The sequence below is a fragment of the Dehalococcoidia bacterium genome (genome assembly GCA_025054935.1).
Lineage (GTDB): Bacteria > Chloroflexota > Dehalococcoidia > SpSt-223 > SpSt-223 > JANWZD01.
Map to the genome: position 1 here is coordinate 1 of JANWZD010000009.1, position 55122 is coordinate 55122.

Annotated in this window: 63 protein-coding genes and 2 pseudogenes (1 of these 65 only partly in view); 12 read left to right on the forward strand and 53 right to left on the reverse strand. The window is 65.1% G+C overall.

What is annotated here, in order from left to right; all coding sequences use genetic code 11:
• The 10 genes from NZ773_10375 to NZ773_10420 form a co-directional block, all read right to left on the reverse strand.
• Positions 1-259, reverse strand: a 259-nt coding sequence (locus NZ773_10375) for a hypothetical protein (protein MCS6802330.1), incomplete at its 3' end; no start/stop codon positions are given.
• Between the two features lie 82 nt (positions 260-341).
• Positions 342-2324, reverse strand: a complete 1983-nt coding sequence (locus NZ773_10380; GenBank protein MCS6802331.1) for a hypothetical protein — start codon at positions 2322-2324, stop codon at positions 342-344.
• Between the two features lie 371 nt (positions 2325-2695).
• Positions 2696-4087, reverse strand: a complete 1392-nt coding sequence (locus NZ773_10385; protein ID MCS6802332.1) for a rhodanese-like domain-containing protein — start codon at positions 4085-4087, stop codon at positions 2696-2698.
• A 9-nt stretch (positions 4088-4096) separates the two neighbouring features.
• Positions 4097-4498, reverse strand: a complete 402-nt coding sequence (locus NZ773_10390) for a DUF302 domain-containing protein (protein ID MCS6802333.1) — start codon at positions 4496-4498, stop codon at positions 4097-4099.
• The gene (locus NZ773_10395; GenBank protein ID MCS6802334.1) at positions 4495-4857 is read right to left on the reverse strand and encodes a metalloregulator ArsR/SmtB family transcription factor; all 363 of its coding nucleotides are present in this window, start codon (positions 4855-4857) and stop codon (positions 4495-4497) included. Before NZ773_10395 ends, NZ773_10390 begins: the two co-directional genes overlap by 4 nt.
• Before the next feature lie 861 nt (positions 4858-5718).
• A complete protein-coding gene (gene ftsH / locus NZ773_10400; GenBank protein ID MCS6802335.1) occupies positions 5719-7581 on the reverse strand; it encodes an ATP-dependent zinc metalloprotease FtsH in 1863 nt (620 codons plus the stop codon).
• Positions 7582-7762: 181 nt separating this feature from the next.
• Positions 7763-9190 (reverse strand): beta-lactamase family protein, encoded by a 1428-nt coding sequence (locus NZ773_10405; protein ID MCS6802336.1) that lies wholly within the window; start codon positions 9188-9190, stop codon positions 7763-7765.
• Between the two features lie 52 nt (positions 9191-9242).
• Entirely contained in the window at positions 9243-10124 is an 882-nt protein-coding gene (locus NZ773_10410) for a hypothetical protein (GenBank protein MCS6802337.1), read from the reverse strand.
• A 292-nt stretch (positions 10125-10416) separates the two neighbouring features.
• Complete coding sequence (locus NZ773_10415) at positions 10417-11976, reverse strand: M24 family metallopeptidase (GenBank protein MCS6802338.1); 1560 nt, start codon at positions 11974-11976, stop codon at positions 10417-10419.
• A gap of 331 nt (positions 11977-12307) precedes the next feature.
• On the reverse strand, positions 12308-12748 hold the full coding sequence (locus NZ773_10420; GenBank protein ID MCS6802339.1) for an SRPBCC domain-containing protein: 441 nt from the start codon (positions 12746-12748) through the stop codon (positions 12308-12310).
• Positions 12749-12792: 44 nt separating this feature from the next.
• On the opposite strand from NZ773_10420, the gene NZ773_10425 reads away from it, so the two are divergent.
• The 5 genes from NZ773_10425 to NZ773_10445 all read left to right on the forward strand — a co-directional run bounded on the left by NZ773_10425 (position 12793) and on the right by NZ773_10445 (position 16182).
• The gene (locus NZ773_10425) at positions 12793-13392 is read left to right on the forward strand and encodes a mechanosensitive ion channel family protein (GenBank protein ID MCS6802340.1); all 600 of its coding nucleotides are present in this window, start codon (positions 12793-12795) and stop codon (positions 13390-13392) included.
• Positions 13389-13805 (forward strand): secondary thiamine-phosphate synthase enzyme YjbQ, encoded by a 417-nt coding sequence (locus NZ773_10430; protein MCS6802341.1) that lies wholly within the window; start codon positions 13389-13391, stop codon positions 13803-13805. The genes NZ773_10425 and NZ773_10430 overlap by 4 nt, the downstream gene beginning before the upstream one ends.
• A 165-nt stretch (positions 13806-13970) precedes the next feature.
• Positions 13971-14399 carry a hypothetical protein gene (locus NZ773_10435; GenBank protein MCS6802342.1) on the forward strand — a complete coding sequence of 143 codons (429 nt, stop codon included), beginning with the start codon at positions 13971-13973 and terminating at the stop codon, positions 14397-14399.
• Complete coding sequence (locus NZ773_10440) at positions 14399-15511, forward strand: phospholipase D-like domain-containing protein (GenBank protein MCS6802343.1); 1113 nt, start codon at positions 14399-14401, stop codon at positions 15509-15511. The genes NZ773_10435 and NZ773_10440 overlap by 1 nt, the downstream gene beginning before the upstream one ends.
• Before the next feature lie 389 nt (positions 15512-15900).
• Positions 15901-16182 carry a hypothetical protein gene (locus NZ773_10445; protein MCS6802344.1) on the forward strand — a complete coding sequence of 94 codons (282 nt, stop codon included), beginning with the start codon at positions 15901-15903 and terminating at the stop codon, positions 16180-16182.
• Here NZ773_10445 and NZ773_10450 read toward each other — a convergent pair.
• On the reverse strand, positions 16174-17655 hold the full coding sequence (locus tag NZ773_10450) for a hypothetical protein (protein MCS6802345.1): 1482 nt from the start codon (positions 17653-17655) through the stop codon (positions 16174-16176). The two genes, NZ773_10445 and NZ773_10450, sit on opposite strands and share 9 nt — an antisense overlap.
• Positions 17656-17703: 48 nt before the next feature.
• Between NZ773_10450 and NZ773_10455 the strand changes: the two genes are divergently transcribed.
• Positions 17704-18243, forward strand: coding sequence for an HNH endonuclease (locus NZ773_10455; GenBank protein ID MCS6802346.1), 540 nt, complete (start codon positions 17704-17706; stop codon positions 18241-18243).
• Here NZ773_10455 and NZ773_10460 read toward each other — a convergent pair.
• Entirely contained in the window at positions 18219-18671 is a 453-nt protein-coding gene (locus NZ773_10460) for a DUF309 domain-containing protein (protein MCS6802347.1), read from the reverse strand. The genes NZ773_10455 and NZ773_10460 overlap by 25 nt on opposite strands.
• Before the next feature lie 3 nt (positions 18672-18674).
• Here NZ773_10460 and NZ773_10465 point away from each other — a divergent pair, with 3 nt between their 5' ends.
• Positions 18675-19250 carry a GatB/YqeY domain-containing protein gene (locus NZ773_10465; GenBank protein MCS6802348.1) on the forward strand — a complete coding sequence of 192 codons (576 nt, stop codon included), beginning with the start codon at positions 18675-18677 and terminating at the stop codon, positions 19248-19250.
• A 50-nt stretch (positions 19251-19300) separates the two neighbouring features.
• On the opposite strand, the gene NZ773_10470 is transcribed toward NZ773_10465, so the two are convergent.
• From NZ773_10470 to NZ773_10480, 3 genes are all read right to left on the reverse strand, one after another.
• Entirely contained in the window at positions 19301-20221 is a 921-nt protein-coding gene (locus tag NZ773_10470; GenBank protein MCS6802349.1) for an ABC transporter permease, read from the reverse strand.
• A 98-nt stretch (positions 20222-20319) separates the two neighbouring features.
• Positions 20320-21264 (reverse strand): ABC transporter permease, encoded by a 945-nt coding sequence (locus NZ773_10475; protein ID MCS6802350.1) that lies wholly within the window; start codon positions 21262-21264, stop codon positions 20320-20322.
• A gap of 158 nt (positions 21265-21422) precedes the next feature.
• Complete coding sequence (locus NZ773_10480; protein ID MCS6802351.1) at positions 21423-21758, reverse strand: (2Fe-2S) ferredoxin domain-containing protein; 336 nt, start codon at positions 21756-21758, stop codon at positions 21423-21425.
• 109 nt (positions 21759-21867) lie between these two features.
• On the opposite strand from NZ773_10480, the gene NZ773_10485 reads away from it, so the two are divergent.
• From NZ773_10485 to NZ773_10505, 5 genes are read left to right on the forward strand one after another with little or no spacing between them, the layout of a single operon-like run.
• Complete coding sequence (locus NZ773_10485) at positions 21868-22872, forward strand: hypothetical protein (GenBank protein MCS6802352.1); 1005 nt, start codon at positions 21868-21870, stop codon at positions 22870-22872.
• A complete protein-coding gene (locus NZ773_10490) occupies positions 22869-23171 on the forward strand; it encodes a hypothetical protein (protein ID MCS6802353.1) in 303 nt (100 codons plus the stop codon). Before NZ773_10485 ends, NZ773_10490 begins: the two co-directional genes overlap by 4 nt.
• Complete coding sequence (locus NZ773_10495) at positions 23153-23851, forward strand: response regulator transcription factor (GenBank protein MCS6802354.1); 699 nt, start codon at positions 23153-23155, stop codon at positions 23849-23851. Before NZ773_10490 ends, NZ773_10495 begins: the two co-directional genes overlap by 19 nt.
• A 1-nt stretch (position 23852) precedes the next feature.
• Positions 23853-25217, forward strand: a complete 1365-nt coding sequence (locus tag NZ773_10500; protein ID MCS6802355.1) for an ATP-binding protein — start codon at positions 23853-23855, stop codon at positions 25215-25217.
• Positions 25207-26292 carry a glycoside hydrolase family 5 protein gene (locus tag NZ773_10505; protein ID MCS6802356.1) on the forward strand — a complete coding sequence of 362 codons (1086 nt, stop codon included), beginning with the start codon at positions 25207-25209 and terminating at the stop codon, positions 26290-26292. The genes NZ773_10500 and NZ773_10505 overlap by 11 nt, the downstream gene beginning before the upstream one ends.
• A gap of 118 nt (positions 26293-26410) precedes the next feature.
• Here NZ773_10505 and rpsI read toward each other — a convergent pair whose 3' ends face one another.
• The 38 genes and pseudogenes from rpsI to NZ773_10695 form a co-directional block, all read right to left on the reverse strand.
• On the reverse strand, positions 26411-26809 hold the full coding sequence (rpsI, locus tag NZ773_10510; protein ID MCS6802357.1) for a 30S ribosomal protein S9: 399 nt from the start codon (positions 26807-26809) through the stop codon (positions 26411-26413).
• A gap of 3 nt (positions 26810-26812) precedes the next feature.
• Positions 26813-27292 (reverse strand): 50S ribosomal protein L13, encoded by a 480-nt coding sequence (rplM, locus tag NZ773_10515; protein ID MCS6802358.1) that lies wholly within the window; start codon positions 27290-27292, stop codon positions 26813-26815.
• A 2-nt stretch (positions 27293-27294) separates the two neighbouring features.
• Positions 27295-28050, reverse strand: a complete 756-nt coding sequence (truA, locus tag NZ773_10520) for a tRNA pseudouridine(38-40) synthase TruA (protein MCS6802359.1) — start codon at positions 28048-28050, stop codon at positions 27295-27297.
• A 30-nt stretch (positions 28051-28080) separates the two neighbouring features.
• Positions 28081-28422 (reverse strand): 50S ribosomal protein L17, encoded by a 342-nt coding sequence (gene rplQ / locus NZ773_10525; GenBank protein ID MCS6802360.1) that lies wholly within the window; start codon positions 28420-28422, stop codon positions 28081-28083.
• Positions 28423-28430: 8 nt separating this feature from the next.
• Positions 28431-29534 (reverse strand): DNA-directed RNA polymerase subunit alpha, encoded by a 1104-nt coding sequence (locus NZ773_10530; GenBank protein MCS6802361.1) that lies wholly within the window; start codon positions 29532-29534, stop codon positions 28431-28433.
• 44 nt (positions 29535-29578) lie between these two features.
• On the reverse strand, positions 29579-30208 hold the full coding sequence (gene rpsD / locus NZ773_10535) for a 30S ribosomal protein S4 (GenBank protein MCS6802362.1): 630 nt from the start codon (positions 30206-30208) through the stop codon (positions 29579-29581).
• A 36-nt stretch (positions 30209-30244) separates the two neighbouring features.
• Complete coding sequence (gene rpsK, locus NZ773_10540) at positions 30245-30643, reverse strand: 30S ribosomal protein S11 (GenBank protein MCS6802363.1); 399 nt, start codon at positions 30641-30643, stop codon at positions 30245-30247.
• Positions 30644-30664: 21 nt separating this feature from the next.
• Positions 30665-31048 (reverse strand): 30S ribosomal protein S13, encoded by a 384-nt coding sequence (gene rpsM, locus NZ773_10545; GenBank protein MCS6802364.1) that lies wholly within the window; start codon positions 31046-31048, stop codon positions 30665-30667.
• Positions 31049-31054: 6 nt separating this feature from the next.
• Positions 31055-31168 (reverse strand): 50S ribosomal protein L36, encoded by a 114-nt coding sequence (rpmJ, locus tag NZ773_10550; GenBank protein ID MCS6802365.1) that lies wholly within the window; start codon positions 31166-31168, stop codon positions 31055-31057.
• 150 nt (positions 31169-31318) lie between these two features.
• Positions 31319-32092 carry a type I methionyl aminopeptidase gene (gene map, locus NZ773_10555; protein MCS6802366.1) on the reverse strand — a complete coding sequence of 258 codons (774 nt, stop codon included), beginning with the start codon at positions 32090-32092 and terminating at the stop codon, positions 31319-31321.
• Positions 32089-32748 (reverse strand): adenylate kinase, encoded by a 660-nt coding sequence (locus NZ773_10560; GenBank protein ID MCS6802367.1) that lies wholly within the window; start codon positions 32746-32748, stop codon positions 32089-32091. Before NZ773_10560 ends, map begins: the two co-directional genes overlap by 4 nt.
• The gene (gene secY, locus NZ773_10565) at positions 32749-34056 is read right to left on the reverse strand and encodes a preprotein translocase subunit SecY (protein MCS6802368.1); all 1308 of its coding nucleotides are present in this window, start codon (positions 34054-34056) and stop codon (positions 32749-32751) included.
• Positions 34057-34116: 60 nt separating this feature from the next.
• The gene (rplO, locus tag NZ773_10570) at positions 34117-34632 is read right to left on the reverse strand and encodes a 50S ribosomal protein L15 (GenBank protein ID MCS6802369.1); all 516 of its coding nucleotides are present in this window, start codon (positions 34630-34632) and stop codon (positions 34117-34119) included.
• Positions 34629-34814 (reverse strand): 50S ribosomal protein L30, encoded by a 186-nt coding sequence (rpmD, locus tag NZ773_10575; GenBank protein ID MCS6802370.1) that lies wholly within the window; start codon positions 34812-34814, stop codon positions 34629-34631. Before rpmD ends, rplO begins: the two co-directional genes overlap by 4 nt.
• Positions 34807-35337, reverse strand: a complete 531-nt coding sequence (gene rpsE, locus NZ773_10580) for a 30S ribosomal protein S5 (GenBank protein ID MCS6802371.1) — start codon at positions 35335-35337, stop codon at positions 34807-34809. The genes rpmD and rpsE overlap by 8 nt, the downstream gene beginning before the upstream one ends.
• 11 nt (positions 35338-35348) lie before the next feature.
• The gene (rplR, locus tag NZ773_10585) at positions 35349-35717 is read right to left on the reverse strand and encodes a 50S ribosomal protein L18 (protein MCS6802372.1); all 369 of its coding nucleotides are present in this window, start codon (positions 35715-35717) and stop codon (positions 35349-35351) included.
• Positions 35718-35720: 3 nt separating this feature from the next.
• A complete protein-coding gene (gene rplF, locus NZ773_10590; protein ID MCS6802373.1) occupies positions 35721-36275 on the reverse strand; it encodes a 50S ribosomal protein L6 in 555 nt (184 codons plus the stop codon).
• 10 nt (positions 36276-36285) lie between these two features.
• The gene (gene rpsH / locus NZ773_10595; protein MCS6802374.1) at positions 36286-36684 is read right to left on the reverse strand and encodes a 30S ribosomal protein S8; all 399 of its coding nucleotides are present in this window, start codon (positions 36682-36684) and stop codon (positions 36286-36288) included.
• Between the two features lie 11 nt (positions 36685-36695).
• Complete coding sequence (locus tag NZ773_10600) at positions 36696-36881, reverse strand: type Z 30S ribosomal protein S14 (GenBank protein ID MCS6802375.1); 186 nt, start codon at positions 36879-36881, stop codon at positions 36696-36698.
• A gap of 56 nt (positions 36882-36937) precedes the next feature.
• The gene (gene rplE / locus NZ773_10605) at positions 36938-37483 is read right to left on the reverse strand and encodes a 50S ribosomal protein L5 (GenBank protein ID MCS6802376.1); all 546 of its coding nucleotides are present in this window, start codon (positions 37481-37483) and stop codon (positions 36938-36940) included.
• Entirely contained in the window at positions 37483-37797 is a 315-nt protein-coding gene (gene rplX / locus NZ773_10610) for a 50S ribosomal protein L24 (protein MCS6802377.1), read from the reverse strand. The genes rplE and rplX overlap by 1 nt, the downstream gene beginning before the upstream one ends.
• Complete coding sequence (rplN, locus tag NZ773_10615) at positions 37797-38165, reverse strand: 50S ribosomal protein L14 (protein ID MCS6802378.1); 369 nt, start codon at positions 38163-38165, stop codon at positions 37797-37799. Before rplN ends, rplX begins: the two co-directional genes overlap by 1 nt.
• Positions 38166-38462, reverse strand: a complete 297-nt coding sequence (gene rpsQ / locus NZ773_10620) for a 30S ribosomal protein S17 (GenBank protein MCS6802379.1) — start codon at positions 38460-38462, stop codon at positions 38166-38168.
• The gene (gene rpmC, locus NZ773_10625; GenBank protein ID MCS6802380.1) at positions 38455-38697 is read right to left on the reverse strand and encodes a 50S ribosomal protein L29; all 243 of its coding nucleotides are present in this window, start codon (positions 38695-38697) and stop codon (positions 38455-38457) included. The genes rpsQ and rpmC overlap by 8 nt, the downstream gene beginning before the upstream one ends.
• A gap of 98 nt (positions 38698-38795) precedes the next feature.
• Positions 38796-39209, reverse strand: a pseudogene (gene rplP / locus NZ773_10630) (50S ribosomal protein L16).
• A 293-nt stretch (positions 39210-39502) separates the two neighbouring features.
• Positions 39503-40153, reverse strand: a pseudogene (gene rpsC / locus NZ773_10635) (30S ribosomal protein S3).
• Entirely contained in the window at positions 40154-40498 is a 345-nt protein-coding gene (gene rplV / locus NZ773_10640) for a 50S ribosomal protein L22 (protein ID MCS6802381.1), read from the reverse strand. It abuts the pseudogene before it with no gap.
• An 8-nt stretch (positions 40499-40506) separates the two neighbouring features.
• The gene (gene rpsS / locus NZ773_10645; GenBank protein MCS6802382.1) at positions 40507-40797 is read right to left on the reverse strand and encodes a 30S ribosomal protein S19; all 291 of its coding nucleotides are present in this window, start codon (positions 40795-40797) and stop codon (positions 40507-40509) included.
• 15 nt (positions 40798-40812) lie between these two features.
• Positions 40813-41640, reverse strand: coding sequence for a 50S ribosomal protein L2 (gene rplB, locus NZ773_10650; protein MCS6802383.1), 828 nt, complete (start codon positions 41638-41640; stop codon positions 40813-40815).
• Positions 41641-41644: 4 nt separating this feature from the next.
• Complete coding sequence (locus NZ773_10655) at positions 41645-41932, reverse strand: 50S ribosomal protein L23 (GenBank protein ID MCS6802384.1); 288 nt, start codon at positions 41930-41932, stop codon at positions 41645-41647.
• Entirely contained in the window at positions 41929-42600 is a 672-nt protein-coding gene (rplD, locus tag NZ773_10660) for a 50S ribosomal protein L4 (GenBank protein ID MCS6802385.1), read from the reverse strand. The genes NZ773_10655 and rplD overlap by 4 nt, the downstream gene beginning before the upstream one ends.
• Before the next feature lie 9 nt (positions 42601-42609).
• Positions 42610-43254, reverse strand: coding sequence for a 50S ribosomal protein L3 (gene rplC / locus NZ773_10665; GenBank protein ID MCS6802386.1), 645 nt, complete (start codon positions 43252-43254; stop codon positions 42610-42612).
• A gap of 46 nt (positions 43255-43300) precedes the next feature.
• Positions 43301-43609 (reverse strand): 30S ribosomal protein S10, encoded by a 309-nt coding sequence (gene rpsJ / locus NZ773_10670; protein MCS6802387.1) that lies wholly within the window; start codon positions 43607-43609, stop codon positions 43301-43303.
• Positions 43610-43651: 42 nt separating this feature from the next.
• A complete protein-coding gene (fusA, locus tag NZ773_10675; protein MCS6802388.1) occupies positions 43652-45727 on the reverse strand; it encodes an elongation factor G in 2076 nt (691 codons plus the stop codon).
• 153 nt (positions 45728-45880) lie between these two features.
• Entirely contained in the window at positions 45881-46351 is a 471-nt protein-coding gene (gene rpsG / locus NZ773_10680) for a 30S ribosomal protein S7 (GenBank protein ID MCS6802389.1), read from the reverse strand.
• A gap of 9 nt (positions 46352-46360) precedes the next feature.
• On the reverse strand, positions 46361-46801 hold the full coding sequence (gene rpsL / locus NZ773_10685; protein ID MCS6802390.1) for a 30S ribosomal protein S12: 441 nt from the start codon (positions 46799-46801) through the stop codon (positions 46361-46363).
• A 298-nt stretch (positions 46802-47099) separates the two neighbouring features.
• Complete coding sequence (gene rpoC, locus NZ773_10690; protein MCS6802391.1) at positions 47100-51446, reverse strand: DNA-directed RNA polymerase subunit beta'; 4347 nt, start codon at positions 51444-51446, stop codon at positions 47100-47102.
• Between the two features lie 2 nt (positions 51447-51448).
• Positions 51449-55122: the 3' portion of a DNA-directed RNA polymerase subunit beta gene (locus NZ773_10695; protein MCS6802392.1), read on the reverse strand. It continues 43 nt past the right edge of the window; only the last 3674 of its 3717 coding nucleotides appear in the window; its start codon lies beyond the right edge, outside the window; the stop codon is at positions 51449-51451.

Genomic DNA, 55122 nt, shown 5'->3' on the forward strand with positions numbered 1-55122 from the left:
CGTCGAGGGTGATGACGCCGCCGCCGTCGATGGTCGTCGGCAAGGTGATGACAAGCGTGCCGGTGATGGGGATCGTGGCCGTACCGCAGTTGAAGGTGACGGTCCCGCCGCCGGCAAGCGCATTTTGGAGCTGCGCTTGGTTGGTGCAGTTGGTGACGGTGCCGCCGGCCTCGAGGAGGCGGGGGAAGAGGGCGAGAGCGGCGCAGAGAGCACCTGTGCCGACCGCCGCGAAAATCACCGACCACCACCCGCGCCTCATCGTCCGCTCCTTTCCGTCGGTGACTGGGGCGAGTGTATCGGAGCGTGCGGGCGAATTCAACGAGGGGGTGCGGCGCGGCGGACTAGCCGGCGGGCTGGTTGATCGCAACGACGGGGACGAGTTGGCGCGTGCCCCCTCCGGACGGTGGTGTACCGCCTCCGGGCGGTGGAGGCGGTGTGCCACCCTCGGGCGGCGATGTGTCGCCCCCAGGGGGTGGGGCAATGCCGAATTCGTAGGCGCCGACATCGCAGGCTGCGCCGACGGGCCGGGCGACGCCCCGCTGGTCGGTGGCTGGGCAGGCGCCGGTGGCGGCGTCGATGGCGGGGCTGCCGGGGAGGAGCGCGCGCGTCAGCGTTGGCCCGCCGTTGTCGGCGAGCGGGCCGAGCAGCGGATTGCTCGTGTTGACCGACGCGCCGCAGGTGGTGTCGGAGACGAAGTTGACGCCCTCGTTGGTGCCGGCAGCGGCGCCGGTGCAGACGGGGGTCGTGCCGGAGACGATGCTGTTGGCGAGGACGCGGCTGCCGCCGCTGGTGGCGATCGTGCCGTGGGTGGCGGGGTTGTCGGTGACGGTGCTGAAGGCAACGCGGGTGGGATCGGAGGGACTGTCGTTGAAGATGGCGCTGCCGGTGATGGCGCTGTTGGCGTGGAGGGTGCTGTTGGTGAGGGTGACATCGCCGGTAGGTCCGCCAGTGCTGATAGCGCCGCCGCTGGTAGCGGAGTTGCCGGTGAAGGTAGTGGCAGTGATCTCCACCAATCCTGCGATGTATATCCCCCCACCGCTGCTGCCGGCGGTGTTGCTGGTGAAGGTGGTAGCAGTGATGAAGGCTTCGTAGCCCCACAACCCGCCACCCTCGTCGCCAGCAGAGTTGTTAGTGAAAATGCTGCCGGTAATGAGGCCTTTGCCGTACCACGCGGACTGCAGCAGCCCGCCGCCATAGTAGCCGGCAGAGTTGCTGGTGAAGGTGCTGGCGGTGACGATGGCGGTGTCGGCAAGCAGCCCGCCGCCGCTAGTGATAGCGTGGTTGGCGGAGAAGGTGCTGGCGGTGACGACGGCCTTATCAGCATAGAGCCCGCCGCCCCAGCCGCCGGCATTGCTCATGAAGGTGCTGGCGGTGACCGTCGCCGCGGTGTTGGCGAAGAGCCCGCCGCCGTTCCAGCGGGCGGTGTTGCTGATGAAGGTGCTGGCGGTGATGACGGCCGTCTCGGCGTGCAGCCCGCCGCCGTTCCAGCGGGCGGTGTTGCTTTGGAAGGTGCTGGCGGCGATGGTCGCCGGACCGTCGGCAAGCAGCCCGCCGCCTCTGGTATGAGCGGTGTTGCTGAGGAAAGAGCTAGCGGTCACAGTTACGGCAGCAGAGGCCCACAGCCCACCGCCGCCTCCAAGCAACGCTATGTCGCCCTGGAAGCGGGAAGTATTGCTGGTGAAGGTGCTGCCGGTGATGGTCGCCGGACCTTCGGCATACAGCCCGCCGCCCCAATACTCGGAAGTTTTGCTGGTGAAGGTGCTGGCGGTGATGACAACCATGTCGTAGGCCAACAGCCCGCCGCCGCTGTAGGAGGCGGAGTTGCTCATGAAGGTACTAGCGGTGATGATCGCTGTGCCAGAGATAAACAGCCCGCCGCCGAAGCGGCCGGCGGTGTTGGAGATGACCTTCACCCGGTCGAGCGTGACGGCGCTGGTGGAGCGGACCGCCCCGCCGTCTTCGCCGGCTCCCACGCGCCCGCGCCAGAGCGTAATGTTGACGAGCGTGAGCGGCGCGCTGGCGTCGATGATGCGGCGGGCGTTCTGGCCGTCGAGGGTGATGACGCCGCCCCCGTCGATGGTCGTCGGCAAGGTGATGACGAGCGTGCTGTCGATGGGGATCGTCGCCGGCTGATTCGTCCCATTGCAGTTGAAGGTGACGGTCCCGCCGCCGGCAAGCTGCGCCTCAAGGTCGGTTTGGTCGCCGCAGTTGGTGACGGTGCCGCCGGCCTCGAGGAGGCGGGGGAAGAGGGCAAGGCTAGCGCAGAGCGCGGCCGTGCCGACTGCTGCGATACCGACGGCCCACCACCTGCCGTTGCCTTGCATCGCCGCTTTCCTCTCTTCGGTTTGGCACAGCTTGAACGAGGAGGCAGTCAAGCGCCGGGCGAGCGGGGAGGCTGGAGGAGCCGCCCGGCAGCGCATCCTCGCCCGCGGGCTGGTCGGTCGCGTCAAAGAGGAGAGCGCCGCGATCTCGTCAGGCGAGCGGCGGTCCGCCGAAGCGGGGAGCGCTGCGCGGCAGTGCCGCCCGCGCCGCCCAGCGCTCGTCGCTGCTCGGCTCCGGGAGAATCGGTGCGGCAGGGCGGCGCGATCCAGCGAAGAGGGCGCCGGCGCTCCTGCCGGCAGCCGGCCTTGCCATCGCGGTGGGGCGCCTCTGCTGCGCCGCGATGCTCCGCCGTCGGGGGGGCAGCGCTGCGGGCTTAGCGAACGCCCGCCGGCGCGCCGCGGACAACCGGCAGCCCCGCAGCGCGCCAGCCGTCCATGCCGTCGCGGACGTTCAGCGCGTTCGTCCGACCGCGCGCCCGCAGGAGGCTGGCGGCGATGACGCTGCGCGTCCCCCCGGCGCAGACCACGGCCAGCGGACGGTCGGCGGGCAGCCGCGCAAGCTCGGCAGGGACCTGAGAGAGCGGGATCGACAGCGCTCCCTCGATATGCCCTTCTTCCCATTCGGCCGGCTCGCGGACGTCGACAATGACGAGGCTCGGCTCGCGGCGCCGCCGTTCCGCGAGCTCGCGCGCGCTCAGCTCCTCGAGCGGGGCGAGGTCGAAGCCGGCGGCGCGCCAGGCGGCCACGCCTCCCTCAAGATAGCCGCTCACTCGGTCGAAGCCGATGACCGCGAGCGCTTCGGCGGCGCGCCGCGCCTCGGCGTCATCGTTCGCGACGATCAGCAGTTCGGTCTCCGCGGAGACAATCAGCCCGACACGGTTCTGAAACTGCCCGCCGTGCAGATCGACCCCGATTGCGCCCGGGAGGTGCCCCGCGCTGAACGCGGCCGGAGGGCGCACATCCAGCACGACCGCGCCCGCAGCGGCACGCTCGGCGACCTCCGCCGGGCTCAGCGGAAGCGGCGACGGCCGCGCCGGCGGGCTGGCGGCCTTGTTCAGCGCGACGATGCGCAGCAGGTTCGGCGGCCGCTCCGGCAATCCCTCGGTCGTGAAGCGGACAAACGCTTCTTCGTCGAGCTGCAGACCGGGATTGAACCGACGCTCGTAGCCGATCGTCGACCCCGTCATCCGGCTCGTCACGCGGCCGCAGAGGGAGCCTGCGACATGGGCAGGGTAGACGAGCGTTCCCTCAGGCAGCGTCAGCAGCCGCTCATGGAGCGAGCGATAGAGGGTCCGCGCTCCTTCAACGCCGGGAATGGCGAGGTCCGGCCGAGCGACATCGCCGACAAAGAGCGAATCGCCCGTCAGCACCAGCCACGGGTCGTCGCCGCGCGCGCCGTCGATCACGGCGATGGCAATATGCTCCGGCCGGTGGCCGGGCGTATGAATGACGCGCAGCCGCACTTCGTCAAGGACGATCTCGTCGCCGTGCTGCAGCGCCAGGTGCGGATAGGCGACGCCGGCGTCGGCGTGGATGGCAACCGTCGCGCCCGTCCGCCGCGCGATCTCGTGGTGGCCGGAGACGTGGTCAGCATGGGTATGCGTCTCGATCACGTAGCGGATGGTCAGCCCTTCGCGGGCAGCCTCAGCGAGGATCTCCTCCGCCATATCCAGCCGCGGGTCGACAACCGCAGCTGCGCCCCCCGCCGAGGCGACCAGATAGCCGGCGCAGCCGATATCGTTGCGGACGAACTGTTTGAAGTACACGGGCACCTCCTAGGACGCCTGAGGAGTGAGGGCGGCCAGCGCTCGGCGAAGACGCGCTTGCGCCTCCGTCGCGATGTCATTCAGCGCGGGGTTGCCGACAATGCCGAGCATGGCGTGCGGGTCGGCGATGTCGACGCGGCTGCCGTCGCCCTCAGCGCGGACGACGACGTTGCAGGGCAGCAGCAGCCCGATCTCAGGCTCAGTTGTAAGCGCGCGGTGGGCAAGGGGCGGATTGCAGGCGCCGAGAATGACGTACGGCGCTATCTCGACGCCAAGCTTCTCCTGAAGCGTCTTCCGGACGTCGATCTCAGTCAAGACGCCGAACCCTTCCGCCTTCAGCGCTTCCTTAACGCGGGCAACCGCAGTCTCATAGGGAAGATCGAGATGGGCGCCGAAGCCATACGAACTCATGAAACCCTCCGCAGTGGAACGTCGTTGTTGAGCGCGGCGGCGAAGCGGTCGGCCAGTTCGCCCTGCTGGCGGAGCCGGTCGAGCAGCAGCTCGCGGGTGATGTGGCATGCATCGAGAATGCGGCGGTCCGCGAGCGTATAGTGCATCTCGACACCGACCCGCTCCGCGCGGACGATGCCGTGCTGGCGCAGCACGGCAAGGTGCTGACTGATCTTGGTTTGCCGCTGGCCGGTCGCCTCGACAAGCGCCTTCACCGGCCGCGGCCCCTCGCTCAGCAGGTCGAGCAGTTCGAGGCGGGTCGGGTCGGCGAGCGTCTGGCAGAGGTCCGCTTGGAGACGGAACAACTCACGCCGATCCATCAGGATACCTCTTTATTCGAAGATGCGAATAGAATACCAGCTTTCTCTCCTCAGTGCAAGAGCTCTCCCCGTCATTGCGCGCCGGGCGCCGCCCGGCGCGGCACTCCCGATCTAGCTGGGGCCGTTCCTCGCCGGCGCGATGAGGCGGAGGTCCTCATCGTTCGGGAGTGCCGCAGCCCGCGCTGCGGGCCTCGCTATGACGGTGAGAGCGCGCAGCGCCCGGCTGCTGCCGAGGCCCACGGAGCAGGAGGCGAACGGGGCCCAGCGCTGAAGGGGGGCGAGACGAAGCGGCTGCTAGGGCGCGATGAGCAGGCAGAGCCTTGCTATGACGGGAGCGGGGCGTGAGGGCCCTGCCGAGGCATGACGGCATGGGGGAGGGCGTCGGCGTGCTGCCTCATCTAGGGAGGCAGACGATCGGATCGACCTGTGCCGGGCGATCTCGTGCCCGTCCTGCGCAGCACGCGGAGTACGCGGCAGCACCCCGCCGCGTTGCCGTTGCGCTCAATCCCCGGCATGCTGGTGTTCGTCCCGCATTCGGACAGCGTCGCCGTGGCGGCGTGGCTAGAGGCCGCATTGTCCCATGCGATAGGTGCTCTGCTGCGGCGATGGCGGGAGGCGCGCCGTCCTGGGGTGAAGCGAGGCGGCAGCTGAAGGAGGGTGAATTGCCGTCGCGGCGAAACGCTGCCGTCATTGCGCGCCGGGCGCCGCCTGGCGCGGCACTCCCGAGCGTCAGCGGGAACGGGCGGCCGTCAGCGGCAGGTATAGTCGGGGAGAATAGGCGTATTGCATGCTCCCCGCGGCTGCTCCGCCCAATGACGCGGGGGCTCATGCTCGCAGCGCAGGAGGAGCGCGGGAAGCGCGCTAGGCCGGAACGGGCGCGCCCTCGAGGTCAGAGGTAGTTTGCTCCCCCAAGACGCGCGCTAGTTCGGCCGCGTCCATCGTTTCGTGCTCGATCAGGTACTTCGCGATGGCATCCAGCTTGTCGCGATTCTGCTGGATCACGTCAATCGCGCGCTGGTAGGCCGTCATAATGAGGGCGTGCACCTCTTGGTCGATCTCTTCCGCCATCTTCTCGCTGTAGTTGCGCGTCTCGTTGATATCGCGTCCAAGGAAGACCAGTTCTTCACGCCGACCGAATGTGCGAGCGCCAAGCCGTTCGCTCATTCCGTACTCGGTGACCATCGCGCGGGCGATGCTTGTTGCTTGCTTGATGTCGTTCTCCGCGCCCGTCGTAATCTCGCCGAAGACGACGGCTTCCGCAGCGCGGCCGCCAAACGCCACCGCGAGCTGGTCGAGGAACTGCGATTTGCTCCAGAGATGGCGGTCTTCTTCAGGCAGGAAGCGCGTGTAGCCGCCCATCATCCCCCGCGAGACGATCGAGATCTTGTGCACGGGGTCGGCGTTTGGCAGCAGATGGCCGACGAGGGCGTGGCCCGCTTCGTGGTACGCCGTCACTTCCTTTTCCCGGTCGGTAATGACACGGCTTTTCCGCTCCGGACCGGCGACCACGCGGTCGATCGCCTCTTCGAGTTCGTCCATCCCAATCAGCTTCTTGTTCCGCCGCGCCGCCAGGATCGCCGCCTCGTTCAGCAGGTTCGCGAGGTCCGCCCCGCTGAACCCCGGCGTCTGCTTCGCGATCGTCTCCAGATTGACCGTCCGGTCAAACGGCTTCCCCCGCGCATGCACCTCGAGGATCTGCTTCCGCCCGTTGATGTCCGGCCGGTCAAGCACTACTTGCCGGTCAAACCGGCCGGGACGCAGCAGCGCCGGGTCGAGAATGTCCGGCCGGTTCGTTGAAGCGATGACAATGACATTCGTGTTGGTGTCGAAGCCGTCCATCTCGACGAGGATTTGGTTGAGCGTCTGCTCGCGCTCGTCATGGCTGCTCCCGAGGCCGGCGCCGCGCTGGCGGCCGACGGCGTCGATCTCATCGACGAAGACGATGCAGGGAGCGTTGCGCTTCGCTTGGTCGAACAGGTCGCGCACGCGGCTGGCGCCGACGCCGACGAACATCTCGACAAATTCCGAGCCGCTGATTGAGAAGAAGGGCACTCCCGCTTCTCCCGCGACCGCCTTCGCGAGGAGCGTCTTGCCGGTGCCAGGCGGGCCGACGAGGAGGACGCCGCGGGGGATGCGGGCGCCGAGGGCGGCGAAGCGCTCGGGATATTTGAGGAACTCGACTACTTCCTGCAGCTCCTGCTTCGCTTCATCAACCCCGGCGACATCCGCAAACGTAACGGTCGGCTTGTTGCCGCCGAACATGCGGGCGCGGCTCTTGCCAAAAGAGAACGCCTGATTTCCCGCGTTCTGCCCTTGGCGCATCATGAAGAGGAGCAGTCCGCCAAAGAGCAGCAGCGGCAGGAAGTTGACAAACAAGCCGAGCCATTCGCCAAATTGGCTCGGCTCTTTGACGATCAGCTTCACCTGGCCGGGATTGTTGCCGACTTTGACCCCTTGCAGTTCGAGCAGAGCTTGCATGCTGATCGCGCTTTCCTTGCGCGACTGCAGTTTCGTTTTCGGGTCATTTGCCAGCGTCGCGACGATAGAGTCCCCTTGTACTTCGATTGTCGAGATCTCGCCCTTCTGCGCGCGGTCCAGAAGCGTGCCGATATCGATGGTGGTGCCGCTCTCCGGCCGGATGAAGATCGGAAGGAAGATCGCGACGAGAATGACGAGGATCAGCAGGTAGACAAAGGCGTTGCGAAGGCCTTTCCGGTTTGGCATCAACGTCCTTCCGTGGGGCGGGGCGCCTCACCGCAGAGACGCACAGGCGGCGTCTGCTGTCGGTTAACTCTACACGCATATCCGCCGCCTTTTCCAATATGTCCACTCGCCCGGGCGGAACGGGCGCCCGACGGCCGCACCGCCGGCGCCCCTCCTGCTCCTCCCCCATGCCGGGCCACGCTCATGACTGCGCCTTAGGAACGGCGCGCAAACCGAAACGAAGCCAGCTGATGCCGCCTTGGCGGTCGCGCAGGAAGTCGGCGCGCAGGCCGGCGAGCGGGCCGTCGACCGCGATCACGGTGTCGCGTCCGGTAAACCGCAGCCGCGCCGGTGTTCCCGCACCGTCGCGCAGGGTGAGGACGCCGTCCTCGAGCGCTACCTCATAGCGAAGCGGGAGCAGCGCGCGGCTGGTCGTGTTCTCGAAGACATAGCGGCCGAGATACGGCTCGAGGAGGTCTGGCGCGAGGTCAAAAAACGCCGGCGGATTTTCGGGAATATTCAGCACGCGGCTCATCATCCAAGTAGTCAGTTCCTGGATCAAGGCGTGGGCACTGCTGCTGTTGCCGAAGATTGCGAGCGCGAAATCGCGTTCGGGGTGGAGGAGCACAAACAGCTGCTGGCCGTCGGGCGTGCTCCCGACGGCTCCCGCGAAGCGCTGCCGCTGGGCGCTCCAGAGCAGCCAGCCGATGCCGATGCCGTCGAGCGCCAGCCACGCTGCGGACCCTGCCTCAGTGCGCGGCGCGCGCATGTAGGCGAGCAGCGGCAAGAGCATCGACGGGGCGCCGTCGCCGAGGTGAAAGCGGAGAAAGCGCAGAATATCGCGGAGCGAAAGAAGCGCGCCGAGCGCCGGGTTGAGCCCGCGCGGCGCCCCAAAGGGCCGGATGACGCGCGGCGCGCTCTCGCCATGGCCAATGCTGATGGGCTGGCTCATCACCTCGACAACATTGAAAAAGGATCGGTCCATCCGGAGCGGCGCGAAGACGAGCGCGCGGATCGCCTCCTCGAAGGGGCGGCCTGTGACAACCTCGATCACGCGCCCGGCGACGCAGTAGGCCGCAACGTTGTAGGACCAAAATAGGCCGTAGGGAGCCGTTTGGGGGAGCTCGCCCATGCCGGCGACATAGCGCGCGAGGGCATCGTCGCTGCTTCCGGTGTCGGTGTAGTCGTCGCCCCACCAGCCAGTCCGATGGATGAGGCAGTCGAGCAGCGTCACCTGCCGGGCGGTGCTCTCTGTGCCGGCGCGAAAATCGGGGATCCAGGCGCGGATCGGCGTCTCCAGTTGGAGACGCCCCTGCTCGACGAGACGAATGATCGCCGTGGCAGTGAGGGCGGGCGTGAGCGGCCCTGCCGGCAGCAGCGTGTCCTCGCTCAGCGGGTAGGGCGCCTCGACATTCGTCACCCCGAGCCCGGCTGTCCATTCGCGGCCGCCAGCGGCAACGCCGATCGCTGCGCCGGGGACGTTGTAGCGCTGCATGCCTTCCCCGACCCGATTGAGCAGCTCGGCAAAGTCGATGTCGAGCGGGGCGCTGCCGGTTCGCTGAACCGACGCTAATGCCGCGCTGGCGGCGAGCCCGCCGACGAAAGCGCGGCGCGAGAGACGATGGGACACTGGCGCGACCTACTTTCCCCCAATTCTAGGGGGCGAGCAGGGCGTGCGGCTGCTACCGCTGAGCGCTGTCCGGCGCGACAACAAACTCGATGCGATTGCCAACCGCGCTCAGCCGCTCGGCACGGAAGCCCGGCAGACGGGCGAGACTGGCCGTCAACGGGTCGGCTCCGCTATAGCGGAGCGAGAGCACGAGCGCTCCATTCAGGAATGACTTCGTTCGGACATCTTCGACGCCCGGCAGCCCCGCGACTGCCTTTTGGAAGGCGATCAGGGTGCTGAAGCTGGAGAACGGCGAGGCTGTCAGTTCATACGTCTCGGCGGCCGGCGGAGGGGCAGGCACTGTCGCTGCCGGCTCCTCCGCCGCTGCGGCCTCCTTCTCAGCGACTGCCGCGTCAACCGGCGAGGGCTCGACGGCTGAACTGGCGGCCTCGGCAGCGGCGTCAACGGGAGGAGCGGGAGCCTCGGCGGGTGCTGCCGCTTCCCCGACAGAAACTGCTTGGGCGGTCTCACCAGCCGTCGCTTGCGCTGCGGGCTCAAGGCGCTCAGCAGCCGCGGCCGGGGCAGGAGCGAGGGGCGGCTCGGTGGTGCTGACCAACTGGTCGGCCAACTCGCGGAGCGCCGCCACTTCCCGCTCAGCGAGCTCGCGAAGAGCGTGCGCGATCCGCCCTGCCTCGCTCTGCCACGCTGTTTCACGCTCTCGGAGCGACTGCATATCTTGGCGCGCGGTTTCAAGCTCGCGCGCGAGCCGATCGCGCTCGTCGCGCAGCTGCCCAATGCGCAGTTCTGCCTCGGCCAGCGCTCCGCGCAGCCGTTCTCGCTCTTCAATCAGGCTGCGGTTTTCCACCTCGAGGCGGTCAACCTGTTCGGCGATGGTAGCGAGCATTCGAAGCTGATCGCTGACACGAAAGTGGGGAAGAGCGCTGGTTTCGTTCATGCGTGTTCCCTCTCTCGAGTTGTCACTAAGCAGCGCAGCGTGCTGCGGCGATCTGCCGCCACGCGGCCTTTCCGTTTCGGCGCTCTCCCGGCTTCACGGTAAAGCGCTTGCACTCTTTCGCGAGTGTATGAAGTCGGCTGGTCAGGCGCAAGGAAAAACCGCCGCACCGCAAAAGCTGCTTGCTTGCTCTTTCGGCAGACCCATCCGCTTTCTTGATGGGCTCGCGAGGCGCCAACCGCGGAGAAGAAAGGGCGCACCGGGGCGAGCGCGAGAGAGGAGGAGAAAGCGCTGGCTACGGCAGCACGATCAGGTCGGTCTTGCCCGAAGTCAGCAGTTCTGGTCCGCTGGCGCGGACGACGAAGGTGTCCTCGAGGTGGAGCTGGCCGAACCCGGCTTCGAGATAGGCAATATCGATATTCATCGTCATGTTCAGTTCGACCGTCAGCCCCGGCCGGCGCGGGGAGTCGGTGTGCTCCAGTCCGACCGAGTGGGGGACACACACCGAATACTCCGTGAAGCCCTCGCGATGCACGGTCTCACGCACTCGGGCGGCAATCTCCTCGAAGCGGACCCCCGGCTTCACCATCGCCAGCCCCGCCTCGAACCCTTTGCGCAGCGCGTTGAAGCGGCGGACGACCGTTGGGCTCGGCTCGCCCCAAGAGACGGTGCGCCCGAAGTCGCCGAGATAGTGCGCTTTTGCGCCGAGCGCATCGATCATGAACCACTCGCCGCGCTGGGGGCGGTAGTCACGGAACATGTGCTGATGAGTGCCCGTGTGATGAGGGGAGCCGCCGAGGAGGTAGCGGCCGTCTCCGCCGCGCAGGGCCAGTGCCGCCTTATAGCGCCGAACGACCTCTTCCCACGTCGCCGCGTTCGGGATGAAGCGGATCGCTTCCAGCGCTGCCTCTTCATTGGCTATAGCCGCCTCGCGCATCGCGGCGATCTCCGGCTCCGTCTTGATCATGCGCACCTCGCGCATCAGCTCGATGGCGTCGAAGGCGGTGAAGTTGCTCTCCGGGAGCCGAGGAACGATCCGCGAGTCGTCGAAGCCGATCTTCTTGCCGAGCAGAGCGCGGTCTTTGAACACTTTGACGAGCGCCTCGAAGTTGGTCTCGCTGCGGCGCGGGGCGAGGCGGTCGCTGAGAGCTTTCAGCCGCTGCTCTGACTCGAGGAGGGCGACCGCATCGTAGTTGATCAGTTCTCCTCGGAAGACGGGGTAGTAGTCGTGAATCCAGAGGGCAGCTTCCGTGGGCGCCGAAAGCGCGAGGTTGGAGAGCACGAGCGCAGGGTCGCCGACACGCGGAACGACGGCGAAGGCGTACCACGGGAATTCCCAGAGGGGCGGCGTGTCGAGGCCGGAGAGATAGTACACGTTGTGCGGCAGGGCACAGACTACCGCATCCAGCCCGTAGCGGCGGAGCATCTCGCGGACGCGGTCGAAGTTTGCAAGCTGCGGGATTGTGCGTGGACCGGCTGCAGAGGCGGTCGAGCCGTCCCCTCCCGGGGTGGTCACGCTCGGCGCTGCAGTGCTGGGCGGAAAGGGCGGAGGAGCAGCAGGAGGCGCGCCAGTCGCAGCGAGAGCGGCGCGCCGAGCCGAGAGCGCGTCGGTGACGGGTACTGCTTGGTCAGCAGTGACGGGCGGTCCCCATTCTCCGCCGCCGCGGCGCGGCGTGGACGGCGGTGCTGAGGGCGAAGAGGGCGCAGCGGGTGACGGCGCGGCTGCAGCTTGGGCGGCGAGGGCGGCACGGCGAGCGGCGATGAGGTCGACCGCAGGCGGCGCCTCCTCCTCTGCAGTCAAGGGCGGTCCCCATTCTCCGCCGCCGCGGCGGCGCGGAGTTTCCGACATGGCCATCACAGCCTCCACGTTTCCGGCGACCTCACCGGCGCATTGCGCTGATTCTCGCACTCCTTGAAGGCGGCTGGCAAATGCTCGCGGGTGCGGGCAGCCCTTTGCCGTGCCGCGGCGGCGGTCGGCAGTTCAGGCACACCAGCTAGGCGCCGAGCAGCAGCGCGTGCGCCCGGGAGCAGAGCAACGCGAGCGCGGCGATCGGCGGCGGGGCGTTTCTCCTGCGAGCGCCCCTTCGGCGGCAAAGGGTGGTCCTTCCCCCGCTCGCTTCCGCGCCGAGAAAGGACAGTCGGCCGCGGCCAAGCGAGGCGTGCCCCTCGCTGGCGCGATGGCGCGCTCACGGCTCTTGCAAGGCTGTTCGCCGGCGAAGAGAGGACGCGAGGCAGGCGAAGTACTGGTCGAGCAACCGGTTCGCGAGCGAGCGGATAAGCGGCTCGCCGAAGCGGAGCAGGACCCCTTCGAGATGCCCGTCACAGTGGTAGACGAGCGTGGTGGCGGTGTCGCCGCTCAGGCGAATGACTGCGCTGAGCACGCCAAGCGCGGTTTCCGCGTCGAGCTGGAACGAGTGGGGAGGCACCGGATTGACGAGCCGAATGCGCCCCTGATACGAGCCGCGCAGGAAAAGCATGCGGATTGTCGCGCGGACGTGATAGTCCGCTCCGTCGCGGCGGACCTCGCGGCAGCCCGGAATGCAGTCGCGGAGCACGAGCGGGTCAAGCAGGGTCTCCCAAACGACGAGCGGCGGAGCAGGCAGCGTGCGGCGGCCTTCGAAGCGCATAGGTCATCCACAAGTGTAGGAGAGCGGTCGATATAATCCGGCCGATGCCGTTCTGGTTTGAACCCGTCGTCACCGGCTTCCAGCTGTGGTGGGAAGCCACGCTTCAAGGGGTGACCCCCTTCGTCGTTCGGGTCGTCCAGATCCTTATCGTCGCTCTCATCCTCTGGATCATCGCTGCCCGGCTTCGACGCGCGCTCAGTCAGGCCCTCGCCGGGCGGTTGGAAGATCACACCGCGTTCCTGCTCGATCGGGCAGTCGTGCTGCTGGTCTGGACGACAATCGGCGCAGTCGCGCTCGCGATTTTCGGGGTCGACCTGACTGCTCTCGCCGCCGGGGTCGGCATCGCGACGCTCGCCTTCACGGTGGCAATGCAGGATGTTCTGCGCAACTTCATTGCCGGGGTCTACCTGCTGATCGAACAGCCGTTCCGCATCGGGCAGCGAATCAAGGTGAAGGAGTTTGAAGGCGCGGTTCAGTCGGTCAGCGTGCGGGTCACGATTTTGCGATGCGATGACGGCGCGCAGGTCGTGGTGCCCAATGCGGTCCTGTTCAGCGAAGCTATTGTTAATCGGGACGCCTGCGCGCCTTCGAAGAGGGAGAACAGGACGGCTTCATCAGAAGAAGCGGACGGTACCCCCTCATGATCGTCAGCCGCACGTTTGAGGTGTTCACGAAGGGCAACGACGACGTCATCGATCTGACGCCCGCACTCCGGAATGCCATCCGCGAAAGCGAGCTAACGCGGGGAACGGCGACACTGTTTGTCACTGGCTCCACCGCCGGCCTGACCACGATCGAATTCGAGCCCGGTTTGGTCGCTGACCTCGCCGCCGCCTTTGAAGCGATTGCGCCGCGCAGCCGGGTCTATGCCCACAATGAGCGCTGGCACGACGATAACGGCCATGCGCATATCCGCGCCGCGCTGCTTGGCCCGTCGCTGGTCATCCCCTTCGCTGACCGAGTTCCTCTGCTCGGCACGTGGCAGCAGGTCGTCCTCGTCGATTTCGACACTCGCCCGCGCCGCCGCGAGATTGTCTGCCAGCTCATGGGTGAGTGACGGCGTTTCGCGGTCGTCGGGCGGCGGCCGCGCCGACGGAAGTCGGAGCACGTGTCCTCCAGCGGGACGCCACGGCTGGGGCAGCAGGCGTTCTGCGTCGCGGATGCGGTACGCTCTCTCTGACGACCTGCCCGTGGCGTCGGCGCAACTCGCGCAAGGAGGGGTGTGGACGAGAAAGAACTGCAACGCCGGGCTCAGCTTGCCGAAGAGATGCTTCTCACCGACGAGCGGCTTCGCGGCGGGCTCACGGACGACCAATTCGAAGAGATTTTGCGCTGGGCGCTTCCGCTCGCCCACGAGGCTGCTGCGGCGACGGCCTCGATCGAGGAGCGCGCCGCCGCGGACGCCGCTCTCGAAGAACGGATGCAGCAGCTGCGGCAGCTGGTTCGCCAAGCCGTTCGCTTGGCTGAAGAGCAGGCGGAGGCGTCGGCGGCGCCGGCCGCCTGGACAGCGGACGGCGGCGATGCGCTCCCGAGTAGCGGCGGCGAGATGTCGGCGCTTCTGACGGCTCCGTTTCCTCCGGCGGCAGGAAGCGAGCAGCCCCAGGCGCCGACGCGCTCCGAGGATGAGCGCGTCGGAGAGGATGACCAGTAATGGGACGCCGGCTTGTCGCTTTCTCGGTCGCGCTCGCTCTCCTCGCGCTCTGCTTCTGCGTCGTCGTCGCGGTGGCGCTGCCGCGGCTGCTCGAACAGGCCGGCGCGCTCGGCGCCGCCCCGGTGCGCAGCGGCAGCTGGTACGAGGTCTGGTTTACGGTTCCGGGCTCGCCTGACCGGCCGGCTGAGCGGCGCAACAGCATTGATGAACGGCTCGTCGCCTTCATCGACGGCGCGCAGCGGCGTCTTGATGTCGCTGTCTACGACTTCGATCTCGCGAATGTGGCAGAGGCGCTCGTGCGAGCGAAACAGCGCGGCGTCGAGGTCCGCTTCGTAACAGACGCTGACACGGTGGGAAGCGACAATCGCGCCATCCAGACGGCGATCGCCCGGGTGCGGCAGGGCGGCATCCCCATCGTCACGGACAACCGCGGGGCGATCATGCATCACAAATTCGTCGTTCGCGACAGCGACGCCGTCTGGACCGGCTCGTATAACTTCACCGCTAACGACACATTTCGTCACAACAACAATGTGCTTGTGATCTTCTCGCCTAAGGTTGCCGAAAACTACGAAGCAGAGTTCGAGAAGATGTTTGCTCGCCGCCAGTTTGGGCCGAGTAAGCCAGCTGGCGTTCCGAACCCGCGTGTCGTGATCGATGGGTCCGCAATCGAGACGCTGTTTGCTCCACAAGACAAAGTCGCGGAGCGCGTTGTCGCCCGCGTGCGTGAGGCGAGAACAAGGATCGTCTTTCTGGCGTTTCAGTTCACCAGTGATTCGATCGGCGACGCAATGATCGCGCGAGCGAGAAACGGCGTGAAGGTCGCCGGTGTTGTTGAGCGCACGGGCTCAGAAACTCAGTTCGCCGAGTTTCGAAAGCTGCAGGCTGCCGGCATCGAGGTGTATCAGGATGGCAATCCGTACATCATGCACCATAAGGTGATCGTGATCGACGATCGCATCGTCATGCTTGGCTCCTATAACTTCTCGGAGAACGCCGATCGAAATAATGACGAGAACCTCCTGATCATCGAGGACCGCGGGCTTGCGCAGCGCTATCTCGAGGAGTTTGACCGCGTGCGCGAGGCGGCGCGCCGCGCAGAGCAGCGCTAAGGCGGCGCAGCCGGCTGGACCCCGGGGACCTTCGCTGGAAAGGTCTCCAGACGAGCTCCCAAGGCGCTCGGGAACGGCAGGTGAGCAGTCTCTTCGCGGGAGAACGTCTGGGCCGGCTCCTCGCTGCTGGACGCCGCCCCTTCCGAGCAGGAGGAGGCTGCTTGCCTTCTTGCGCAGGCGGATTGACGGGGAAAGAGGATAGCGCGTATAAGATACTGCACTCGGGAAGCGGCGCTGCCGCTGAGCGGCAGCGGACGGCGAGGAAGCCGAATGCAGCGTTTGCTGGCAACCGACTGGTCTCTAGGCGACACCGCAACAGGTTCCGTTGCGGTGTCGCGCGTTTTCGGGGGGCGCCGTTTCCTGAAGCAGTCTCGGTGTCGGGAGGTTCCATGAACTCGAGCGTCATCGGCAAGATCGAGAAGGCCCGCCGCTACGCGCAGGAGCGCAACCGCATTCATTTCACCTCGCTTTCGGCGACCTTCCATGGCGAGAACGCCGATCACACGGTGACGCTGGAGAACGGCCGCTGGCACTGCAGCTGTCACTTCTTCAAAGGCTGGAACTTCTGCAGCCATACGATGGCGTTCGAGCGTGTGCTCGAAGGAATGCTTCCGGCCACTGCCCGCGCCCAAGGCTTGGACTTCGGAGAGCCGCCAGCCGCCTCACTCTAAGCTGAGCGTTCCCCCTCCAAAAGTGAGCACTTGGCCCGGGCGGACAGGCACCCGGGTCATTCCCGCTTCGGCTGGCTCCGCATCGGGCAGAACGCCCTGCTGGCTCCGCAGCCGATCATCAACCAGCAGCAGCCACCGCGTTTCGGGGGCGAGCGCAGTGCGCTGCGGCGCGGCGGCAAAGGGGTCGACCCAGAGGCTAGAGCGCCACTCCGGCAGGTAATACTGCAGGTGGCGGTAGCTGTCGTACGAGAGCAGGAGGATTGTTCCGTCGTTCGGCAGCGCCCGGATCGCGGCGATCTTCGCGGCGAGGAGGCGATCGCTTTCGCGGACCCCCTGCGCAGTGAGCAGCCGCGGATAAAAGAGAAAGATACCGGCGTTGAGGAGGGCGATGGCGGCGATCATCACGCCCGCAATGTCGCCGGCCCGCTGCCCGGCGATGCGGCACGCCAGCACGACAATCGCGTGGCTTGCGAGAAGCGCCAGCGCTGGCAGGAAGCTGAAAACGTAGCCCGGGTCACCGATGTGGATGAAGACATAGAACAGAAAAAGAGGGGCGAGCCAGATCAGGAAGAACAGCCAGCGGCGGTCGGGCCGCGGTCGCCAGCGGAAGAGCGCGAGCGCTCCTGCGCCAAGCGGAATAACCATGGCATAGAGGGCATACCAGGTGTAGCTGACGAGGTCACGAAGGGTGGAAAGCAGCGCTGGAACGCCGCCGCGCGTCGAGGAATAGCGGTCGAGCACATCCCGGTCGGTATAAGCGTGAAGCACCGCGAGGTAGCTGCCAAGCCCGCCAGAAAGCGCAATCGTCGGAAGAAGCCACCCGCCGACGAACACGCCTGTGAGCGCGACGGCGGCGAGGCCGCGCCGCCATCCCGCTCCCACAAGCCCTGTCAGCCAGAGCGGACCGAGAAGCAGGAGCAGGTCGGGGCGGAAGCCGGCTCCAACGCCGTAGGCGACTGCAAGGGGCAGCCACGCGCTGCGCTCTCCCTGCCAGGTCGTCCGATAGGCGCTCCACGCGACCCACGCCGAGAAAACCGCGAGCGCAGGATAGGCGAGGGCAAGCCCGCCGTAGCTCCAGAACGTCACGCTTGTCAGCACGAATATCCCCCCGCCAAGACCGGTCAACCGGTTGAAGACGGCTGCGCCGAGAAGGTAGGTAAGCGGCGGGGCGGCGGTGCTCAGCAGCAGGGTGACAGTGACCAGGGCAGCGTTCGCGTCGCCATTGAAGAGCGGCACCAGCAGGTGCCCGACCGCAACGTAGAGGAAATAGCCCGGCGGATGCGGATGGTGCTGCGTCACATCGTAGGCGCGAGTGGCGAGCGCGAAATTCGCCGAGTCCCAGTTGAAGAGCATCGTCGTCCGGAAGGGGAGCCGGCTCAGGAAGGTGGCGAGCGCTAGTGCTCCTGCAACGAGAGCATCCCGGCGTTCAGGGCGGGACGGTGAGGACAAAAGCAGCCAAGAGGTCGGTTTCATGACCCGAGACCCATCCCGTACAATCGTAGCGGAGGGAGGCTCCCGGCGATGAAGGGCCGCGTTAACTCACCCGTTCTCGTGCTCAACCAGAACTACGAGCCGTTGAACGTGACGAGCGCTCGGCGCGCGATCGTGCTTCTGGACCGGGGCAAAGCCGAGGTGCTTGAGCACGGCGGGGGAGTGGTGCGATCGGCGCGCCACGTCCACCCGCTGCCATCCGTCATCCGTCTGATCTATCTCATTCGCCGCCCGCGCCCGCAAGTTCGGCTCTCGCGGCGAGAAGTGTTTCTGCGCGACAACTACACCTGTCAATACTGCGGGGTAAAGTCGCGCGACCTGACGCTCGACCATGTTCTGCCCCGTCAGCGCGGCGGCAAACATGTGTGGGAGAACTTGGTCAGCGCGTGTAAGGCCTGCAACCACCGGAAAGGCAACCGGACCCCCGAAGAAGCGCGGATGCAGCTGCGGCGCGAGCCGCGTCGGCCGAGCGCCAGCGCGTTCTACATCTTCGCAGCCTATCTGCACCAGCAGAATGGCTGGCACAAGTTTCTGCCGGTCGACGACTACCCGAACGAAGCGGCGTCCTGAGCGGGCAGACCGAGCTGCGGCGCCGGCAGAGAGAGTGCGCTAAGCTGGTCGGGAGAAGCCGCTTCAATCGCGCGAAGCCACGCCGCAGTCTCGGCGCGGAGCTTTTCGAGGTCGATCTCGTGGCAGCGGGCGGGAAAGGGCGCGAGGTAGTCGAGGCCAGAGCGCAGTTTTGTCAGCGCGCCGTGGCGGTTGCCGCGGCGCAGGTGATAGAACCCGACGGCGATGTGGAGAAGCCCCTGGTAGACGCGGCGGACCGCTCCCCTCTCCTCGCGCCACAGCTCCTCTAAGGTCTCGTGGCAGGCGAAATAGTCACCAGAGTTGAACTGGCGAATGGCGCGTGCCAGCGCCGGCGGACCGGGCTGAGCGCAGGCCCTCCTCGCCGTGGCGAGCTCTGGCGCGCTGAGGGAGCGGAAGCGTTCCAATGACACGTCATGATAGTACGAAGTCTCGGCAGGAGGAGGGAGATGGCGCTCCGCGAGCGGCTGATGAATGACCTGAAAGAGGCGATGCGCAGCGGCGACCCGGTCCGGCGCGAAACCCTTCGCTTGTTGCTCGCCGCGATCCGAAAGGCGGAGCAAGCAGAGAAGGCGGCAGCCTACGAGCGACTTGCGGCGGGAAAGTCGCCGGAAGAAGTTGAGGCGGCCGACATCCGCATTGCTCCTATCGAGTTCGACGACGACGCGCTGATTGCCGTCATTCGTCGCGAGGTGAAGCAGCGGCAGGAGAGCATCGCTGCCTACCAGAAAGCAGGCCGGAGCGAGCTGGCGGCGCGTGAGGAGGCGGAACTGCGGATCTTGAGCGACTATCTTCCTCCCCAACTCGATCGCGCGGCGATCGCGACGGTCGTGCAGCGCATTATCGATGAGGTCGGCGCTTCCGGGCCGGCGGATATGAAGCGGGTGATGCCGCGAGCGATGCAGGAGCTGCGCGGCAAAGCGGACGGGCGCGAGGTCAACGCTGTTGTCACGGAGCTGCTCGCTCAGCGCCGGCAGGAGCAGGCAAAGTAAAACGCCCGGCTGCGCCGACCGGGCGTTGCGGAAGGAGAGGAAGACGGCGGTTAGAGCGTCGTTCGGGCGTCGAAGATGTCGCGCAGGCGGTCGCCGAGGACGTTGACGGCGAGCACGATGATGCCGATGGTGACGCCCGGGAAGATCGCGAGCCACCATGCGGTCTCCATGTACTCGCGGCCGTCAGACAGCATATTGCCCCACGACGGCGTCGGCAGCGGGACGCCAAGGCCGAGGAAGGAGAGCGAGCTTTCGGCGATGATGAGCGCGGCGACCGAGAAGCTCGAGAGAACGAGCAGCGTCGAGGCGACGTTGGGAAGCATGTGGCGGAACATGATGCGCATGTTCGACGCGCCGATCGTCCGCGCTGCCTCGACGAATTCCTTCTCGCGCAAGCTGAGCACTTCGCCCCGCACGAAGCGGCCGTAGTTCGCCCAGCCGAAGACGCCGAGGACGATGATCAGCTTGTCGAGCCCTTGGCCGACCGCGGCGATGATCGCAATCGCGAGGACCAAGAACGGGAAGGCGCGCTGGGCGTCATTAATCCGCATGATGATGTCATCGAGGCGGCCGCCGTAGTAGCCGGAGATGATGCCCAGCGTTGCCCCGAGGATGACCGAGATGATCGTCGCGAAGAACCCCACTTGGAGCGAGACCCGCGTACCGTAAATCAGGCGGGAGAGAATGTCGCGTCCCATCTGGTCGGTCCCGAGAATATAGCCGGGGATGCCTCCTTGCCAGACCGGCGGCTGGAGTCGTTTGATGATGTCGACCTTGATTGGGTCGTGCGGCGCGATCAACGGGGCGAAAATCGCGACCAGCGTGAAGAAGACGATAATAAACAGACTGATCGTCGCCGGCGCGTGGGTGAAGATCCCGCGGCGCAAGCGATCCCAGAAGGTACGGACGCGCACGCGCTTGAATGCCGGCTGATCAATCGCCTGAGCCTGCGCTATCGTGTTAGTCGCCATCGGCCTCTCCTTCTTTCGAACTCGATCGCTCCCCTCGCCAGAGGAGAGCGGAGCGCAACTGCGGTTCGGCTAGAGAGACACTCTCCAGCCGAGAAGAGCTAGTCGTATTTGATGCGCGGGTCGATCCACTTGTACGCGATATCGACCAAGAGGAAGGCGAGAACGATCCAGATCGCGACGATAAACACTATCGCCTGGACCACGTTGTAGTCGCGCGTGAACGTTGAGGTGACAAGCTGGCGACCGATCCCCGGCCACGCGAACAGGTTCTCGATGATAACGGAGCCGCTGAGCAGAAACGCGATGTCAAGGCCGATCGCAGTCACGATCGGGATCATCGCATTCCGCAGCGCGTGGCGGATGACAACCATGCTGTTCGACAGTCCCTTGGCGCGCGCGGTGCGGATATAGTCCATGCTCATCACGTCAAGCAGCGCTGAGCGCATCAGCCGCGCCAAGCGCGCCATCGGGAAGCCGGCAAGGCAGATGGCGGGCAGGATAAAGTGGGCCGGCGTTCCGTAGCCGAAGGGAGGTAAGATGCGTAACTGCACCGCGAAGATCAGCACGAGAATGATGCCGAGGAAGAAGGACGGCGTCGACTGTAAGATCAACGCCATCAGCATGAAGAAGACCGACGGCAGGCCGCGCGTCAGCGCCGAGAAGATGCCGAGCGGGATGCCGACCACCACTGCCAAAGCGAGGGAGACAACGGCGAGCTGAACAGTGTTCCCGAGATTGTCGAGGACAACTTGCATCGCCGGCCGGCGCGCGCGCAGCGAATCCCCAAAGTCGAACCAGCGCCAGTTTCCGCGAGCATCAACCTTCGGGATCAGCAAATCGCGCCAGAACCGCGCATACTGAACGATGAGCGGGTCGTCGAAGCCAAGCTCGCGGCGCAGTTTCAGGCGGGTCTCGTTATCGATGTCCCCGTAGAGCACCGACACCGGGTCGCCCGAGGCGCGCATCAGGACGAAGAGGAGCGTCGACACCACAATAATGACGAAGACCAACTGGATCAGGCGGTTAACGATCAGCTTCGCCATGAGCCTCTACCCCTATTCCGGCACGCGCGGCAACTCGCGACGGCCACCGGCGCGGAATGACTGGGAGACTTTAGCATCAGGTAAACCTGCCGGTCAACATTTCGGATACCGTACTGTTTCGTCCCGCTGCCCCGGGCCGGTTCCGCTCCGCCGCCGCCTTACCAGGGCACCGTCTCGTCGAGGCGGAGGAAGGACGGCTCCTGCCCAACCAGCCGCTGGACTGGCCGGCCGGCGCCAACGTGCTCATCGATGATGGCAGGAATGTCGTCCGCGGTCACGCCGCAGTACCACGTCTCGCCCGGAGAGACGAACACATTCGGGCCGAGGCGGCATTTCCCATGGCAGACCCCTGCAAGGCGAGAGACAGTTGCCTTCTCGCTGAGACCGCGCGCGGCAAGCGCTTGATAGAGAGCAACGCGCAGGCGTTCGCTCCCGCGCTCAGCGCAGCGCGGGCCGCCGCACACCCGAATGTGATAGCGAGTAGAACCGCTCATCCGCTCGCCGCATTCCGGAGCGTGACCCTGAAGAGGGCAGAGGCCACGCGAAACCGCTGTCCCGCGACCTTTTGAAAGAAGGGCGGGCAACCCGCTACGATCATAAAAGATGAAGTCCCCTTCGCTCGTCGGCGACCTCCGGAGCGGGCTCATGGCGCTGACGCTGACGCTCTCTCCGGGCTGTGGCATCTCCCCCTCTGTTGGATTGGCCGGCGGATTGACCGGCGACGTTGTCTACATTAAGAACGATCAGCTGTACCTCTTTTCTCTCGACAGCCGCGAAGAGCGGCGGCTGGTCGAACTGCCGGCGGGAGCGATGGCGAAAGACCCGGTCTGGTCTCCGGATGGTCAGCGGGTCGTCTTCTCAATGTACCCGCCGCCGCAGCGCGGCGTTCCTCCCGGCACGGACCTCTATTCTGTGCGGCGGGACGGCAGCGATCTCCGCCTGCTGCGTCAGCACACGCTCGCGGGCGAGATGCTCGAGGCGCCGTTCTTTGCCCCGGATGGCAAGAGCTTGGTCTACAGCCGGGTCGCGCCAATCGTCATCAACGGCCAGTACCGCGGCGATATCATCGAACTGATCCGCCTCGACCTTGAGACGGGCAATGTCATCTCGCTGGTGCGAGACGCGGTCCAGCCTGCGCTCTCGCCGGATGGCACCTCCTTGGCGTATATCCGGCTGAACCCGCAGACGACCGGCCAAAGCCTGTGGGTGGCACGGGCAGACGGTTCATCGCCGAGGCAACTTGTGGCTGAAGATCAGTTCGTCGCGATGCACTCGCCGCGCATCTCGCCGGATGGCCGGGAGATCACGTTCGCTGGGGCTCCAATCCGGGCCATCCGCAGCGGGGGGTGGGGTGTCCCGCTCAGACCTGCTCGTCCCGCATTCCACGGCCCTCCGATGGATGTGTATAAAGTCCGCACCGATGGGGCAGCGCAGCATCAGCTTGTCGTGAAGCTGCAGGAAGACGATCCGATCGCGTTGTGGTCAGCCGATGGTCAGCGGTTGCTTGTCATCGCCGGAAGGGCGCTCTATGCGGTGACGCCCGATGGCCGCGACCTTACCCGGCTGCGCGAGCCCGGCGGCAGCGGAGGCGATTGGAGAGGCAGATGACGACCCAGCCGCCGACCAGAGCGAGCGAGCGCATTGCTCGCCGGAGAGAGCTGCGGCAAGCGCGGCTCCTCGAAGTCCAGCGACGGCGCGCCCAGCGCGCGCGCCTGCGCGTGGCCCTCGCGGTTGTTGTTCTCCTCCTGCTCGGGCTACTCGCCTGGTTTGGCATCGCCATGTTTGTGACGCCCGCAGCCGCGTTTGCGGGAGGGATGCCTTCTGAAGCAAGCGCGGTTGTCGCGCTCCTGAGCCGCGTCGAACTGGCAGTCGAAATAGGGAAGGAAACGTGGCGCGTATTCTCGTAGTCGATGACGAACCCTCGTTGGTCGACACTATTCGGTACAACTTGAAACGGGAAGGGCATGAAGTGAGCGTCGCCTACGACGGCGTCGAAGCGTTGGAGGTCGCGCGTCGCTGGCGGCCCGACCTGATCGTCCTTGATGTCATGCTGCCCAAGCTGGATGGCTTCGAAGTTTGTCGGACCCTGCGGAGTGAAACCACATCCCCCATCCTAATGCTCACGGCCAAGGCGAGCGAAATCGACAAGGTGGTTGGGCTGGAGATCGGCGCCGACGACTATCTCGCCAAGCCGTTCAGTTTTCGCGAACTGATCGCGCGGGTCCGCGCGTCGCTGCGGCGAGTGCAGATGCTGCGCGCGGAGCCGCGTCCTCCAGAGCCGGTTGAGGAGCAGCTGACTGCAGGCGACCTCGTCGTCGATCTCGCTCGTCACGAAGTGACCCGCGCCGGGCGGCCGATAGCCCTCAAGCCGAAAGAGTTCGACTTGCTCGCGTACTTGATGCGCAATCGCGGCCGCGTTCTCACGCGCGACATTCTGCTTCAGAACCTCTGGGGCTACGAGTATGACGGCGGCACTCGGACCGTCGATGTCCACATCCGCGGGCTGCGCGAGAAGATCGAGAACGACCCGAGCCATCCCGACCTGATCCAAACCGTGCGCGGCGTGGGGTACCGCTTCAAAGACTGAGATGGGGCTGCGAGCGCGGATCGTCCTCGCGACCAGTGTCATCGCTGGTCTCGTCGGGCTGTCGCTCACGGTCGCCGGGGTCGAAGGGAGCGCTGCCGCGCTTGCGGGAGGAGCGCTGGCGGCGCTGCTTGCGCTCTTCCCGCTGCGGTGGGTGCTTGCCCCCCTCGACCGCGTGCGGGCAGAGCTGGCCCAATTAACCGGCGAACCGGTAGCGGCGGGCGACCGCGGCTTGGCAGGGCTGCGCCGGGCGATCCGTGCGCTCGCCGAGTCGCGGCATGCGCTTCTGGATGAAGCGGCCGCGCGCCAGCGACGGTGGGAGGCCGTCGTCGAATGCTTGCCGGTCGGGGTCGTCATTATCGATCGGCAGGGTGTGGTCGAACTGGTCAATCGTGCCGCCAGCGAGATCCTCGGCACGCTCGGCCGCGGGGAGAGTCTTGTTCAGACGGTCCGTCAGCACGAACTGGTCGCGCTGGTGCGCGCGGCGCTGCGCGGCGAGCAGCCAGAGCCGCGAGTGGTGGAGCTGACGGCGCCCAAGCGCTTCATCCACGCAATCGCGCAGCCTGCTCAGCAGGACCATGCACCCGTTGTCCTGCTGCTCCAAGATGTCACGGCGCTGCGGCGGGCAGAGACGGTGCGGCGGGACTTTATCGCCAATGTCTCCCACGAACTGCGGACACCGGTAGCCTCCCTGATGGCGCTGACCGAGACCCTCCTGAACGGCGCGCTCGAGGACCCGTCTGTCGCGCGCTCCTTCCTCAAGCGCATCGAGGTCGAAGTCGACCGGCTGAACCAGATGGTGGAAGAGCTGTTCGAACTGACACGGCTCGAGTCCGGCGAATTGGAGATGCGGCTGGAGCCCGTTCCGCCGGAGTCGCTCTGCCGCGCGGTCGCAGACCGGCTGGCAGGACAAGCGGAGCGCGCCGGCTTGACCCTCCAGGTCGAGGTGCCGGCGGGGGTGCCCGCCGTCGCGGCCGACCCGGCGCGGGTGGAGCAGGTGCTCGTCAATCTGGTGCACAACGCCATCAAGTTCACGCCGCCCGGCGGCACTGTGACGATCGGTGTCGACCCGACCGTCATTGAGTCGACCCCCACCACGCCGCCGTTCGTCCGCTTTTGGGTTCGGGACACCGGTATCGGCATTCCGCCCGAGGAGCTTGGCCGCATTTTCGAGCGGTTTTACAAGGTGAACCGCTCCCGCTCGAACAGCGGGGCAGGATTGGGGCTGGCGATCGCTAAGCACACCGTCCAAGCGCACGGCGGACGGATTTGGGCGACGAGCGAAGTGAACGCCGGCTCGGAGTTCTCGTTTACTTTGCCGGTTGCTGCGGGCGCGGTCGGTGCTTCCGCGGAGAGCCGTGCTGGCTGAGCCGGTTCACCCGCCGCTCCGGGCGGTGGGCGCAGCGCTGCTTGACGGCACAGGACAGCCTCTTCGCTTGCGGGGGGTGAACTGGTACGGCGCGGAAAGCCCGGATTTCGTCGTCGGCGGGCTTCATTGTCAGCCACTCGCGCGCATCGTTCAGCGCATTGTCGAACTAGGAGCGAACTGCGTGCGGCTTCCCTTCTCCATCCAGCTGGTGCTGGATAATCCGCCAGTTTGCGGGGCGGTCGTCGCCGCCAATCCGGAGTTCGCGGGGCAGCCCGCGCTTGCTGTGTTCGACGGCACCATCGCCGCGCTGACCGCAGCCGGGCTCGCCGTCATTCTCGATAACCACACCAGCGCTGCCGACTGGTGCTGCGCTGAGGGCGACACGAACGCGGTCTGGCACACGCTGCGCTATCCAGAGCCGGTCTGGATCGAGTGTTGGCGCCGGCTTGCGCGCCGCTACCGCGACAATCCGCGTGTCATTGCTGTCGATTTGCGGAACGAACCGCGTTCTCCGGCGCGGTGGGTCAGCCGCGACCCGAGGCGAAGTTGGCGCGATGCCGCCGAGCGCGCTGGCGCAGCAGTGCTTGCGGAAAATCCGCGCGTGCTCGTCGTGGTCGAGGGGAGTGACTTTGCCAGCGACCTGCGGGGCGCGCGCTCGACGCCGGTCCGTCTTCCTTGGGGAGAGCGTCTCGTCTACTCCGTGCATGACTATCCGTGGTTTCACGGGCGGTCACCGTCTGCGCGGGCAATGCGCGAGCGGTGGGATCGTCGCTGGGGCGCTCTTGCCGACACGCCGGTCATTGTCGGTGAGTTCGGGATTGACACGGCCGCGTGGAATGGGAAAGGCGCCGGTCTCGCCGAACGCTGGCTGCGCACGTTTATCGAGTATCTCGACGAGCGCGGCATCAGCTGGATCTACTGGCCGCTGAACGGCACGATGTCCAGCGCCGCGCCGCATCATGGCCGGCAGTTCGGAGCGCGAGAGCCATTCGGGCTGCTGGATGCCCGCTGGGAGGCCCCTGCCAACGAAGCTCTTGTCGAGTGGCTTTTTGGCAGAACGCCCTCGCGCTGCTGAGGGCAGCGCGGCATGAGAAGCAGTGGGAGCAGGAGCGCGCTTTGCGCCCTGAGCGTCCGCGTCGCGCGCCGAGAGGGCTGGCTCCTTGCCCCGCCTTGTGCCTGGCGCGCTGCGGCGATCAGCGCTTGGTGTACTGCGGCGCCTTACGGGCCCGCTTCAGCCCATACTTCTTCCGCTCCTTGATGCGCGCGTCGCGGGTGAGCAGTCCATTGCGACGCATAACGCCGCGGAACTCTTCGTTGTACTCGACGAGGGCGCGCGCGATGGCATGGCGGATAGCGCCGGCCTGGCCGGAGGTGCCGCCGCCCCGCACTTTCACCATCGCGCTCAGGGTAGTGACCCCGGCGACGCGGAAGGGGGTGAGGACCGTAACTTGGTCGGTGAGGCGGGGAAAGTACTCCTCGAGCTGATGGCCGTTGACAATCACCTGCCCATTGCCGGGAAAAAGGCGGACTTGGGCGACCGCCGTCTTCCGCTTGCCAACGCCGCCGGCAACGCTGGTTCGTGGGGTAGTCATGCGTTAGGCCTCCTTCACCGGGGGTGCCGCGGTCGCCTGCTGCTCTCGCTGCTTCTTCAGGCCGGCGAGATGCCGTTCGTGCGGATGCGTCGGCCCGGCATACACCCGCAGTTTCTTGAACTGCGCGCGGCCCAGCTTCGTCTTGGGCAGCATGCCCCGGACGGCATGCTCAATGATCCGGGTCGGATGAGTTTCCAGCATCCGCTGCATCGGCACTGCCTTCAAGCCTCCGGGATATTGGGAGTGGCGATAGTAGATCTTCTCGGTCAGGCGGTTGCCCGTCACCCGGAACTTCTCGGCGTTGATGACGATGACATAATCGCCAGTATCGAGGTGCGGCGTATAAATCGGCTTGTGCTTACCCCGCAACAGCGTCGCGATCTGGGTGGCGAGGCGACCGAGGGTCTGCCCGGTAGCGTCGATCACGTGCCAGTCGCGCTGAATATCGCGCGGGGTTGCGCTGAAGGTGCGAAAACCCGCCATCGTTACTCCTTCTCCTCCATTGCGGGAGGATCGTCCGGATAGCGTACCCGGACGAGAAACAGTCCCCGTCCTGGCGCTGCCGGCCCGGCGAAGCGGCGGTCACGGCTGGCGAGGATCCGCGCGATCGCGTTTTCCCCGAGCCGGCCGCGGCCGATCCAGACCAGCGTGCCGACGATATTGCGGACCATGTGCGGGAGATACGCATCCGCTTCGATCTCCACGATCACGCGGTCCTCCATGCGCCGCACGGCGACCCGTGCGACGCGCCGCACAGTTGAGCCGACTGCTACGCCGCTCCGATGCGCGAAGGCAGCGAAGTCATGCTCGCCGACGAGCGCCTGCGCGGCGCGGTCCATCGCGGCAACATCCAGCGGCGCTCGAACGTGCCAACTGTAGCGCCGCAGGAAGGGGGTCGGCCAGGGCCGATGTTCAATTTGGTAGCGGTAGACCCGGCTGAGCGCCCGTCGCCGCGGGTCATATCCCGGCTCAACCGCTTTCGCCTCCCACGCCACGATGGAGGGGGGCAGATGCGCGTTCAGCCCTGCCAGCACCGAGCGTTCGTCGAGCGCGCGCCGGGTCTCGAAGGCGATCACCTGCCCCTCGGCGTGCACTCCAGCATCGGTCCGTCCGGCGTAGCGGATCGTGATCCGCTCGCCAGTGAAGCGCCAGAGCGCGGTCTCGATTGCCTCCTGTACGCTCGGCTGGGAGGGCTGGCGCTGGAAGCCGGCAAAATCGCTCCCGTCGTAGGCGAGACGCAGCCGGAACGCGCGGAGCGCTTCGCTGTTCAGCTAGCGGAGCACCTCGATCCGCGCTAGGGGCGCCCCATCGCCTTTGCGGATCCCGAGCTTCGTGATCCGGACATACCCTCCTTGGCGGTCGGCAAAGCGCGGTGCGATCTCGTCGAACACCTTCCGCACGACAAGCGGGTCATAGAGCACGCGCGCCGCTTTGCGACGAGCGTAGACCGTGCCTTCCTTCCCGTAGCTAATGATTTTCTCGACCATCGGGCGAATCTCTTTTGCTTTCGCCTCAGTGGTCGTAATGGCTTCATAGCGCAGGACATCGGTCACGAGGTTCCGAAACATCGCCTTGCGATGACCGGTGTCCCGGCTGAATTGGCGGCCTCGCACGGCATGTCTCATAGCGCACCCTCTTCTTTCGGAATGGGGTTCCCCTTTTCATCGAGGATGAGCGTTCCGTCCGCCTCGCGCAGATACTCGATTTCCTCTTCTTCTTCTTCGTCAGCGCTTGCGCTCTCTGCTGCCTTGGCGGTGCTCGCCGACCCAAGCGGGATGAAGCCACGCTGCGCCAACTTCTGGCGCAGTTCGTCGAGCGACTTGCGCCCGAAATTGCGGACTGCCATCAGGTCGTCGTCGCTCATCTCGACGACTTGGCCGATTTTCGTGATCTGCGCCCGCTTGAGGGCGTTGTAGGTCCGGACGGAGAGGTCCAGCTCGTCGATGGGGGTGTCATAGAGCTGGGGCGGCAGCACGTTGGCGCCCGACCGCGCGCGCTCGATCTGGCGGGGGATCGGCTTCTTCAAGTCGGTGAAAAGCCGGAAGTGATCGATCAAGATCGCCGCAGCGCGGCTGATGGCGTCAAGCGGCTGGATAGTGCCATCCGTCCACAGTTCGAGCACGAGGCGGTCGTAGTTGGTCACGCCAATCCGCATCGGCTCAACGGCGAAGTTCACCTTGCGGATCGGGGTGAAGATGGCGTCAACGGGGATGACGCCGATGGGACCGCTCTCGCGCGAGGTTGCCGGCACGTAGCCCTTCCCATGCTCGACCTGAAACTCGATCGACAGCCGGCCTTCGGGGGAGTCGATCGTGGCGAGGTAGAGGTCGGGGTTGACGATCTCAAAATCCCCTTGCACTTCGATATCGGCCGCGGTGACCACGCCGGGGCCTTGGCGGTCGAGAATAAGGCGGCCGGGCCGGTCGGAATAGGCGCGCAGCCGGATCTTCTTGATGTTGAGCAGGAGCCCGACCGTATCTTCCCGCACGTGCGGGATCGGCTGGAACTCGTGCTGCACTTGGTCGATTTTGACGCGGGTTACTGCGGCGCCGGGCAGCGCGCTGAGGAGAACGCGACGCAGAGCGTTGCCGAGCGTGATTCCGAAGCCAGACTCGAGCGGCTCGACGAGAAAGCGCCCGTAGGTCGAAAAGACGTCGAGCGGTTCGATCTTTGGCGCCGGTGGCTCCGGCGCCGTCTCAGCAGCGCCACGAAGACGATCGATCATCACAGTGGTCTACCCATTCCGTCGCCTGAAAGCGACCTCAGTCACTAACGCGAGTAGTATTCGACGACGGCTTGCTCATTGAGATTGCGCGGCATCTCGTCGCGCGAGGGTTTGCTGAGGACGCGGCCGGTTAGGGTGGACGCGTCGAACGAGAGCCACGACGGGATCTGCTTTTCGGGCAGCTTTTCGGCTTGGAGTTTGAAATACTCTTTCTCGCGGCTCTTCGGCCGGACCGCGACCACCATTCCTGGCTTGAGCACCATCGAAGGAATGTCGGTCTTCCGGCCGTTGACTTCGATATGGCCGTGGTTGACCAACTGGCGCGCCTGCCGCCGGGAGTCGGCCAGCCCCAGCCGATAGACGACGTTGTCAAGGCGCAGCTCGAGCTGCTCGAGCAGGACGAGACCGGTCATGCCGGGGCGTCGTTCTGCTTCGGCGAAGTAGCGCCGAAACTGCCGTTCCAGCACGCCGTAGGTCTGGCGGACTTTCTGCTTCTCGCGCAGCTGGACGCCGCGCTCCGACAGCTTCCGCCGCCGGCCCGCTGCGGTCTGGCCCGGCGGGTAGTTGCGGCGCTCGATCGCGCATTTCGGGGTGTAACAGCGCTCCCCTTTGAGAAACAGCTTCTCCCCAGCGCGCCGGCACAGCCGGCAGACTGGACCATGATACCGAGCCAACCTTCTCTCTCCTTGCTTGCCGTCTTGCGCGGACGTCTAGACGCGGCGCCGCTTTGGCGGACGGCAACCGTTGTGCGGGATCGGAGTAACGTCAGTAATGCTGGTCACGAGGATGCCGCTCGCCTGCAGTGCGCGAATGGCTGCCTCGCGCCCGCTGCCCGGCCCACGGACAAAGACGTCGACTTGGCGGACGCCATGCTCCATCGCTTTGCGGGCCGCGTTTTCGGCCGCGACCTGCGCCGCGAAGGGGGTGCTCTTGCGTGAGCCCTTGAAGTTGGACGACCCTGCGCTCGCCCACGTGAGCGTGTTGCCGTTCGGGTCGGTGATCGTCACGATCGTGTTGTTGAAAGAAGAGTGGATATAGGCGCGCCCTCGCGGAACCGACTTGCGTTCGCGCCGTCGGCCTCGCTGTGCGCGCCGCCGCGGATCTGCCATCCTTCTCTCCAGGCTCCCGGCTTACTTCTTCGCCGTCGACCGCCGCTTGCCGGCGACCGTCTTGCGCGCTCCTCGCTTCGTGCGGGCGTTGGTCCGCGTGCGCTGTCCGCGCACCGGGAGGCCCTTGCGGTGGCGCAAGCCGCGGTAACAGCCAATGTCAATCAGCCGCTTGATGTTCATTTGGACCTCGCGGCGGAGGTCGCCCTCCACCACGTAGGTCTTTTCAATCAGCTCGCGCAGCCGGGTGACTTCGTCTTCCGTAAGGTCGCGCACGCGCGTGGCCGGATTGACATTCGCCTGCTCACATGCCTTGCGGGCCAAGGTTGGCCCAATTCCGTAAATAGAACGGAGCGAGATATCGACGCGCTTATCTCGCGGAATGTCGACACCGGCAATTCGGGCCATTCCGGTCTACCCCTGCTTCTGCTTATGCTTTGGATTGACGCAAACCACCAGCACATGACCGTGCCGGCGAATAATTTTGCATTTCTCGCAACGTGCCTTGACTGAGGCTCGCACTTTCATCGTCAGTTCCCATGGGCCCCGAGCCATTGCTCCGCACGGCGGGAAGCGCGCTTCGCGTCACGCTCGGGTCAAATTGCTGCCAGGCGAAACTGCTGTTGGGACGAACTTGCAAAGTATAGGCGCTTCTCCGCCATCCTGCCAGTTCGCCCTCTAGGGGTGCGTCAGCACCTCCGGGTCGCCGGCGGTGATCGCGACGGTATGCTCAAAGTGCGCCGAGAGCGAGCCGTCTGCTGTGTAGACCGTCCAGCGGTCGCCCGGGCGTTGCGTTGTCTCGCCGCTGCCGGCGTTCACCATCGGTTCGATCGCGAGCACCAGCCCCGGTCGGAGCACGGTCATGACCGGATGCTGCGGGTCCACATAGTTCGGCACCTGAGGCGGTTCGTGAAACTCGCGGCCGATGCCGTGGCCGACATACCGCCGCACAATCCCGTAGTTGCCGTGGCGCACGATATAGGACTCGATCGCCGCCGAGATATCGCGCACGCGCCGGCCGGCGCAGCAGGCATGGATGCCGGCCCAGAGCGCCCCCTCCGTCACCTCGATCAACTGCCGCGCCGCCGGCGAGATGGCGCCGACGCCAACCGTCAGCGCAGTGTCAGCGTGGTAGCCTTCGACCGACACCCCAAGATCGATCTTTACGAGGTCGCCGGAGCGGATGGTGCGGTTCTTGCTAGGCACGCCATGCACGATCTCATCATTTAGGGAACTGCAAATCGATGCCGGAAAGCCGTACAGCCCTTTGAAGGAGGGGATGCCGCCGCGAGCGCGGATCGCTGCTTCGGCGACGCGGTCGAGATCCGCGGTAGTGACACCAGGCTCGGCGGCGCGGGCGGTCTCACGCAGCGCCAGCGCCGCGATCCGGCCGGCCTCGCGCATCAGCGCAATCTCCCGCGGTGACTTCAGCACAATCCGGCGCGACGTCATCGCGCAGCCGCTCCGACCGCGGCAGCGAGCAGCTGACGGCGGATCGTCGCGATATCGCCGCGCCCGTCGACCTCAATCAGCTTGCCCTGGCGGCGGTAGTAGTCGAGGAGCGGCACTGTCTGCTCGCGATAGACGGCAAGGCGGGTCTTGACCACCTCGGGCCGGTCGTCGTCGCGCTGGTAGAGCGGGCCACCGTCGCGGTCGCAGACGCCCTCCTCGTGCGGCGGATTGCTGGTCAGGTTGTAGGACGCTCCGCAGCTGCGGCAGAGCCATCGCTCGCTCAAGCGCCGGATCAGCTCGTCGTCAGGAACAGCGAGCAGGATCGCCCGGTCGACCTGCCAGCCGCGTTCGGCGAGCCCGCGGTCGAGCGCTTCTGCTTGGGGCAGCGTGCGCGGAAACCCATCGAACACCGCGCCATTCGCGGCATCGGGATGGCTGAGGCGGTCGAACACCATTGCCACGGTCACCTCATCCGGCACGTAGAGCCCGCGCTCCATGTAGCTCTTGGCGAGCTGGCCGAGGTCGGTGCCGTTCCGAAGATGGTCGCGGAATAACTCTCCCGTCGAGAGATGAATGACGCCGAGCGCCTCCGCCAGGGCGCCGGCTTGGGTGCCTTTTCCAGACCCTGGCGGACCAAGGAGGATGACGTTCGGCATTTACTTGATGAACCCCTCATAGTGGCGCATCAGCAGCTGCGCTTCGAGCTGTTTCATGGTGTCGAGCACAACGCCGACCATGATGAGCAGGCCCGTCGATGACAGCTGGATCGCCTGGATGTTGGTCACGAGCTGGGCGAAGTACGGCAGGATGGCGATCACGCCCAAGAAGAGCGCACCCGCCCACGTAATGCGCGTCAGCACTTTGACTAGATACTCGTCGGTGGGCTTCCCCGGACGAATGCCGGGAATGAAGCCGCCAAACTTCTGCAGGTTCTCCGCCAGCCGCTGCTGCTGAAAGATGACCATCGTGTAGAAGAAGGTGAACCCGACGGTCATGATGAAGAAGAACGCCCAGTAGAGGGGGCTGGTCGCGTCGAACAGACGCTGCATCCAAGTCGCCGCTTGAGCAATCCACGGCGTGGTGGAGAATTGGAACCAGCTGGCGATCGTGCCCGGCAGGATCATGATCGACATCGCAAAGATGATCGGGATCATGCCGGCCGAATTGACCTTCAGGGGGATATGCGTGCTTTGGCCGCCATACAGCCGCGACCCGCGCATGCGCTTGGCGTAGTGAACCGGCACGCGCCGCTGCGCCTCCGTGAAGACGACAATCCCCGCGACCGTCAGCACGCCGAGGAGAACAAACACTGCCAGCCCGAAGATCTGGTCTGCGGCAAAGAACGACTGCCCAATGATCGCTGGGATGTTTGCGACAATGCCGCCGAAGATGATGATCGAGACGCCGTTGCCGATCCCATGCTGGGTGATCAGTTCGCCGAGCCAGACGAGGAACACCGTTCCTGCCGTGAGGCTGAGCAACATCGCGACTGTCGGGATCAAGTCGTCGCCCGTAAATCCAAGACGGGGGATGACCGGGTTCGGCTGGTTGCGCAGCAGCACCAACTGGCCATAGCCCTGCAGGAGCGCAAGCGGAATAGTCAGATAGTGGGTCAGTTGGGCGATCTTCTGGCGCCCGGCTTCGCCTTCTTTCGAGAGCGCTTCGAGCCGCGGAATGATCGGCACCAGCAGTTGCATCACGATCGAGGCGGTGATGTAGGGATAGACCCCCATCGCCGCAACGCTGAAGTTGCGCAGCGCCCCGCCAGAGAACAGGTCGAGCATCCCCAGCAAGGCGGCATTCGGCCCGGTGGTGAACAGTTGATCAAGCGCTTCCGCGTTCAGCCCCGGCACCGGCACATGCGCGACGAACCGGAAGACCACCAGCATGGCAAAGGTGAAGAGAATTTTGCGGCGCAGGTCTGGGAGCTTGAACGCATCAATGACGGCCCGTAGTTGCTCCACTCCCCCTCCTTGGCGCGGAATACGGAAAGTGTAGACGAGGGTGGCGGCGCGCGCCGCCCGCTACGCAGACGCCGTCTTCTTCTTCGGCGATTTCGGCCGTGGAGCGGGGCCGCGCGACCGGCTGTGTCGCGGCGCTTCGTACGGCAGCTCCTCGACAGTCCCGCCGCACGCCTCGATCTTCGCCTTGGCAGAGGCGGAGAATTTGTGCGCGCGCACTGTCAGTTTTACCTGCAGGTCGCCGTCGCCGAGGATTTTGACTGGCTTATTCTCCTTCAAAAGACCGAGATCCCGCAGCACCTCAGGCGAGATCTCCGTGCCCTCCGGCAGCTCGGAGAACTCCTCGACGTTGAAGATGGCGTATTCGGTGCGCCACTTGTTGGTGAAGCCTCGTTTCTCGGGCAGGCGCTTGATAAGCGGCAGCTGGCCGCCTTCGAAGCGCGGATGCGGGCCGCCTCCGCTGCGCGCCTTTTGTCCTTTGATCCCTCTGCCCGAATAGGTGCCGTGTCCGGAAGCATTTCCGCGGCCGACGCGCTTCCGCGCTTTGCGCGGCGGGGCAACCAATTCATCCATTCTCATGGGACCACCTTTTCGACCGTGACGAGATGGCGCACTTTGGCGATCAGGCCACGGATAGACGGAGTGTCCTCGTGCTCGACGGTCTGGTGCAGCCGCCGCAGCCCGAGGCTCCGGATCGTGTCGCGTTGGCGCTGGCTGTAGCCGATCGTGCTTTTTGTCCACGTGATGCGCAGCTTACTCATGGTGGCCCTCCGGCTGAGGGGCGGCGACAGCGGCACGGCCGTTGCGGCGCGGCCGCCGCTCGCGCTCAACGGCGGGGTCCTTGAGTGAGGCCAATGCCTTGATCGTGGCGCGCACGACATTGACTGGGTTGTTGGAGCCAAGCGACTTGGTCAGAATGTCGCGGATGCCCGCCGCCTCGACCACCGCTCGGACTCCCCCGCCGGCGATGACGCCGGTGCCGGGGCGGGCGGGCTTCAGCAGCACCTTCGCGGCGCCAAATTCCGCTTGGATCTGGTGGGGGATGGTGTGCTCGACGAGGGGCACGCGGATCAGGTTTTTCTTCGCATCCTCAGCCCCTTTGCGGATCGCGTCGGGCACTTCGTTCGCCTTGCCGAGCCCCGCACCCACATGGCCGCGTCCATCGCCGACAACAACGACCGCGCTGAAGCTGAAGCGGCGTCCTCCCTTGACGACCTTTGCCACTCGGTTGACCGAGACGACGCGCTCCTTCTCGAGCGCAAGAGTTCGTGGATCGATGCGCATACTCTCTGCCTCTAGAAGATCAGCCCGGCTTCGCGGGCTGCTTCGGCCAAGGCCTTCACCCGGCCATGATAGATGTAGCCGCCGCGGTCGAAGACGACCTTCTCGATCCCGGCGCGCTTCGCCCGCTCGGCGATCAGCCGCCCGACGACGCGCGCTTCTTCTGTCTTGGTCTTCCCTTCGAGCTGGGGACGCGCCTCGGGGTCGAGGGTCGAAGCGGCGACGAGAGTGCGGTGTTTTGTGTCGTCGATGATCTGGGCGTAGATGTGCGCAAGGCTGCGGTAGACTGCAAGCCGCGGCCGCGTCGGCTGCCCGAACACTTTCTTCCGGACCCGAAGATGGCGCCGCCGCCGCGCGATTCGAGGATCTTCACGCTTGAACATCGCTTACTTCTTCTTTCCGCCGGCCTTGCCCGCTTTGCCGGCCTTCCGCCGGATCACCTCGCCTTGGTAGCGGATGCCTTTCCCTTTATACGGCTCGGGCGGGCGCACGGCGCGGATATTTGCGGCAACTTGGCCGACTAACTCCTTGTCGATTCCTTGGACGGCGAAGCGGGTTGGGCTCTCGACCAGAAAGGTAATCCCCTGCGGGGGGTCGATCTCGACCGGATGCGAGTAGCCAACCTGCAGAACGAGCCGTTGCCCTTGCAGTTGGGCGCGATAGCCGACACCGCTCATTTCCAGATACTTCGTGAAGCCGGTCGTCACGCCGGTCACCATATTGGCAATCAGGGTGCGCGTGAGGCCGTGCTGAGCGCGGTGCTCCTTTTCATCGTCCGGCCGGCTGACGGTGAGGACGCCGTTCTCCAGCCGGACCTGGAGGTCGGGATTCACCCGGCGCTCGAGCTGCCCTTTCGGGCCCTTCACGCGCACAAACCCCGGCTGGATGTCGACCGTCACCCCCGGCGGCACCGGGATAGGCTGCCGACCAATGCGTGACATCGGTTCCTCCTTACCAGACGTAGCAGAGGACTTCGCCGCCGACGCGCTGACGCCACGCCTGCTGGCCCGTCATCACGCCGAGAGGGGTAGACATCACAGCGATGCCCAGCCCACCATACACCCGCGGGATTTCGCCGCGCTGGACATAGACTCGCAGGCCGGGTTTGGAAACCCGCTGCAGTCCTGTCAGCACGGGCTGTTTCTTGCCGGTATAGCGCAATGTGATCTTTAGCGTCTGCTTCGCGCCGTCGCGCAGCACTTCGTAGTCTTTGATAAACCCTTCTTCCAATAAGATCTTGGCGATCGCCACCTTGATCTTAGATGCGGGCATCACGACGAAATCGTGCTTGGCTTGAACGGCGTTGCGAAGCCGCGTCAGCATGTCCGCAATCGGATCGGTCATGGTCATCGCCTGCCTCCTTACCAGCTCGACTTCGTCACGCCGGGGATCTCCCCCCGGAGGGCGAGCGTGCGGAAGCAAATCCGGCACAGCCCAAATTTCCGGATGAACGCCCGCGGTCGGCCGCAGCGAAAACACCGGTTCCGATGCCGGACCTTATACTTCGGGGTCTTTCGAGACTTCGCAATCTTGCTTACTTTCGCCAACGCCCCCTCCTTGTGGTCGGCGGCCTGCGGGCAGCTCGCTTTCTAGCGCCCGCTCCTTAGTTTCTCGCAAAGGGCATGCCGAGCAACTGCAGCAGCCGTTTCGACTCTTGATCCGTTCGCGCTGTCGTGACGATCGACACTTGCAAGCCCCGGATTTTGTCGATCTTGTCGTAGTCGATCTCAGGAAAGATCAACTGTTCTTTCAAACCGAGCGAATAGTTGCCACGGCCGTCGAACGACTTGTCGGACACCCCGCGGAAGTCGCGCACGCGCGGCAAGGCAACGTTGATCAGCTTGTCTAGGAAGTACCACATCCGATCGCCCCGCAGGGTGACCATGCAGCCGATCGGCATCCCTTGCCGCAGCTTGAAGGCAGCGATCGATTTGCGGGCACGGCGAATCAGCGGCTGCTGCCCTGCGATCGTTGCCAGATCGCGGACCGCCGATTCCATCGCGCGCGGATTTTGCACCGCCTCGCCCATGCCAATGTTGAGAACGACCTTGTGAACGCGAGGGATCTCCATGATGTTCGTATATCCGAACTCTTTCTGGAGTGCAGGCGCGACCTCGCGCTCATAGAGCTCACGCAATCGGGGAGCCATTAGTTGAACACCCCCTGACACTTCTTGCACTGTCGGCTCTTCCGGCCTTGATCGTCGATGAAATAGCCGACTCGCGTTGGACGGCCGCAGTTTGGGCAGATCACCAGCACATTCGAGATGTGCAGCGGCGCTTCTTTATCGATGATCCCGCCGCGACGCGCTTGTCCCCGCGGCTTCGTGTGACGCTTGACCAAGTTCAGCCCTTCGACAATGATCCGCTGCTCTTTCGGGATCACGCGGCTGACCTTGCCTTGCTTGCCTTTCTCGCGACCAGTGGTGATGAGAACTGTATCTCCCGACTTGACTTTTGCCATCACAGCACCTCTGGAGCGAGCGAGGCAATCTTCATAAACTGCTTCTCGCGCAGTTCACGCGCTACGGGGCCGAAGATGCGCGTGCCTCGAGGGTTCTGCTTGTCCGACAGAATAACGGCGGCGTTATCATCGAACTTGATGTATGAACCATCCGGGCGACGATATTCTTTCGCTGTTCGCACGATCACCGCGCGAACGATATCGCCTTTCTTGACAGCGCCGCCGGGCTGAGCCTCTTTGACGGAGGCGACGATGATATCGCCAACCCGCCCGACCTTGCGCCGTCCTGCGCCAATGATTCGGATGCATAGCAGCTCTTTGGCGCCGGTGTTGTCTGCAACCCGGAGCCGGCTTTCTTGCTGGATCATCTACGCGTCCTCACTCGCATCGACGTCCTGAGGCTTCACCTCGGGGACATCTCCTCTCTTCACGATCTGAATGACGCGCCAGCGCTTCTCTTTTGAAAGCGGCCGACTCTCAACCATCTTCACGACATCGCCAAGGCGACATTCATTCTTCTCGTCGTGCGCCTTGTACTTCTTCGTTCGGCGAATTGTCCGTCGATAGAGCGGATGACGCTTCAGGCGCTCGACGGCGACGACGACGGTCTTGTCCATCTTGTCGCTCACGACGGTGCCGATCAGCGTGCGCCGATCCTTAAACATGGTCACCCTCAGCTTGAAGCGCCCGCGCCAGTTCGCGCTCGCGCATGATGGTCTTCAGGCGGGCAATCGACCGGCGCACGTTCTGCAGTGCGCGGTCGTTGTCCAGCTGGCGCGTGGCATGGCGCATCCGCAGGTTGAACAGTTCGCGATACAGTTCGTTCAGCTGGCGCCGCAGCTCCGCGTCGGTGGCGTTTCGAAACGCACGGCACTGCTCGCGCCGTTCACGCAGTTTCATTCGTCGCTCCCTCCTCCGCTCGGCGGTGCGTGGGGCACTGCCGGCGCAGCGGCGTCGTCGCTGCTCGCCGTCTCCTCGGCGCTGCGCTCACCGGCCGCTTTCACCTGCTGCCGAACCACGAATTTGGTCTCGACAGGGAGTTTGTGTCCGGCCCGGCGCAGCGCCTCTTTGGCCACCTCTTCGCGAACGCCGTCGACTTCGAACAGGATGTGCCCCGGCTTGACGACGGCGACCCAATGGTCTGGCGCGCCTTTGCCCGAGCCCATTCGCGTCTCGGCGGGCTTCGCGGTGACAGGCTTGTGCGGGAAAATGCGGATCCACACCTTGCCGCCGCGCTTGATGTAGTTCGTGATGGTGCGGCGCGCCGCCTCGATCTGCCGGCTGTCGACCCACGCTGCACTGAGCGCTTGGATTCCATACTGCCCATAGGCGAGCTGGTTTCCGCTCTGGGCGACGCCCTTGAGCCGGCCGCGGGACTGTCTGCGGTACTTGACCCGCTTTGGCATCAACATCGCTACTTCTCCGTCTTCTCAGCGCGGTCCTCTGGCGGGGCGGGCGGCGCAAGGTCGCCGCTTGCTGCTGCCATCCGCGCTTGCGCTTCGGCGAGCGCGCGCTCCCGCTCGGCGAGCAGCCGCTCGCGCTCGGCCAGCTGACGCTCCCGTTCTGCGATCGGGTCGAGCGCCGCGACAGACGGTGGCGCGGTGTCGCCTTCAGAGTTCGGCGCTGCCGGCTCGATGGCGGGCTCGAGCGCCGGCTCTTCCTCCTCGCGCACCATCCGGCGCTCGCTCGCCGCAGCCGCTCGGCGCTCCGCTTCCGCTCGCTGCTGGCGCGGGCCGATCACGTCGCCGCGGTAGATCCACACCTTGACACCAATGACGCCGAAAGTCGTGTGCGCTTCGGCGACAGCAAAATCGATATCCGCGCGGATCGTCTGGAGCGGCACCTGACCGGCATGCTCCCGCTCGCGCCGCGACATCTCGGCCCCGCCAAGGCGCCCGGAGACAATGATGCGGATGCCCTGCGCTCCGCGCTGCATCGAGCGCGCCACAGCCTGCTTGATCGCGCGCTTATAGGAGACGCGGCGTTCGATCTGGTCGGCAATAGAGCGGGCGACCAAGTACGCGTCCAGCTCTGGCTGGCGGACCTCGGCGATATTGACCCGCACTCGCTTGCCCGTCAGCTTCTCGAGGTGGTCGCGCAGCTCATCGACCTTCTGCCCAGAGCGCCCGATCACGATCCCCGGCTTCGCCGTATGGATTGTCACGCCGACTTGGTTGGCTTGGCGATCGATCTCGACGCGCGGGATGCCCGCATCCGGGAAGCGGGAGAGGATCAGTTCGCGGATCCGAAGGTCCTCATGCAGCAGTTCGGTGTATTGGCGGTCGGCATACCACTTCGATTGCCAAGTTTTGTTCACCCCGAGCCGGAAGCCGATCGGGTGCACTTTGTGGCCCATTTACGATCCCCTTTGCTCGTCAACGACAATGGTGATATGGCTCGACCGCTTCAGAATCGGGCTGACCCGGCCGCGGGAACGAGCCCGGTAGCGCTTCATCGTCGGGCCTTCATCCACAAACGCCCGAACGATGACCAGCTCGTCAGGGTCCATCAAGTTGTTCGCCTCGGCATTGGCAGCAGCCGATTTGACCACCTTGTAGACATCCTTCGCATGCGGCGACGGCAGATAGCGCAGGATCGCCATCGCCTCGTTGACGCGCCGGCCCCGGATCAAGTCGACGATCCGCCGCACTTTTCGCGGCGAGACGCGCACCCGTTTGGCAACTGCCCGCACTTCCGGCATCTCGCCTCCTACTTCCGGCGAACTTGGCTCGACCGCTCCGACTTGCTGACGTGCCCGCGGAATTTCCGCGTTTCCGCGAATTCGCCCAACCGGTGGCCGACCATGTTCTCGGTGATGTAGATCGGAATGTGGGCGCGGCCGTTGTGGACGCCGATGGTATGGCCGATCATCTGCGGCACAATCGTCGACGCCCGCGACCACGTCTTGATCAGGGTCCGCTGCCCTGAGCGATTAGCTTTTTCGATCTTGGCAAGGAGCTTCGCATCAACGAATGGCCCCTTCTTCGTCGATCGTGACATTCGACGTCTCCTTTGCTACTTCCGACGCCGGACGATGTACTTGCTCGACGGCTTCTTTCGCGAACGGGTCTTATAGCCGAGAGCCGGCTTGCCCCACGGAGTTTTCGGTCCGGGCAGCCCAATCGGCGCTTTGCCCTCGCCGCCGCCGTGCGGATGGTCGCGCGGGTTCATCACCGACCCGCGCACGGTCGGGCGCCGGCCGAGGTGACGGCTCCGTCCCGCCTTGCCCAGTTTGATATTTTCATGCTCAACGTTGCCCACCTGCCCGACGGTCGCGAGGCACTCCGCGCGCACGCGCCGCAGTTCGCCCGAGGGCAGGCGCAACAGCACGTAGTCGCCCTCTTTGGCCATCACCTGCGCGGCCGCGCCGGCCGCCCGGACCATTTGCGCCCCGCGCCCGGCGATCAGCTCGACGTTGTGAACCAGCGTGCCGGTCGGAATGTTCGCGAGCGGCAGCGCGTTGCCCGGCCGGATTTCCGCATCCGGCCCGCTGCGGAGCACGTCGCCCACTTTCACATTGAGCGGCGCGATGATGTACCGCTTCTCGCCATCTTCGTATTCCAGAAGGGCAATGCGCGCCGAGCGGTTCGGGTCGTACTCGATCGCCACCACCGTCGCGTTCATGCCGAACTTATTCCGCTTCCAGTCGATGATCCGGTAGCGCCGCTTGTGCCCGCCTCCGCGGTGGCGCGTGGTGATCCGGCCGCTGTTGTTGCGCCCTGCCTTTTTCTTGAGCGGCGCAAGCAGCGACTTCTCTGGCTTCTTCTTTGTAATCTCTTCAAAGGTATACCCGGAGGCGTTGCGGCGGCCGGGCGAGGTCGGGCGGTAGATCCGGATCGGCATGACACTACACTCCTTCGAACACGTCGATCTTTTGGCCCGGCTTCACCCGGACGATCGCTTTCTTCCACGGCGAGGTCATTCCCCGGCTCCGGCGCACTCGCCGCTCCTTCCCTGGCACTGTCATCGTGTGAACGTCGACCACGTCGACGTTGAACGCGGTCTCGATCGCCTGCTTGATCTGGTTCTTGTTCGCCCAGGGAGCAACCTCGAAGACATACCGGTCCTGCGCCGCGAGGATCGTGCTTTTCTCGGTCACGATCGGCCGGCGGATCACCTCGAGGATCTCGTTCATGCGACTGCCTCCTCCTTCGGCTCGTCGGCCGCCGCTCGCTCAGGGGGCTTGAGCCGCGCCTCGACCTGGCGCACTGCCTCCACCGTCATCACGAGATACCGATGCTTCAGGACATCGCCGATGTTCAGGACACTGGCGTAAGTGATATCGACGCCGGGGATGTTGCGGGCGCTGCGAATGACGAGCGGGTCGAGCGCGCCGGTGACCAGCACGGCCGTGCGGTCGATGCCGAGACGGTGAAGCGCCTCAACCATCAGCCGGGTTTTCGGCTCGGGAAGCGTCAGGCTGTCGACAACGAGCAGTTCGTTATCGGCGAGCTTCCCCGAGAGGGCGGAGCGGAGCGCAGCGCGGCGCATCTTCAGCGGCATTCGCTGGCTGAAGTCGCGGGGGTGCGGGCCAAAAACGACGCCGCCCTTGCGATAGTGGGGCGCGCGAATACTCCCTTGGCGGGCCCGTCCGGTGCCCTTTTGGCGATACGGCTTCGCGCCGCCGCCGACAACTTCGCCCCGGGTCTTGGTGTCGCGAGTGCCTTGGCGCTGATTGGCTTCGTAGCGCACGGCTGCCTGATAGATCAGCGGCGGGTTGACGGGCACGCCGAAGACCGAGTCAAGGACGTCAATCGTCCCGACAACGTCCCCCGCAAGGTTGCGAACCGAGACTTCCATGATCGTCCTCGCCTACTTCTTCGCCCCGCTTTTGACGGCGCGACGGATAATCAGCAGCCCGTTGTTCGGACCGGGCACGGAGCCTTTCACCAGCAGCAGGTTGCGGTTCGGGTCGGCCTCGATCACCTCAAGGTTCTGCACGGTCACACGCTGGTGTCCCATGTGGCCGGCCATCCGCATCCCGCGCAGCACCCGCCCGGGGGTCGTGCCGGATCCGATCGAGCCGGGCGCGCGGTGGCGGTCGGATTGCCCGTGAGTCTTTGGTCCGCCGCCAAAACCGTGGCGCTTCACCACGCCAGCAAACCCCTTGCCCTTTGAGATGCCGACGACATCGACATGGTCGCCCGCTTGGAAAATGCTGACGTCGATCGTCGCGCCGAGAGCGATCGTCGGGTCGGCGGGCAGGCGGAACTCGCGCAGATAGCGCACGGACGCCACGCCCGACTTCCGCAGATGCCCGCGCATCGGGCGATTGACCTTCTTCTTTGTTCCAAAGCCAACTTGGACCGCCGAATATCCATCTTTCTCGACGGTTTTCAGTTGGGTCACGGTGCACGGTCCCGCTTCGATCGCGGTTACGGGCACGACCCGTCCGTCAGGACGGAACACTTGGCTCATCCCGAGCTTGCGGCCCAGAATGCCGTCCACTTCAGCCATGCTTTCTCCTCCGGGCGGTCCCCCGCAGGGGACACCGGCGCATCGTTTACAGCTTGATTTCGATATCCACGCCCGCGGGCAGGTTCAGCCGCATCAGCTGATCGACGGTCCGGCTTGTCGGCTCGAGGATGTCGATCAGCCGCTTGTGGGTGCGGATTTCAAACTGCTCGCGCGAGTCCTTATCGATATGGGGCGAGCGGATGACCGTCCATTTTTGGATGCGCGTCGGCAGCGGCACCGGCCCTGCAACTTGCGCGCCGGTCCGCTCGGCGGCCTCCACGATCTGCTCCGCCGACTGGTCCAGAATCCGATGGTCGAACGCTTTCAAGCGGATGCGAATTTTCTGTCGTGCCATTTTGTCCCCTCCGGGACGGGCCGAGGTGGCCTCGTCACAACGCTACGCGCGCGCTTTCGCCAAGATCTCCTCCCCGACCGACTTCGGCACCTCGGCGTAGTGGTCGAACTCCATCGAATAGGTCGCCCGGCCTTGCGTCAGCGAGCGGATGTCGGTCGCATAGCCGAACATCGTCGCGAGCGGGACGAGCGCCCGGATCGTCGTTCCGTTGCCGCGCGGCTCCATCCCTTGGATATGGCCGCGTCGCCGGTTCAGGTCGCCAATGACATCGCCGGTGAACTCGTCCGGTGTCGTCACTTCCACTTTGAAGATCGGCTCAAGCAGCACCGGCTTCGCCTTGCGGACCGCCTCCTTCACTGCCATCGAGCCGGCGATCTCGAAGGAGAGGGCGTCGGAGTCGACCTCGTGATAGGAGCCGTCATAGAGCGTGACCTTGATGTCGATCACGGGGTAGCCGGCGATAACGCCGGTTTCGAGCGCCTTGCGGACACCCTCTTGGACGGCGCCGATGTATTCGCGCGGGATCACGCCGCCCACGATCGCGTCGACAAACTCAAACCCTTTGCCCGGCTCCGTGGGCTCGACTTTGAGCACGCAATGGCCGAATTTGCCGCGACCGCCCGTCTGCCGCACGAAGCGTCCTTCCGCATGGGCGGGCTGGGTGATCTTTTCGCGATACGCCACTTGCGGCCGTCCGACATTGGCCTCGACCTTGTATTCCCGCACCATGCGGTCGAGCAGGACTTCCAGATGGAGCTCGCCCATCCCGGAGATAATGGTCTGGCCTGTTTCCGGGTCGACGCGCACCCGGAAGGTCGGGTCTTCTTCGGCGAGCCGAGCAAGAGCGTTGCTCAGCTTATCTTGGTCGGCGCGGGTCTTCGGCTCAACGGCAACATCGATCACTGGCTCGGGGAAGCGGATCGCCTCGAGCAGGATCGGATGCTCGCTATCGCAGAGGGTGTCGCCGGTAAAGGTGTTCTTCAGGCCAACCGTGGCGCAGATATCTCCGGCCCAGATCTCCGGGATCTCTTCACGGCTGTTGGCATGCATCTGGAGCAGCCGCCCGATACGCTCGCGCTGGCCCTTGGTCGAGTTCAGGACCTGCGACCCGGCGCTGAGATGACCGGAGTAGACGCGGAAATAGGCGAGCCGGCCGACGTAGGGGTCGGTGACGATCTTGAAACACAGCGCGCTGAACGGCTCGTCGTCGCTCGGCCGACGCTCGATCGTCTCGCCAGTGACCGGATGGACCCCCACGAACGGCGGTTTGTCGACCGGCGAGGGAAGATAGGCGACGACCGCGTCCAGCATCGGCTGGACCCCTTTGTTGCGCAGCGCCGCGCCGCACAGCACCGGCACCACTTTCGAGGCGAGGGTCGCGCGGCGGAGGGCAGCTTTCAGCTCGTCGACCGAGATCGGCTCCCCCTCAAGGTAGCGCAGGGTCAGTTCGTCATCGGTTTCCGCGATCGCTTCGATCATCGCCTCGCGGCGGGCCGCCGCTTCCGCAGCCAGTTCCGGGGGGATCTCCGTCGAGGCGAGTTGGGTGCCGAGGTCGTCGGTGTAGATGATCGCCTTGTTCTCGAGGAGGTCGACGACCCCCTTGAAGCTCGCCTCGACGCCGATCGGGATCTGAATCGGCACCGGCTTGGCGCCGAGCCGCTCGGCAATCATCTCGACCGTGCGCCAGAAGTCCGCGCCGATGCGGTCCATCTTGTTGACGAAGCAGATGCGCGGCACGCGGTATTTGTCGGCTTGCCGCCAGACGGTTTCCGACTGCGGCTCGACCCCGGCGACAGCATCAAAAACGACGACGCCGCCGTCCAGCACCCGCAGGCTCCGCTCGACCTCCGCCGTGAAGTCGACGTGGCCGGGGGTGTCGATGATGTTAATCCGGTGCCCTTTCCACTCGGCGGTCGTCGCGGCGGCGGTGATGGTAATTCCTCGCTCGCGCTCTTGGATCATCCAGTCCATGACGGCCGTGCCTTCGTGGACCTCGCCCAGCTTGTAGGTCTTCCCGGTATAAAACAGGATGCGCTCGGTTGTTGTGGTCTTCCCGGCGTCAATATGCGCGATGATGCCGATGTTTCTGATCTTTTCCAACGCAACAGGGCGTGGCATAGCTGTTCCCCAACGGGCACGACAGTCAGTCGTACGCTCAGCCTGCTGGCAAGCGACACCCCGCCAGCAGCTTTGGGCGCCCGTTTCGCGCCCAACCGATTCGCTCGTCGTCCTTCTTAGTGCGCCGGCGCCCCGGCGGCTATCGCGGGAGGGCTACCATCGGTAGTGCGAGAAGGCGCGGTTCGCCTCGGCCATCCGATGCGTGTCCTCGCGCTTTTTGATCGTCGCTCCTTGCCCTTGCGCTGCGTCCAGCAGTTCCGCAGCGAGCTTCTCGGCAAACGATTTGCCGCTGCGCGCTCGCGCCGAGGTGATCAGCCACCGCATTGCGAGCGAGGTGCGGCGTTCCCCTTTGATCTCAACCGGCACCTGATAGGTGGCGCCGCCGACACGGCGGGGCTTCACCTCAAGAACCGGGGTCGCGTTGCGGATCGCTTGTTCGAAGACGTCCAGCGCCGGCCGGCGCGCTTGCCGTTCGATGAGATCGAAGGCACCATAGACGCACCGCTCCGCAACGCTTTTTTTGCCGTCGCGCATCACCTTGTTGATGAAGCGCTGAACCAGCCGGCTCCCATACTTCGGGTCCGGAGGCGGGATCCGCTTTTCAACCTGACCGCGCCGTGGCATCCCGCCTCCCTACTTCTTCGCCTGCTTCCGACGCTTGACGCCGTACTTGCTCCGCCCTTGGTTGCGCGGCGACTTCGTATTCTCGACGCCGCGGCAATCGAGGGCGCCGCGGATGATGTGGTAGCGCACCCCGGGGAGGTCCTTCACGCGGCCGCCGCGAATGAGCACGACCGAGTGCTCCTGCAGGTTGTGCCCCTCTCCCGGAATGTACGCCGTCACTTCCATCTGGTTGGTCAGCCGAACGCGCGCAATCTTGCGCAGCGCAGAGTTCGGCTTCTTCGGCGTCATCGTCTTGACCGCGATGCAGACGCCTCGCTTTTGCGGCGACCCTTTCTCGCGTCGCACCATACGCTTGGTGAGCGCGTTGTACGAGAAGCGCAGCGCCGGCGCCTTGGTCTTCTTCACCGGCGGCTTGCGCCCCTTCCGGACCAACTGACTGATTGTCGGCAATCGCTCTCTCCTCGTTGCTCGATGGCAGCATCGCCTCGCGTCGCCGAACACCGCGGTGGAGCGAGGCCAGCAGCCGGTTCCAAGGCAAACAAAATGGCCGCGACGCCTTTTCATGAACCTGGGAGTGCGCCGGGGGTGGCACAGCACTCCCTGTTATCACGAGACTGGCATCACAGCCGGCATTGCACAGCAATGCCTCCCGCGAACAGCGGGGCGATACTGAAGAGTAGCTGCTCAGCGGCAGAATGTCAAATGACCCGCCGCTCAGGAAGGACCGGGGCGAGCGGCGGGGGCGCGCTTAGTTGAACCCTTCCGTCGGCTCGGGCAGCGGCAGCGTGCTCAGGTCGGGGTGAATGCCGCCCGGCGGCCCGAGCTGATCCAGCGGCGCCGGTGGCAGCTGCTGGGCGCGCTTCTGCTTGTTCAGCCCCGTGCCGGCGGGGATGAGCTTGCCGATGATGACGTTTTCTTTCAGCCCGAACAGCCGGTCGACGGCACCGTTGATCGCGGCCTCGGTCAGCACCCGTGTCGTCTCTTGGAAGCTCGCCGCCGCAAGGAAGCTATCGGTGTTGAGCGACGCTTTGGTCACGCCGAGCAGCACCGTTTGCGCCGTGGCCGGCTCGCCGCCTTCGGCCAAGATCGCCGCATTAATCTCCTCGTAGCGAGCGCGGTCGACCAGCTCGCCCGGCAGCAGGTCGGTGTCTCCCGGCGAGTCGACCCGCACCTTGCGCAGCATCTGGCGGACGATCGTCTCGATATGCTTGTCGTTGATCGTCACGCCTTGCTGCTGGTAGACCTGCTGCACCTGTTCGACGAGGTACAGCTGGACGGCGTCGCGGCCGAGCACGCGCAGGATGTCTTGCGGGTTGACCGACCCGTCAGTCAGCCGCTGCCCTGCCTGCACCCGCTGTCCAGTTTCGACGTCGATGCGCGCGTTGGCCGGCACGATATACTCGCGCTCTTCGCGCTCTTCGTAGGTGACGATCACTTGGCCGTTTTCGATCGAGGCGACGCCGCCGATCCGGGCGCGGATCGCGAGGGTGTCATCGAGCGCGGCCAGCTCCTGCCCTGCTGCTTCCGGAGCAACAGCAAGCACATCGCCGGTGACAACGGGCGTTTCCGGCTCGACCAGAACGGTGTAGCCCGCCGGGATCGGGTATTCGTCACGATACACTTCGGTGCTGACGACCTTGATCTTGCGCACGTTGTCGTCTTGGCGCAGCACTTCGACGACACCGTCGATCTCGGAGATGATGGCTTGGCCCTTGGGAGTGCGTGCCTCGAACAGCTCCTCCACCCGCGGCAGACCGCTCGTGATGTCCAATACCGAAGCGACGCCGCCGGTATGGAAGGTCCGCATCGTCAATTGGGTGCCCGGCTCGCCGATCGATTGAGCGGCAATGATTCCCACGGCCTCGCCGAGGTCAACAAGCCGGCCGCGCGCGAGGCTCCACCCGTAGCAGCGCCGGCACAGGCCGTGGCGTGCCCGGCAGGTGAGCGGCGAGCGCACCATGATCTGGTGCACGCCTTCCGCGATCACCCGGTCGGCATGCTCCTTCGGCACCTCGCCCGCCTTCAGCTTGGCGCGGTAGTCGTCCCATGCGCGGTTGACGGCCCGCGCGAGGTCGTGATCGATCTCAGAGTCTGCCGGAACAATGATCGCGAACGTGTTCGGGTCGCGGATCGGCTCCGGCGCAATGCGGCCGACGAGGCGGTCTCCGAGGGTGTCGGTGCGCTCGCTCTTCGCCAGCGCATCGAGGATGATCCCGGTCCGCGTTCCGCAGTCTTCTTCGCGGACGATAACATCCTGCGCGACGTCGATCAGGCGGCGTGTCAGGTAGCCCGAGTCCGCGGTGCGGAGCGCGGTGTCGGCCAGGCCCTTGCGCGCCCCGTGCGTCGAGATGAAGTACTCGAGCACTGACAGCCCTTGGCGGAACGACGACCGGATCGGCAGGTCGATAATCCGGCCGGAGGGGTCGGTCATGAGGCCGCGCATTCCTGCCATCTGGCGAATCTGCGCGATATTGCCCTTGGCGCCGGAGTTCGCCATCATGTGGATCGACCCGAAGGGGTCTTGATGCGCTTCGATGTCGCGCGCGATCTGCTCCGTCACTTCGCTCCAGAGGTCGACGCTGTTCTGGTAGCGTTCCTCCTCCGAGATCAGCCCGCGCCGGTACTGTCGCTCGATCTCGGCAAGCCGCTGATCTGCCTCAGCGAGCAGCTTCTCCTTATTCGGCGGCGTCTGAATATCGCTGATCGCGATCGTGATGCCGGACCGAGTCGCAAAGTCGAAGCCGAGCCGCTTGATCTCGTCGACGACTTGCGCGGTCTCTTCGTTCGAAAGGAGGCGATAGCACTCCGCGACGACCCGCTTGAGCGCCTTCTTGTCCATCACCTCGTTCCAGAAGCCGAGCTTCTCGGGCAGGACCTCATTGAAGATGATCCGGCCGACCGAGGTGCGGGTCAGCACGGGATGCTCGGGGTCGTCCGGCGGCGCGATCGGTACTTGGATCTCGGCTTGGAGATCGATAATGCCGAGGTCATACGCCAGCTTCGCTTCGTCGAAGTCCGCGAAGATGGAGCCTTCGCCCTTGGCGCCCGGCCGCAGGATGGTCATGTAGTAGCAGCCCAGCACCATATCGAGCGTCGGGGCGACGATCGGCTCGCCTGAGGAGGGCGAGAGCAGGTTTTGGGTCGACAGCATCAGCGTCTTCGCCTCTTCGACCGCCGCCTTGGAGAGCGGGACATGCACCGCCATCTGGTCGCCGTCGAAGTCGGCGTTGAAGGCAGCACAGACGAGAGGGTGGATCTGAATCGCGCTGCCGTCGATCAAGACCGGCTGGAAGGCCTGGATCCCCAGCCGGTGGAGCGTCGGCGCGCGGTTGAGCAGCACTGGTCGATCTTGGATCACCTCTTCGAGCACATCCCACACTTCCGGCCGCACCCGCTCGACGATCCGCTTGGCGCTCTTGATGTTGTGGGCATACTGCTTCTCGACGAGCCGCCGCATCACAAACGGCTTGAACAGCTCAAGCGCCATGCGCTTCGGCAGTCCGCACTGATGCAGCTTCAGGTTCGGGCCGACGACGATGACCGAGCGGCCGGAGTAATCGACTCGCTTGCCCAGCAGGTTCTGCCGGAACCGGCCCTGCTTGCCCTTCAGCATGTCGGAGAGCGACTTCAGCTTGTGGTTCGAGCTGCTCGACACCGCTCGGCCGCGTCGTCCGTTGTCGATCAGCGAGTCGACCGCTTCCTGGAGCATCCGCTTCTCGTTGCGGATGATGATCTCCGGCGCTGAGAGCTCGATCAGCCGCTTGAGGCGGTTATTCCGGTTGATGACGCGCCGATAGAGGTCGTTCAGGTCGCTCGTCGCAAACCGGCCGCCGTCCAACTGCACCATCGGGCGCAGGTCGGGAGGCAGCACCGGCAGCACCGTCAAGATCATCCACTCAGGACGGTTGCCGCTCTTGCGAAACGCCTCAACGACGCGAAGCTGCTTGGTGGCGCGCTTGCGCTTCTGCCCCGAGGTCGAATAGATCTGGCTGCGGAGCTCCTCGCGGAGGGCGTCGAGGTCGATAGCAGCGACGATCTCGCGCACCGCTTCCGCGCCCATTCCCGCCCGGAAGAGGCTGCCGTACTTCTCCCGCAGCGCACGGTACTTCACGTCGTTGAGCAGTTCGCGAACGCGGAGGCTGTCCAACTCTTCGAGCCGTTCTTTTTTCTCTCGTTCGAGGCGGTCCTGCTCCGCCTTCAGCTTCTGCTCGACCTTCTTGATCTCTGCCTCGATCTCTCCGATCGCTTGCTCGGCAGTCGCATCAGCAAGCGCGATGATCCCGTCGCGTTTCCGCTCGAACTCCTCCTCGATTGCGCGCGCCTGCGCCGCTGCCTCGAGGTCCAGCTCCTCGAGCCGTGCTTCGTTGATGGCGGCATCCTCGGCGACGATCAGAACGCCGCGGAACGTAATCGGCTCTTTGGCGGCTTGGCCAAGCTGGGCTCGCAGCGCCGCTTCGAGGCGGGTCCGCTCGGCGATCAGCGCTGCTCGGGCGGCATCCCACTCCTGCTGCAGGGCGGCTAGCTGCTGCTTCTTCGTGGCCTCTGCCTCAGCGCGGATCGCCTCTCGCCGCTGCTTCAGCTCTGCGATCTGCCCCTGAAGTGCCTCCGCCTGTTCGCCGAGGGCGCGCTGCACCTCTTCCTCAATCGCTGCGCGCGCGCGGGCGACCCCGTCCTGATCGACCCAGGTGATGATGTACTGGGCGAAGTAGAGAACCCGCTCAAGGTCGCGCGGGGAGATTTCGAGGAGCAGGCCGAGCCGGCTTGGGGTCCCCTTCACAAACCAGATGTGGGAGACGGGCGAGGCCAACTCAATATGGCCCATCCGCTCGCGGCGCACCTTGGCGCGCGTGACCTCAACGCCGCACCGGTCGCAGATAATGCCCTTGAAGCGAACACGCTTGTACTTGCCGCAGTAGCACTCGAAGTCCTTCGTCGGACCGAAGATCTTCTCGCAGAAGAGACCGTCTTTCTCTGGCTTGAGCGTTCGGTAGTTGATCGTCTCCGGCTTGGTCACCTCGCCATAGGACCAGCTCCGGATCTGCTCCGGCGAGGCCAAGGAGATGCGAACTGCATTGAAATCGTTGACTTCGAGCACCGTTATTCCTCCCGATCGTCCTCAAGCCCATGGAGGTTGATACCGAGCTCCGGGATGTCCAGTCCGAAGGTGTCCTCGACGAACGTGATCCGCTCTTCGTCTTCGTTCAGGACTTCCACGGCGAGGGCGAGGCTCTGGAGCTCTTTGACGAGGACTTTGAAGGACTCGGGGACCCCCGGTTCCATAATGTCCTCGCCTTTGACAATCGCTTCGTAGGTCTTGACCCGGCCGACGACGTCGTCTGACTTCACGGTCAAGATCTCTTGCAAGGTGTGTGCTGCGCCGTACGCCTCGAGCGCCCACACTTCCATCTCTCCGAAGCGCTGGCCGCCGAATTGCGCTTTGCCGCCGAGCGGCTGCTGGGTGATCAGGGAGTAGGGACCGGTCGACCGAGCGTGGATCTTGTCCTCGACGAGATGGACCAGCTTCAGCATGTAGATATAGCCCACTGTCACGGGCCGGTCGAACGGCTCGCCCGTGCGGCCGTCATACAGGGTCATCTTGCCCGTGATCGGCATGGGGAGATGATGCGTTCGCGCTTTCTCGAAGGCAGCGGCCACGAGGTCGTCACGGGTCATGCCGGTCGTGTCGACGCCGATCTCGGTCAGCCACAGCTTCAAGCAGACCTCGGTGGCATAGCCGGGCTGATTGTCGTCGAACACGGCGTCGGCATCGAACCCGCGTTCGGCCAGCCAGCGCTTCGTCGTCTCCCGGATTGCGAGCCGCGAGATTGCGCCATTGGCCGCCCGGTAGTGCGGGTCGGGGTCGTTTGCCTTCCCGACAAGCCACGCTCGCGCGAGTGCGTCTTCGATCGCATCTTCGCGGGCGCCGTCGAAGACCGGGGACACTACCCGGAAGCCGAGCGTCTTCGCTGCCCAGCCGAGATGCGTTTCGAGCACTTGTCCGACATTCATGCGGCTCGGCACCCCGATCGGGTTCAGGATGATCTCGACTGGGGTCCCATCCGGCAGGAACGGCATGTCCTCAATCGGGACGATGCGCGACACCACGCCTTTGTTGCCATGGCGCCCCGCCATCTTGTCGCCTTCCGAGATCTTGCGCTTCTGGGCGATCGAGACGCGCACGAGCTTGTTGACACCCGCTGGGAGCTCGTCGTGGTTCTCGCGGGAGAACACTTTGACGTCAACCACCTTGCCCCGCTCCCCGTGGGGCACGCGCAGGCTCGTATCTTTCACCTCACGCGCTTTCTCGCCGAAGATGGCGCGCAGCAGCTTCTCTTCGGCGGTCAGCTCGGTTTCTCCTTTCGGCGTGATCTTGCCGACGAGGATGTCGCCCGGCCCGACTTCGGCGCCGATCCGGATGACGCCGTTCTCGTCGAGGTCGCGGAGGCTCTCTTCGCCCACGTTCGGGATGTCGCGCGTGATCTCTTCTGGCCCGAGCTTGGTGTCGCGCGCTTCGACTTCGTGCTTCTCGATATGGATCGAAGTGAACTTATCTTCGCGGACGATGCTCTCCGAGAGGATGATCGCATCCTCAAAATTCGAGCCGTCCCAGCTCATGAAGGCGCAGAGCACATTCTGGCCGAGCGCCAGCACGCCGTTATCGGTCGATGAGCTGTCGGCAAGCGGCTGACCGGCCTTAACCCGGTCGCCCGGGAAGACGATCGGCCGCTGGTTGATGCAGGTCGCTTGGTTGGAGCGGATGAACTTCATCAAGGGGTAGATGTGCTCATACCCCTCATCGTCGCGGACGATGATGCGCTCTGAGGTGCAGGAAACCACCACCCCGTCGACGCCCGAGATAAGCACTTGGCCAGAATCGCGCGCGACTTGGCTCTCCATGCCGGTGCCGACGAGCGGCGCCTCCGGCGCAACCAGCGGCACCGCTTGGCGCTGCATGTTCGACCCCATAAGGGCGCGGTTGGCGTCGTCGTGCTCGAGGAAGGGGATAAGCGAGGCCGCCACCGAGACGATCTGCTTCGGCGAGACGTCCATCAGTTGGACATTCTCCGCGCGCTCGGTCAGGAACTTCTCGCCGTAGCGCACCTCAACGCGCGGCTCAATGAACTCGTTGCGCTCGTTCAGGGGCGCGTTCGCCTGAGCGATGACGTAATGCTCCTCCTCATCGGCGGGAAGATACTGGATCTCATTGGTGACGAATGGGCGCACCTTGATCGGCCGCTTCGCGACCGCAACGGCGCGCCGCGCGGCCTGCTCGTCGAGCTCCGTGCCCGCCTCAAAGACGACCTCGCCCTGCTCATCGACAAGGGCTTCACGCAGCGTCCGGCCTACAAGGAGCTCCGCGGCGTCCTCGGCTTTGGGGTCGATCGCGCTGATCACGCGGCGATAGGGGGTTTCGATGAAGCCGTAGTCGTTAATGCGGCCGAACGTCGCGAGGGAGCCGATGAGGCCGATGTTCGGCCCTTCCGGCGTCTCAATCGGGCAGATCCGTCCGTAGTGAGAGTGATGAACGTCCCGCACTTCGAAGCCGGCGCGGTCGCGCGAGAGGCCGCCCGGGCCGAGAGCAGACAGCCGGCGCTTATGGGTCAGTTCGGCGAGCGGGTTTGTCTGGTCCATGAACTGCGACAGCTGCGAGCCGCCGAAAAACTCCTTGATCGCCGCAACCACGGGGCGGATATTGACCAAGGCGCTCGGTGTCGCTTGGTCGGCGTCGGTGATCGTCATCCGCTCGCGGATCACCCGCTCCATCCGCAGGAGCCCGACACGGAACTGGTTCTGGATCAGTTCCCCCACGGCGCGGACACGCCGGTTCCCCAGATGGTCGATGTCATCCGGATGGCTGACCCCGTTGTTGATCCGGATCATCTCGCGGACGATCGCGACGAGGTCCTCAGGGGTCAGGATCCGCACCTCGAGAGGCGTCGGCGACTTCAGCCGCTTGTTCAGCTTGTAGCGGCCGACCTTGCCGAGGTCATATCGGCGCGGGTTGAAGAACAGCTGATTCAGGAGTGTGCGGGCATTGTCCGCCGTGGGCGGCTCGCCGGGACGGAGCCGGCGGTAGAACTCGAGGAGCGCTTCTTCCGTCGTCTTGCTCGGGTCACGCAGCAGCGTCGATTCGATGTAATGATGGTCAGGAGCGGTGTCAACATCCTCGAACTGGGCACGGATCTCATCATTCGAGCTTAGACCGACGGCGCGCAGCAGAACCGTAACCGGGATCTTGCGCTTGCGGTCGACTTTGACCGAAATGACGTCCTTGTTGGACGTTTCGAACTCAAGCCAAGCGCCTCGGCTCGGAATAAGCTTGCCGTAGCAAAGGCGCCGGCCGGTGGTTGGGTCCTCTTCGCGCGTGAAGTAGGCGCCTGGCGAACGCACCAGCTGCGAGACGACGACCCGTTCTGCGCCGTTGATGACGAACGTGCCCTTCTTCGTCATCATCGGGAAATCGCCCATAAACAGATACTGCTCTTTGATCTCGCCGCTCTCTTTCACCTCGAGCTGGACGCGAACGCGCAGCGGCGCTGAGTAGGTCATATCGCGCTCGCGACATTCGGCTTCGCTGTATTTCGGCTCGCCGAACTCATAATCGAGGAAGCGGAGCTCTAATTTGTTGCTGAAGTCGACGATCGGCGAAATCTCGTCGAGCAGTTCGCGCAGGCCCTCCTTCTTGAACCACTCGAAGGAGCGAAGTTGCACCTCAATCAGGTTGGGGATGGCCAGCACATCCGAGATTCGGTTATATGCCTTGATCTCGA

Coding starts and splice junctions, on each gene's coding strand:
- rplC (MCS6802386.1), bottom strand. CDS start 43,254: ATGGCTGAAGTGGACGGCATTCTGGGCCGCAAGCTCGGGATGAGCCAA.
- rpmJ (MCS6802365.1), bottom strand. CDS start 31,168: ATGAAAGTGCGAGCCTCAGTCAAGGCACGTTGCGAGAAATGCAAAATT.
- NZ773_10445 (MCS6802344.1), top strand. CDS start 15,901: ATGAACTCGAGCGTCATCGGCAAGATCGAGAAGGCCCGCCGCTACGCG.
- rplX (MCS6802377.1), bottom strand. CDS start 37,797: ATGGCAAAAGTCAAGTCGGGAGATACAGTTCTCATCACCACTGGTCGC.
- NZ773_10420 (MCS6802339.1), bottom strand. CDS start 12,748: ATGCGCTTCGAAGGCCGCCGCACGCTGCCTGCTCCGCCGCTCGTCGTT.
- NZ773_10455 (MCS6802346.1), top strand. CDS start 17,704: ATGAAGGGCCGCGTTAACTCACCCGTTCTCGTGCTCAACCAGAACTAC.
- NZ773_10410 (MCS6802337.1), bottom strand. CDS start 10,124: ATGAACGAAACCAGCGCTCTTCCCCACTTTCGTGTCAGCGATCAGCTT.
- rpsE (MCS6802371.1), bottom strand. CDS start 35,337: ATGCGCATCGATCCACGAACTCTTGCGCTCGAGAAGGAGCGCGTCGTC.
- rpsG (MCS6802389.1), bottom strand. CDS start 46,351: ATGCCACGGCGCGGTCAGGTTGAAAAGCGGATCCCGCCTCCGGACCCG.
- rplV (MCS6802381.1), bottom strand. CDS start 40,498: ATGCCGGAAGTGCGGGCAGTTGCCAAACGGGTGCGCGTCTCGCCGCGA.
- NZ773_10390 (MCS6802333.1), bottom strand. CDS start 4,498: ATGAGTTCGTATGGCTTCGGCGCCCATCTCGATCTTCCCTATGAGACT.
- NZ773_10470 (MCS6802349.1), bottom strand. CDS start 20,221: ATGGCGACTAACACGATAGCGCAGGCTCAGGCGATTGATCAGCCGGCA.
- rplN (MCS6802378.1), bottom strand. CDS start 38,165: ATGATCCAGCAAGAAAGCCGGCTCCGGGTTGCAGACAACACCGGCGCC.
- NZ773_10490 (MCS6802353.1), top strand. CDS start 22,869: ATGACGACCCAGCCGCCGACCAGAGCGAGCGAGCGCATTGCTCGCCGG.
- rplR (MCS6802372.1), bottom strand. CDS start 35,717: ATGTTCAAGCGTGAAGATCCTCGAATCGCGCGGCGGCGGCGCCATCTT.
- fusA (MCS6802388.1), bottom strand. CDS start 45,727: ATGCCACGCCCTGTTGCGTTGGAAAAGATCAGAAACATCGGCATCATC.
- rpsM (MCS6802364.1), bottom strand. CDS start 31,048: ATGGCCCGAATTGCCGGTGTCGACATTCCGCGAGATAAGCGCGTCGAT.
- rplO (MCS6802369.1), bottom strand. CDS start 34,632: ATGAGAATGGATGAATTGGTTGCCCCGCCGCGCAAAGCGCGGAAGCGC.
- rpmD (MCS6802370.1), bottom strand. CDS start 34,814: ATGAGTAAGCTGCGCATCACGTGGACAAAAAGCACGATCGGCTACAGC.
- NZ773_10415 (MCS6802338.1), bottom strand. CDS start 11,976: ATGGCCATGTCGGAAACTCCGCGCCGCCGCGGCGGCGGAGAATGGGGA.
- rpmC (MCS6802380.1), bottom strand. CDS start 38,697: ATGAAACTGCGTGAACGGCGCGAGCAGTGCCGTGCGTTTCGAAACGCC.
- map (MCS6802366.1), bottom strand. CDS start 32,092: ATGACGTCGCGCCGGATTGTGCTGAAGTCACCGCGGGAGATTGCGCTG.
- NZ773_10655 (MCS6802384.1), bottom strand. CDS start 41,932: ATGAACGAGATCCTCGAGGTGATCCGCCGGCCGATCGTGACCGAGAAA.
- NZ773_10465 (MCS6802348.1), top strand. CDS start 18,675: ATGATAGTACGAAGTCTCGGCAGGAGGAGGGAGATGGCGCTCCGCGAG.
- rpsH (MCS6802374.1), bottom strand. CDS start 36,684: ATGACCATGACCGATCCGATTGCGGACATGCTGACGCGGCTTCGCAAC.
- NZ773_10530 (MCS6802361.1), bottom strand. CDS start 29,534: ATGATCGATCGTCTTCGTGGCGCTGCTGAGACGGCGCCGGAGCCACCG.
- NZ773_10475 (MCS6802350.1), bottom strand. CDS start 21,264: ATGGCGAAGCTGATCGTTAACCGCCTGATCCAGTTGGTCTTCGTCATT.
- rpsQ (MCS6802379.1), bottom strand. CDS start 38,462: ATGTTTAAGGATCGGCGCACGCTGATCGGCACCGTCGTGAGCGACAAG.
- NZ773_10395 (MCS6802334.1), bottom strand. CDS start 4,857: ATGGATCGGCGTGAGTTGTTCCGTCTCCAAGCGGACCTCTGCCAGACG.
- rpsK (MCS6802363.1), bottom strand. CDS start 30,643: ATGGCAGATCCGCGGCGGCGCGCACAGCGAGGCCGACGGCGCGAACGC.
- rpsS (MCS6802382.1), bottom strand. CDS start 40,797: ATGTCACGATCGACGAAGAAGGGGCCATTCGTTGATGCGAAGCTCCTT.
- NZ773_10560 (MCS6802367.1), bottom strand. CDS start 32,748: ATGCCGAACGTCATCCTCCTTGGTCCGCCAGGGTCTGGAAAAGGCACC.
- NZ773_10380 (MCS6802331.1), bottom strand. CDS start 2,324: ATGCAAGGCAACGGCAGGTGGTGGGCCGTCGGTATCGCAGCAGTCGGC.
- NZ773_10440 (MCS6802343.1), top strand. CDS start 14,399: ATGGGACGCCGGCTTGTCGCTTTCTCGGTCGCGCTCGCTCTCCTCGCG.
- NZ773_10450 (MCS6802345.1), bottom strand. CDS start 17,655: ATGAAACCGACCTCTTGGCTGCTTTTGTCCTCACCGTCCCGCCCTGAA.
- NZ773_10485 (MCS6802352.1), top strand. CDS start 21,868: ATGAAGTCCCCTTCGCTCGTCGGCGACCTCCGGAGCGGGCTCATGGCG.
- rplF (MCS6802373.1), bottom strand. CDS start 36,275: ATGTCACGCATTGGTCGGCAGCCTATCCCGGTGCCGCCGGGGGTGACG.
- NZ773_10480 (MCS6802351.1), bottom strand. CDS start 21,758: ATGAGCGGTTCTACTCGCTATCACATTCGGGTGTGCGGCGGCCCGCGC.
- rplB (MCS6802383.1), bottom strand. CDS start 41,640: ATGCCGATCCGGATCTACCGCCCGACCTCGCCCGGCCGCCGCAACGCC.
- rpsI (MCS6802357.1), bottom strand. CDS start 26,809: ATGACTACCCCACGAACCAGCGTTGCCGGCGGCGTTGGCAAGCGGAAG.
- rplE (MCS6802376.1), bottom strand. CDS start 37,483: ATGGCTCCCCGATTGCGTGAGCTCTATGAGCGCGAGGTCGCGCCTGCA.
- ftsH (MCS6802335.1), bottom strand. CDS start 7,581: ATGCCAAACCGGAAAGGCCTTCGCAACGCCTTTGTCTACCTGCTGATC.
- NZ773_10500 (MCS6802355.1), top strand. CDS start 23,853: ATGGGGCTGCGAGCGCGGATCGTCCTCGCGACCAGTGTCATCGCTGGT.
- rplM (MCS6802358.1), bottom strand. CDS start 27,292: ATGGCGGGTTTTCGCACCTTCAGCGCAACCCCGCGCGATATTCAGCGC.
- NZ773_10425 (MCS6802340.1), top strand. CDS start 12,793: ATGCCGTTCTGGTTTGAACCCGTCGTCACCGGCTTCCAGCTGTGGTGG.
- rpsJ (MCS6802387.1), bottom strand. CDS start 43,609: ATGGCACGACAGAAAATTCGCATCCGCTTGAAAGCGTTCGACCATCGG.
- NZ773_10430 (MCS6802341.1), top strand. CDS start 13,389: ATGATCGTCAGCCGCACGTTTGAGGTGTTCACGAAGGGCAACGACGAC.